The organism is Agromyces humatus (assembly GCF_021228295.1).
In the GTDB taxonomy this organism is placed as follows: Bacteria; Actinomycetota; Actinomycetes; order Actinomycetales; family Microbacteriaceae; genus Agromyces; species Agromyces humatus.
Map to the genome: position 1 here is coordinate 114,764 of NZ_JAJQPD010000008.1, position 57,671 is coordinate 172,434.

47 protein-coding genes and 2 tRNA genes (2 of these 49 running past the window's edge) are annotated in these 57,671 nt (G+C 68.9%); 30 read left to right on the forward strand and 19 right to left on the reverse strand.

Annotation, left to right across the window (positions count from 1 at the left end; translation table 11 throughout):
• On the reverse strand, positions 1-164 hold the 5' portion of the coding sequence (locus LSF15_RS14235) for a histidine phosphatase family protein (protein ID WP_232499214.1). It extends 478 nt beyond the left edge of the window; 164 of the gene's 642 nt are visible here — the first part of the coding sequence; it begins with the start codon at positions 162-164; the stop codon falls past the left edge of the window.
• Between the two features lie 299 nt (positions 165-463).
• Here LSF15_RS14235 and lplAB point away from each other — a divergent pair, with 299 nt between their 5' ends.
• Positions 464-1,513: a lipoate-protein ligase LplAB gene (gene lplAB, locus LSF15_RS14240; RefSeq protein WP_232499215.1), complete on the forward strand. Its 1,050-nt coding sequence runs from the start codon at positions 464-466 to the stop codon at positions 1,511-1,513.
• Positions 1,514-1,661: 148 nt separating this feature from the next.
• Positions 1,662-1,985 carry a hypothetical protein gene (locus LSF15_RS14245; RefSeq protein ID WP_232499216.1) on the forward strand — a complete coding sequence of 108 codons (324 nt, stop codon included), beginning with the start codon at positions 1,662-1,664 and terminating at the stop codon, positions 1,983-1,985.
• Positions 1,986-2,085: 100 nt separating this feature from the next.
• On the opposite strand, the gene LSF15_RS14250 is transcribed toward LSF15_RS14245, so the two are convergent.
• The gene (locus LSF15_RS14250) at positions 2,086-2,586 is read right to left on the reverse strand and encodes a flavodoxin family protein (protein ID WP_232499217.1); all 501 of its coding nucleotides are present in this window, start codon (positions 2,584-2,586) and stop codon (positions 2,086-2,088) included.
• A gap of 193 nt (positions 2,587-2,779) precedes the next feature.
• Between LSF15_RS14250 and LSF15_RS14255 the strand changes: the two genes are divergently transcribed.
• Positions 2,780-3,688: a DNA-methyltransferase gene (locus LSF15_RS14255; protein WP_232499218.1), complete on the forward strand. Its 909-nt coding sequence runs from the start codon at positions 2,780-2,782 to the stop codon at positions 3,686-3,688.
• On the opposite strand, the gene LSF15_RS14260 is transcribed toward LSF15_RS14255, so the two are convergent.
• Positions 3,675-4,682 carry an acyltransferase family protein gene (locus LSF15_RS14260; protein WP_232499219.1) on the reverse strand — a complete coding sequence of 336 codons (1,008 nt, stop codon included), beginning with the start codon at positions 4,680-4,682 and terminating at the stop codon, positions 3,675-3,677. The genes LSF15_RS14255 and LSF15_RS14260 overlap by 14 nt on opposite strands.
• Positions 4,683-4,931: 249 nt before the next feature.
• Between LSF15_RS14260 and LSF15_RS14265 the strand changes: the two genes are divergently transcribed.
• From LSF15_RS14265 to LSF15_RS14275, 3 genes are all read left to right on the forward strand, one after another.
• Entirely contained in the window at positions 4,932-5,129 is a 198-nt protein-coding gene (locus LSF15_RS14265; protein WP_232499220.1) for a CsbD family protein, read from the forward strand.
• Positions 5,130-5,328: 199 nt separating this feature from the next.
• On the forward strand, positions 5,329-6,258 hold the full coding sequence (locus LSF15_RS14270) for a TIGR03560 family F420-dependent LLM class oxidoreductase (RefSeq protein WP_232499221.1): 930 nt from the start codon (positions 5,329-5,331) through the stop codon (positions 6,256-6,258).
• Between the two features lie 216 nt (positions 6,259-6,474).
• On the forward strand, positions 6,475-8,430 hold the full coding sequence (locus tag LSF15_RS14275) for a discoidin domain-containing protein (protein ID WP_232499222.1): 1,956 nt from the start codon (positions 6,475-6,477) through the stop codon (positions 8,428-8,430).
• 65 nt (positions 8,431-8,495) lie between these two features.
• On the opposite strand, the gene LSF15_RS14280 is transcribed toward LSF15_RS14275, so the two are convergent.
• The 3 genes from LSF15_RS14280 to LSF15_RS14290 all read right to left on the reverse strand — a co-directional run bounded on the left by LSF15_RS14280 (position 8,496) and on the right by LSF15_RS14290 (position 10,288).
• Positions 8,496-9,410: a DUF4190 domain-containing protein gene (locus tag LSF15_RS14280; RefSeq protein WP_232499223.1), complete on the reverse strand. Its 915-nt coding sequence runs from the start codon at positions 9,408-9,410 to the stop codon at positions 8,496-8,498.
• A 64-nt stretch (positions 9,411-9,474) separates the two neighbouring features.
• Positions 9,475-9,996 carry a hypothetical protein gene (locus tag LSF15_RS14285; RefSeq protein ID WP_232499224.1) on the reverse strand — a complete coding sequence of 174 codons (522 nt, stop codon included), beginning with the start codon at positions 9,994-9,996 and terminating at the stop codon, positions 9,475-9,477.
• 10 nt (positions 9,997-10,006) lie between these two features.
• A complete protein-coding gene (locus LSF15_RS14290) occupies positions 10,007-10,288 on the reverse strand; it encodes a DUF3892 domain-containing protein (protein WP_232499225.1) in 282 nt (93 codons plus the stop codon).
• 183 nt (positions 10,289-10,471) lie between these two features.
• Between LSF15_RS14290 and LSF15_RS14295 the strand changes: the two genes are divergently transcribed.
• From LSF15_RS14295 to LSF15_RS14325, 7 genes are all read left to right on the forward strand, one after another.
• A complete protein-coding gene (locus LSF15_RS14295) occupies positions 10,472-12,517 on the forward strand; it encodes a hypothetical protein (protein WP_232499226.1) in 2,046 nt (681 codons plus the stop codon).
• Entirely contained in the window at positions 12,518-14,206 is a 1,689-nt protein-coding gene (locus LSF15_RS14300; RefSeq protein WP_232499227.1) for a class I SAM-dependent DNA methyltransferase, read from the forward strand. It begins immediately after the preceding gene.
• Positions 14,203-15,387, forward strand: a complete 1,185-nt coding sequence (locus LSF15_RS14305) for a restriction endonuclease subunit S (protein ID WP_269756475.1) — start codon at positions 14,203-14,205, stop codon at positions 15,385-15,387. The genes LSF15_RS14300 and LSF15_RS14305 overlap by 4 nt, the downstream gene beginning before the upstream one ends.
• 167 nt (positions 15,388-15,554) lie before the next feature.
• A complete protein-coding gene (locus LSF15_RS14310; protein ID WP_232499229.1) occupies positions 15,555-16,205 on the forward strand; it encodes a hypothetical protein in 651 nt (216 codons plus the stop codon).
• Positions 16,206-16,310: 105 nt separating this feature from the next.
• Complete coding sequence (locus tag LSF15_RS14315; RefSeq protein WP_232499230.1) at positions 16,311-17,462, forward strand: TRAFAC clade GTPase domain-containing protein; 1,152 nt, start codon at positions 16,311-16,313, stop codon at positions 17,460-17,462.
• Between the two features lie 510 nt (positions 17,463-17,972).
• Positions 17,973-18,200, forward strand: coding sequence for a helix-turn-helix domain-containing protein (locus LSF15_RS14320; RefSeq protein WP_232499231.1), 228 nt, complete (start codon positions 17,973-17,975; stop codon positions 18,198-18,200).
• 103 nt (positions 18,201-18,303) lie between these two features.
• Positions 18,304-21,489, forward strand: coding sequence for a type I restriction endonuclease subunit R (locus tag LSF15_RS14325; RefSeq protein ID WP_232499232.1), 3,186 nt, complete (start codon positions 18,304-18,306; stop codon positions 21,487-21,489).
• 15 nt (positions 21,490-21,504) lie between these two features.
• Here LSF15_RS14325 and LSF15_RS14330 read toward each other — a convergent pair whose 3' ends face one another.
• The 5 genes from LSF15_RS14330 to LSF15_RS14350 all read right to left on the reverse strand — a co-directional run bounded on the left by LSF15_RS14330 (position 21,505) and on the right by LSF15_RS14350 (position 27,464).
• Positions 21,505-22,527, reverse strand: a complete 1,023-nt coding sequence (locus LSF15_RS14330) for a LacI family DNA-binding transcriptional regulator (protein WP_232499233.1) — start codon at positions 22,525-22,527, stop codon at positions 21,505-21,507.
• A gap of 74 nt (positions 22,528-22,601) precedes the next feature.
• Positions 22,602-24,116 carry a GH1 family beta-glucosidase gene (locus LSF15_RS14335; protein WP_372460020.1) on the reverse strand — a complete coding sequence of 505 codons (1,515 nt, stop codon included), beginning with the start codon at positions 24,114-24,116 and terminating at the stop codon, positions 22,602-22,604.
• Positions 24,117-24,187: 71 nt separating this feature from the next.
• Positions 24,188-25,108: a carbohydrate ABC transporter permease gene (locus LSF15_RS14340; RefSeq protein WP_372460021.1), complete on the reverse strand. Its 921-nt coding sequence runs from the start codon at positions 25,106-25,108 to the stop codon at positions 24,188-24,190.
• Complete coding sequence (locus tag LSF15_RS14345) at positions 25,105-26,022, reverse strand: carbohydrate ABC transporter permease (RefSeq protein ID WP_232499334.1); 918 nt, start codon at positions 26,020-26,022, stop codon at positions 25,105-25,107. The genes LSF15_RS14340 and LSF15_RS14345 overlap by 4 nt, the downstream gene beginning before the upstream one ends.
• Positions 26,023-26,192: 170 nt before the next feature.
• Positions 26,193-27,464: an ABC transporter substrate-binding protein gene (locus tag LSF15_RS14350; RefSeq protein ID WP_232499234.1), complete on the reverse strand. Its 1,272-nt coding sequence runs from the start codon at positions 27,462-27,464 to the stop codon at positions 26,193-26,195.
• A 479-nt stretch (positions 27,465-27,943) separates the two neighbouring features.
• On the opposite strand from LSF15_RS14350, the gene LSF15_RS14355 reads away from it, so the two are divergent.
• Positions 27,944-29,839, forward strand: a complete 1,896-nt coding sequence (locus tag LSF15_RS14355; RefSeq protein ID WP_232499235.1) for a pectate lyase-like domain-containing protein — start codon at positions 27,944-27,946, stop codon at positions 29,837-29,839.
• Positions 29,840-29,875: 36 nt separating this feature from the next.
• Here the strand turns inward: LSF15_RS14355 and LSF15_RS14360 are convergent, their stop codons facing one another.
• Complete coding sequence (locus LSF15_RS14360) at positions 29,876-30,832, reverse strand: LacI family DNA-binding transcriptional regulator (RefSeq protein ID WP_232499236.1); 957 nt, start codon at positions 30,830-30,832, stop codon at positions 29,876-29,878.
• Between the two features lie 267 nt (positions 30,833-31,099).
• Here LSF15_RS14360 and LSF15_RS14365 point away from each other — a divergent pair, with 267 nt between their 5' ends.
• From LSF15_RS14365 to LSF15_RS14385, 5 genes are all read left to right on the forward strand, one after another.
• Positions 31,100-34,684, forward strand: coding sequence for a glycosyl hydrolase (locus tag LSF15_RS14365; RefSeq protein ID WP_232499237.1), 3,585 nt, complete (start codon positions 31,100-31,102; stop codon positions 34,682-34,684).
• Positions 34,685-35,157: 473 nt separating this feature from the next.
• Positions 35,158-35,886 (forward strand): amidase domain-containing protein, encoded by a 729-nt coding sequence (locus tag LSF15_RS14370; protein ID WP_232499238.1) that lies wholly within the window; start codon positions 35,158-35,160, stop codon positions 35,884-35,886.
• Positions 35,883-36,677, forward strand: coding sequence for a M15 family metallopeptidase (locus LSF15_RS14375; protein ID WP_232499239.1), 795 nt, complete (start codon positions 35,883-35,885; stop codon positions 36,675-36,677). The genes LSF15_RS14370 and LSF15_RS14375 overlap by 4 nt, the downstream gene beginning before the upstream one ends.
• A 4-nt stretch (positions 36,678-36,681) precedes the next feature.
• Positions 36,682-38,031, forward strand: a complete 1,350-nt coding sequence (locus tag LSF15_RS14380) for an MFS transporter (protein ID WP_232499240.1) — start codon at positions 36,682-36,684, stop codon at positions 38,029-38,031.
• Between the two features lie 99 nt (positions 38,032-38,130).
• On the forward strand, positions 38,131-38,631 hold the full coding sequence (locus tag LSF15_RS14385) for a hypothetical protein (RefSeq protein WP_232499241.1): 501 nt from the start codon (positions 38,131-38,133) through the stop codon (positions 38,629-38,631).
• A 29-nt stretch (positions 38,632-38,660) separates the two neighbouring features.
• Here LSF15_RS14385 and LSF15_RS14390 read toward each other — a convergent pair whose 3' ends face one another.
• From LSF15_RS14390 to LSF15_RS14405, 4 genes are all read right to left on the reverse strand, one after another.
• On the reverse strand, positions 38,661-39,680 hold the full coding sequence (locus tag LSF15_RS14390; RefSeq protein ID WP_232499242.1) for a DUF1648 domain-containing protein: 1,020 nt from the start codon (positions 39,678-39,680) through the stop codon (positions 38,661-38,663).
• Entirely contained in the window at positions 39,677-40,027 is a 351-nt protein-coding gene (locus LSF15_RS14395) for a GntR family transcriptional regulator (protein ID WP_232499243.1), read from the reverse strand. Before LSF15_RS14395 ends, LSF15_RS14390 begins: the two co-directional genes overlap by 4 nt.
• A gap of 176 nt (positions 40,028-40,203) precedes the next feature.
• Positions 40,204-41,835 carry a phosphoglucomutase (alpha-D-glucose-1,6-bisphosphate-dependent) gene (pgm, locus tag LSF15_RS14400; protein ID WP_232499244.1) on the reverse strand — a complete coding sequence of 544 codons (1,632 nt, stop codon included), beginning with the start codon at positions 41,833-41,835 and terminating at the stop codon, positions 40,204-40,206.
• A gap of 134 nt (positions 41,836-41,969) precedes the next feature.
• Positions 41,970-43,274 carry a DUF445 domain-containing protein gene (locus LSF15_RS14405; protein WP_232499245.1) on the reverse strand — a complete coding sequence of 435 codons (1,305 nt, stop codon included), beginning with the start codon at positions 43,272-43,274 and terminating at the stop codon, positions 41,970-41,972.
• 191 nt (positions 43,275-43,465) lie between these two features.
• On the opposite strand from LSF15_RS14405, the gene pheA reads away from it, so the two are divergent.
• Together pheA and LSF15_RS14415 are read left to right on the forward strand one after the other, a co-directional pair.
• The gene (pheA, locus tag LSF15_RS14410; protein WP_232499246.1) at positions 43,466-44,425 is read left to right on the forward strand and encodes a prephenate dehydratase; all 960 of its coding nucleotides are present in this window, start codon (positions 43,466-43,468) and stop codon (positions 44,423-44,425) included.
• A 38-nt stretch (positions 44,426-44,463) separates the two neighbouring features.
• Positions 44,464-45,396 carry a hypothetical protein gene (locus LSF15_RS14415; protein WP_232499247.1) on the forward strand — a complete coding sequence of 311 codons (933 nt, stop codon included), beginning with the start codon at positions 44,464-44,466 and terminating at the stop codon, positions 45,394-45,396.
• Between the two features lie 12 nt (positions 45,397-45,408).
• On the opposite strand, the gene LSF15_RS14420 is transcribed toward LSF15_RS14415, so the two are convergent.
• Entirely contained in the window at positions 45,409-46,416 is a 1,008-nt protein-coding gene (locus LSF15_RS14420; RefSeq protein ID WP_232499248.1) for a diacylglycerol/lipid kinase family protein, read from the reverse strand.
• Positions 46,417-46,486: 70 nt separating this feature from the next.
• Here LSF15_RS14420 and serS point away from each other — a divergent pair, with 70 nt between their 5' ends.
• From serS to LSF15_RS14455, 7 genes are all read left to right on the forward strand, one after another.
• A complete protein-coding gene (gene serS, locus LSF15_RS14425; RefSeq protein WP_232499249.1) occupies positions 46,487-47,755 on the forward strand; it encodes a serine--tRNA ligase in 1,269 nt (422 codons plus the stop codon).
• Positions 47,752-48,660, forward strand: a complete 909-nt coding sequence (locus tag LSF15_RS14430) for an HAD family hydrolase (protein ID WP_232499250.1) — start codon at positions 47,752-47,754, stop codon at positions 48,658-48,660. Before serS ends, LSF15_RS14430 begins: the two co-directional genes overlap by 4 nt.
• Before the next feature lie 128 nt (positions 48,661-48,788).
• Positions 48,789-50,015, forward strand: a complete 1,227-nt coding sequence (locus LSF15_RS14435; protein ID WP_232499251.1) for an LCP family protein — start codon at positions 48,789-48,791, stop codon at positions 50,013-50,015.
• Positions 50,016-50,129: 114 nt separating this feature from the next.
• Positions 50,130-50,214: transfer RNA gene (locus LSF15_RS14440), tRNA-Ser, on the forward strand.
• 64 nt (positions 50,215-50,278) lie between these two features.
• Positions 50,279-51,568, forward strand: a complete 1,290-nt coding sequence (locus LSF15_RS14445; RefSeq protein ID WP_232499252.1) for an LCP family protein — start codon at positions 50,279-50,281, stop codon at positions 51,566-51,568.
• A gap of 78 nt (positions 51,569-51,646) precedes the next feature.
• A tRNA-Ser gene (locus LSF15_RS14450) sits at positions 51,647-51,735 on the forward strand.
• A 303-nt stretch (positions 51,736-52,038) separates the two neighbouring features.
• Complete coding sequence (locus LSF15_RS14455) at positions 52,039-52,674, forward strand: polysaccharide deacetylase family protein (protein WP_232499253.1); 636 nt, start codon at positions 52,039-52,041, stop codon at positions 52,672-52,674.
• A gap of 51 nt (positions 52,675-52,725) precedes the next feature.
• On the opposite strand, the gene LSF15_RS14460 is transcribed toward LSF15_RS14455, so the two are convergent.
• Positions 52,726-53,067, reverse strand: a complete 342-nt coding sequence (locus LSF15_RS14460) for a sigma-70 family RNA polymerase sigma factor family protein (RefSeq protein ID WP_232499254.1) — start codon at positions 53,065-53,067, stop codon at positions 52,726-52,728.
• A gap of 305 nt (positions 53,068-53,372) precedes the next feature.
• Here LSF15_RS14460 and LSF15_RS14465 point away from each other — a divergent pair, with 305 nt between their 5' ends.
• Positions 53,373-55,754, forward strand: coding sequence for a cell wall-binding repeat-containing protein (locus tag LSF15_RS14465; RefSeq protein ID WP_232499255.1), 2,382 nt, complete (start codon positions 53,373-53,375; stop codon positions 55,752-55,754).
• 15 nt (positions 55,755-55,769) lie between these two features.
• Here LSF15_RS14465 and ku read toward each other — a convergent pair whose 3' ends face one another.
• Complete coding sequence (gene ku / locus LSF15_RS14470; RefSeq protein WP_232499256.1) at positions 55,770-56,684, reverse strand: non-homologous end joining protein Ku; 915 nt, start codon at positions 56,682-56,684, stop codon at positions 55,770-55,772.
• A 58-nt stretch (positions 56,685-56,742) separates the two neighbouring features.
• On the opposite strand from ku, the gene LSF15_RS14475 reads away from it, so the two are divergent.
• Positions 56,743-57,671, forward strand: partial view of an ATP-dependent DNA ligase gene (locus LSF15_RS14475; protein WP_232499257.1) — the beginning only. Its footprint extends 1,540 nt past the window's final position; 929 of the gene's 2,469 nt are visible here — the first part of the coding sequence; the start codon lies at positions 56,743-56,745; its stop codon lies beyond the right edge, outside the window.

The following is a 57,671-nucleotide window of genomic DNA, read 5'->3' on the forward strand; positions in this document are numbered from 1 at the left end:
GGGGACGCCACGATCGCGTCGAGGTGCGCATCGGCCGCCCAGGCGCCGAGCGCGGCGGCCTGCCCGAGGCCGTGGCGCGTGAGCGCGACGTCGGAGTTGCCCGCGTAGCGGTGCTCGGCGTGCCAGATCGTCTCGCCGTGGCGCGCAAGGAAGAACGTCGTCATGCCGCAAGCGTACGCAGGAAGCCGCAGGTTGAGGAGGGAGCGGAGCGACCGTCTCGAAACCGCGTGATGAACGGGCGCGAGTGCGTAGGTTTTAAGCGGCGGCCCTGCGGCTTGGCTCCTCGGCGTGGCGCTCCGGCGGGTGCGGTCGTTCCGGGTGCATCTGGTGGCGTTCGCGATGCGCGGACTCGTCATCGGGGCGGCGGTCGCTGGTCTCGAGACGGCGCCAGCGCGCCTCCTCGACCCACCGCCTTCGTCGCTCCTGAACCCACTCGAACGGCGCGATCCGTAGGCTGTACCCCATGCACGGTGAGTACAAGGTTCCCGGCGGCAAGCTCGTGGTGGTCGACTTCGACGTGGTCGACGGCGTCATCCGAGATCCGCGCGTCGCGGGCGACTTCTTCCTCGAGCCCGACGAGGCGCTGGGCGACCTCAACGCCGCGCTCGATGGCCTGGCTGCGGCATCCGATGCGAAGCAGATCGCCGCGGCGATAACAGCTGGGCTTCGCCCCGACGCCGTGATGCTCGGGTTCTCGGCTGAGGCGGTCGCGGTCGCGGTGCGACGTGCGATGACGGATGCCACGAGCTGGGCCGATTACGAATGGGAGATCGTGCACGACCCGGCCGTGCCGCCGCGCCTGCACCTCGCGCTCGACGAGGTGCTCGCCACCCGCGTGGGCGAGGGCCGGCGCAAGCCCACGCTGCGGTTCTGGGAGTGGGACGAGTCGGCCGTGGTCATCGGCAGCTTCCAGTCGGTGAAGAACGAGGTCGACCCCGAGGGGGCTGAGAAGTACGGCTTCGACGTCGTGCGGCGCATCTCGGGCGGCGGCGCGATGATGATGGAGCGCGGCAACGTCGTCACCTACTCGCTCTACGTGCCGGCCGAACTCGTGCAGGGCATGAGCTTCGCCGACTCCTACGCGTTCCTCGACGACTGGGTGCTGCAGGGCCTGCGCGCCATCGGCATCGCGGCGACCTACCAGCCCCTCAACGACATCGCGAGCCCGACCGGCAAGATCGGCGGTGCCGCGCAGAAGCGGCTCGGCTCGGGCGCCGTGCTGCACCACGTCACGATGGCGTACGACCTCGACAACGAGAAGATGCTCGAGGTGCTGCGCATCGGCCGCGAGAAGATCAGCGACAAGGGCATCGCCTCGGCGGCCAAGCGCGTCGACCCCCTGCGGTCGCAGACCGGGCTGAGCCGCGCGGCGATCATCGAGAGCCTGAAGCAGACGTTCACGTCGTTGTACGGCGCCACGCCCGGCACCGTCACCGTCGACGAGCTGGCAGAGGCCGAGTCCCTCGTCGAGTCGAAGTTCGCGACGAGCGAGTGGCTGCAGCGCGTGCCCTGAGCGCCGCGCCCTTTCCTGACCACCGCTCCCGCTGCGCCGTTTCGGCGCCCAGTGCGCCACTCTTGCTGGCGCGGTCTCAGCCGAAGTGGCGCAGCAGTCGATGAGGTCGGCGTCAGGAACACGCAGCGTCGCCCGCTACAATCGCCGGGTGGACTGGTGGATGTGGCTCCTGATCGCCGCCACCGTGCTCGCCTTCGGGTGGGTAGCGGTGCGGCGGCGCTGGATCGACCTCTCCGACAAGACCAAGCGCGGTGGCGGCGGTGGCGGAGTCATGATGATCGGCGACGAGGTCTTCGCGCCCCGCAAGCACGAGGCGCAGGTCGAGCTCGACCGGCAGAGCCGGCTTCCGACGCCGGCGCCCGTGGCGGGCGACGGCGACAAGGGCATCGCCTTCGCCGACGACGAGACGGCGGATGTCCCGGCGCGCGCCGACCGTTTCAAGGGCTCGATCCGACTCGACGTCGGGCGCTGACCCTCCGAGTCGAAGCGTCGCCCCGCGTCATCCGCTCGCGAAGCCCGCTATAGAACGTCGGTGCCTCGACGACGTGGAGCCGAACTGGCAGCCCCCTCCGCTACCGCCCCGAAACCGCCGCGGCGAGCGACGCGCCCCACTCCGTCGCCCGTGCCTCTTCGCCGTCGGCGAGCGGACCGCCATAGCCATGCACCCCGAACGTCTCGGGCTTGGCGGCGGGTTCGAGTCCGAGGGCCACGAGTCGCTTCATCGCCTTCTTCGCGGCCGAGCCGGGCAGGCGTGGCGAGACGGTGCGCGTGTCGAACGTCGCGACCCGCACCGCGCGCGACGGCGGAGCCAACTGCTCGATCCATTCCCGGATGCCCCGGGCGGGAATGGTCGAGGCGCCCTGCTGCCGCGCCGACTCCCGGGTCTTCTGGGTCGTCATCGAGAACGCGTGCGTCGGTCCGCCGACCAGCACGAGGTCGATGTCGTCGGGAAGCGCCGGAGGAGCATCGGTCGCCGACACGACTTCGACCTCACCGCCGACGCTGGCGGCAGCCGCCCTCGCGATCGCCTCGGTGTTGCCCCAGATCGATTCGTATACCACCAGTGCCCGCATGATCGCGTCTCCTTCCCACGCTCGACAGCGTCAGGCTAGGACCCGCCTGAGCGCACGACAAGGACTTTCGGCCCGGGTGGGTTGAGGAGGCGCGCCGGCGCCGTCTCGAAACCCCACGTTCTGGCAACACGATTTCGAGACGGTCGCTTCGCTCCCTCCTCAACCCACGAGTCGGTGCGGCAGACTGGAGCGCGTGCCCCACGACGAGCCGAACCGCATCATCCACGCGGACAACCTCGCGGTGCTGCCCACCCTGCCCGACGGGCGGTTCACGCTCGTCTACCTCGACCCGCCGTTCAACACGGGCAGGGCGCAGGCACGCCAGTCGACGAGGCACGTTCGGCTTTCCGATGCAGCGACCGGCGACCAGCCCGCTGCGGATGACTCGCGGCCCGGGTCATCCGCCATCACGGGGTTCGCCGGCAAACGGTACGAACGCATCCGCGGCGACCTGCTGCGCTACGACGACCGGTTCGACGACTACTGGGCGTTCCTCGAGCCGCGGCTCGCCGAGGCGTGGCGGCTGCTGGCTGACGACGGCACGCTCTACCTGCACCTCGACTATCGCGAGGCGCACTACGCCAAGGTGCTGCTCGACGCGCTGTTCGGCCGCGCGTGCTTCCTCAATGAGCTCATCTGGGCCTACGACTACGGCGCCAAGGCGAAGCGCAAGTGGCCGACGAAGCACGACACGATCCTCGTGTACGTGAAGAACCCGGCGACGTACTGGTTCGACTCGACCGCCGTCGACCGCGAGCCGTACATGGCGCCGGGGCTCGTGACGCCCGAGAAGGCCGAGCTCGGCAAGCTGCCCACCGACGTGTGGTGGCACACGATCGTGTCGCCGACCGGCCGTGAGAAGACGGGCTACCCGACGCAGAAGCCTGAGGGCATCCTGCGGCGTATCGTGCAGGCCTCGACGCGCGAGGGCGACTGGGTGCTCGACTTCTTCGCCGGCAGCGGCACGACCGGCGCGGTCGCCGCGACGCTCGGGCGGCGGTTCGTGCTCGTCGACGAGAATCCCGAGGCGATCGCGGTGATGCGGGGAAGATTCACGGATGTCGCGGGCGTCGTGTTCGACGACGGCGTCAGTCAGAGCTGAACGAGTGCCGAGGGGGGCCGATGCCGTGCGGCGCCGGCTTCTCGGCGGCACGCGGGGCGACCGCTCGGCGCGGCACCCCGCACAGTGCGAGCGAGAGCGGCGTGAACAACAGCAGCATGGCGAGCAGCCACGGGCCGACGAGCGCGACGCCGAACGACCCCCACTCGTGCACGCCCGCCTCGCGCATGACGAACAGCACCGCCGAGTGGGTGAGCACGACCATGAACCCGCAGAGCGAGAGCCGCGAGATGAACTCGCCCGCTCGACCGTCGATGCCCGCCAGCAGCTCCCCGACGACGAGGATGAGCCCGCCTGAGATGAGCATCGCGGTGACGACGCTCACGACGGGGGTGCCGAAGTCGCCGTGCTTCAGGTCGAGCGGGCCGGATGCCCCCGACACGATGAGCGCCGCCGAGACTGCCAGCATGGCCGCGCCCGTCGTCGCCGGATGACCGATGCGGGATTGCATGTCCCGCAGCGTGCGACCGGCGACGACGAACACGACGCACGCGAGTCCCACGCCGGCGTCGAGCGGCACGAGGGCGATGACCTCGCTGGTGAGGTATGCCGCGGTGAGCAACCCCGCGGCGATCAGCCACTGCCAGCCGAGCCGGAGCCGTTCGATCGCGGCCGCAGCGACGATCGCCACGAAGAACGCGGTCACGAACCAGAACGCGTTGAGCTCACGTGGCAGCTGCGCACCGCCGGCCAAGAGTCGCAGCGGATCGTCGAACCCGACGAGGATCGCGGCGATGATCACGAGCCACGCGAGATACGGCAGGAGCAGCGACTGCCCGCGGCGCCGCACGAGTTCGCCGAACCCGAGGCTCGACGCGAGATAGCCGCTCAGCACGAAGAAGATCGGCACATGCCAGGTATAGGTGGCGAGCCGCACCGGCGGTTCGAACCAGACGTGGCCGACGACGATCGCCACGATCGCGACGATCCGGAGCACGTCGATCGATGCGTCGCGGTGCAGAACGTGCTTGACCACGGGTCACAGGATAGGCGTCGTGCCCCGATGCCGCACCGGGGTACCGGGCGTGAGCATGCGGGGTTACAATCCGCTTCGCAACGGTGCAGGAGGCGCATTCACCCCACCGGCGGGCATGCTCTCCGGCGCGTGTCAATCCCTTGAGCGCACCGCCCGCCGATGCGAGCGTAGATGGACGGCGTCAGACCCGGCGCCGACTGATGGACGGCGTCAGACCGACGCCGCACGCGACCGCGGAGGATGAGCGCAATGGGCGCAGGAGACAAGATGAAGCACCAGGCCGAAGAGATGGTCGGCAAGGCCAAGCAGGGTGTGGGCAAGGCGACCGGCAACGAGCGGCTCGAAGCCGAGGGCCACGCCGAGGAGACGAAGGCCGACCTCAAGCAGGCCGGCGACGAGGCCAAGGACGCAGGCAAGAAGGTGAAGGACGCCTTCAGCGACAAGTGACCGGGCACTGGCCGAACGACCGAGGGGCGAGCGCGATGTGCCGCTCGCCCCTCGGTCGTCCGCGGATTGGGAGCGGTGATGGTGGAGAGGTACCCGTGACGATCTCAGTGATGCGGGGAAGGTTCACGGATGTCGCGGGCGTTGTCTCCGAGTGACGTCGCGCGCCGTTCGCAGCGGCGCGACGAAAGGACCCCGCCGAATGAAATTCCGCATCTTCACCGAACCGCAGCAGGGCGCGACCTTCGAGCAGCAACTCGCCATGGCGCAGACCGCCGAGCGGCTCGGATTCGACGGCTGGTTCCGCAGTGACCACTTCCTCGCGATGGGCGGGATGGGCGGGAACGGAATGCCCGGCCCGACCGACGCATGGGTCACGCTCGGTGCGATCGCGCGTGAGACGTCGACGATCCGGCTCGGCACGCTCGTGACGAGCGTCACCTTCCGGCACCCGGGGCTGCTCGCGATCCAGGTCGCGCAGGTCGACGCGATGAGCGGCGGCCGCATCGAGTTCGGGCTCGGCACCGGATGGTTCGCCGCCGAGCATGCGGCATACGGCATCCCGTTCCCCGACAAGCGGTTCGGCATACTCGAGGAGCAGTTCGAGATCGTCACCGGGCTGTGGGCGGCACCCGTCGACGAGCGGTACTCGTTCGCGGGATCGCACTACACGCTCCACGACGCCCCGGCATTGCCCAAGCCCGTGCAGCAGCCGATTCCGGTGATCGTCGGCGGCGCGGGGCCGGCGCGTACACCGTCGTTGGCCGCCCGCTTCGCGCACGAGTACAACGTGCCGTTCCGCTCGAACGACGTGATCGAGGCCGGCTTCGGACGGGTGCGAATTGCAGCCGAGTCGATCGGGCGCGACCCGGGGTCGCTCGTCTACTCGGCGGCGCTCACGACAACGGCGGGCGCGACCGAGGCCGACTACCGCCGCCGAGCCGAGCGCATCGACCGGGAACCCGATGAACTGCGCCGCACCGGCATCGGCGGAACCACGCAGGAGGTCATCGACCGCATCGGCGGGCTCGCTGCGATCGGCGTCGAGGCGGTCTACCTGCAGGTGCTCGACTTCGACGACCTCGACCTGCTCGAGTTCCTCGCGAGCGAGGTCGTGCCGCACGTCGGGTAGAGGCGCATGACGGATGCCGCGACACGAGGTCGCGGCATCCGTCGGCGCTGCATCGTCACGAGGCTGTGAAGAAGGACTCCTGCGATCGACGACGGCCGAGAGCATGAGGGCGATCCACTTGATGTAACGAATCATTGCCAGGGTTTACATCAGACATCTGACGTCATACTCTCGAGGGAGGGCGGCAAGGTTGCCGCCATGAGCGAAAGGACATGCATGTCTTTCATCCGTTCCCCGCAGCGCCGCGTCGGCGCTGCCTCCCTGGTCGTGGCCGTGGGCCTGGTCGGAGCCGTGCCGATGGCCGCGCACGCCGACACCGCGCCGGCGCCCGACTTCGACGCCAAGCCCCCGCAGGCGGGCGAGCCCTTCTACGCCGAGCAGCAGCTCGCGACCAATGGCGTGGGCTTCCCGAACTACCGCATCCCCGCGCTGGCGGTGACGAACGACGGCGACATCCTCGCCTCCTACGACGGCCGGCCCACGGCGGCGGACTCGCCCGGGCCGAATTCCATCCTCCAGCGGCGCTCGACCGACAACGGCGCTACCTGGGAGGAGCAGACGTTCATCCACGAGGGCAAGGTCGCGGCGCCCATCGAGGGCTACTCCGACCCGAGCTACATCGTCGACCGGCACACCGGCGACATCTTCAACTTCCACGTGAAGTCCTTCGACCGGGGCTTCGGCAACTCGCAGCCCGGCGTGGATCCCGAGGCCCGCAACGTCATCCACGCCGAGGTCAGCGTCTCCGAGGACGACGGCCACACCTGGGAACACGAGGTCGTCACCGCCGACGTCACCGCCGACCTCGACTGGCGCTCTCGCTTCGCCGCATCCGGACAGGGGATCCAGCTCAAGTACGGCGAGCACGCCGGCCGGCTCATCCAGCAGTTCACCATCATCAACAACGACCTCGGCGGTGCCTTCCAGGCCGTCTCGGTCTACTCCGACGACCACGGTGAGACCTGGCAGGTCGGCGAACCCGTCGGCGTCGGCATGGACGAGAACAAGACCGTCGAGCTCTCCGACGGCCGCGTCATGCTCAATTCACGCGACTCCCAGCGCTCGGGCTTCCGTAAGGTCGCCATCTCCGACGACGGCGGCGTGACCTACGGCGAGGTGGTCGTCGACCAGGAGTTGCCCGACCCGACGAACAACGCGGCGATCCTGCGCGCCTTCCCGAACGCGGAGGAGGGCTCGGACAGGGCCAAGGTGCTGTTGTTCTCGAACGCCGGCTCCTCGACGCAGCGTGCCAACGGCGTGGTGCGGATGAGCTTCGACGACGGCGAGACCTGGCCCGTGGCCAAGGTGTTCCAACCGGGTGGCATGGCCTATTCGACGCTCGCGACGCTGCCGAACGGCAACATCGGGCTGCTGTACGAGCCCGAGAGCGGTAACGGCGGCATCCGGTTCGCCGAGTTCAACCTCGCATGGCTCGAGGGCCTCGCGGCGCCGATGGAGATCGCGGACGTCGCCGCCGGCAGCGGCACCACTGTCGAGGTGCCGGTCACGATCACGAACCAGTCGGGCCGCGCGCACCCGAAGGCCGAGCTCACGCTCGACCTCCCCGAGGGCTGGGTGCTCGAGGGCGTCACGCTCCCCGAGCTCCGCCCCGGCGTGATGGTTGCCGCCCTCGCGCGGATCACGGTGCCCGCCGGCACGACCGCCGGAACCTACGACGTGACCGCGCGCCTCACCTCGCTCGGCAACGTGACCGAGGAGTCGTTCACGGTGACGGTCGACTTGTTGGACAAGTCCGCGATGACGGCGACCGCCTCGAGCGAGAACCCGTCCTCAGGCGAGGGCGCAGCACAGGCGATCGACGGCAACCTCCGAACGCACTGGCACTCGGCCTGGTCGACCCAGCCGCAGCCGACGCATCCGCACGACCTCACGGTCGACCTCGGCGGCGTGCACGAGGTGCGTGCGCTGCACTATACGCCGCGGCAGAACGGCACGAACGGCCGGATCGGCTCGTATGAGGTGTACGGCAGCACCGACGGAGAGACCTGGGGCGAGCCGCTCGCGTCGGGTCGGTTCGCCGCCGGCACGGTCCCGCAGCGCGTCGCGTTCGACGCCACCGAGATCCGCTACGTCCGGCTGGTGGCGTTCGACGCGCTCGACGGCTCGCGATTCGCCTCGGTCGCCGAGCTCGACGTCGAGGGTGTCCGCTGACGTCGGGTAGCTGAGCATGACGGATGCCGCGACGCGAGGTCGCGGCATCCGTCAGCGTCGTATCGTCACGAGGCTTTGAAGAAGTAGTCCTCGCCGAGGAGCGATGCCGAAACCACCCAGGCACCGTTCGCGATGTCGGCCGACGGCACGGCGATCGCGACATTGCCGGTGGCCGACGCGTCGGGGTACAGCTCGTTGATCTCGGACCAGTCGTTCGGGATCACGGCCGAGTGATCGTACTCCTCGTGGGTCGTGCCGTCCGCTGACACGAACTTGACCGACAGATCGATCCACGGCGTTCCGGTCGTCGTGCCGACGTACGTGACGGTGACGGGCACCATCGCCCACTGCATGCCCTCAGGGGCAGGCTCGTTGAACTGGTTCTCGGCCGCGACGATGGCGTTGGCGTCGAGTGTCGGAGCGCCGACGGTGAGCTGCCAGTCGGGTGCCGAAGCCGGGCCGATCACCACGGTCGTGCCGATCGCAGCGGGGTTTTCACGGGTGCCGGGTTCGGGTGCCGGCGCCGGTTCGTCGCTCGGCTCCTCGACATCGACATCGGCGGGGGCATCGTTCGCTGCATCCACCGCAGTGGTGTCGCCCCCGATCGCCTCATCGACGCTCGTGACGAACGCCGCGGTGTAGGCGATCGACATCACGATCGACAGCACGAGCGCGGCCGCCGAAACGATCGCGCCGGCGGCAGCGACACCCTTTGCCTTCCCCTTCAGGAAGAGGGCGATCACGCCGAGGACGACGCCGACGAATGCCACGAATCCGGCGAGGACGCCGACGAACGGGATGAACGCGAACACGAGTGCGACGATGCCGACGATGAGCGCGGCGAGGCCGAGGCCGTTGCCGGGCTTCAGAGGCGAGTTGGGGGCTTCGCTCGCAGGGGAGACGTTCGGAGTTGCGGAGCCGGAAGCCGCTGCGGGCGGTGCGGGCGGGAATTCGGTGTCGCCGGGGTACTGGTCGGACACGTTGGTGATCCTCATTTCTGTGCTGTGTCTGTACGACGTTCGAGTTTTCGGATGTGGCTGTGCGTCAGTCCTCCACGACCTCGATGACGAGATCGAGCCCGTTGTCGGGGTGGTAACCCCACGAAGCCGCGAGTTGATCCCAGTCGGCGGTCTGGCGGCCATCGAGTGCGCGAGTGCTGTCCATGCGGGTAACGACGCTGTCAGGAACGTCGAGCTCCGTGAGCACGCAGACGACATCGGTGAGATCGGCGCCGCTGCTTTCCGCGCCTTCGGTCTGCATTGCGACGCTGTCGCCGTCGTCGCCCACGACGATCCAGGCGTTGTCTTCGACGTCGCACGTCTGCACGGCACCGTTGATCGGGCTCGGGGTGAGCGCCGCTGTGGCCGTTGCGATCACCGGGCCGGCGACAGCGCCGATCAAGGTGTCGACGATGAGGCCGATCCCGATACCGGCTGCGCCGTATGCAAGGTGGCGAGTGCTTCCGATGGGAGGGGGTGCCGCACCGTCATTCAGCGGGTCCGGCGCATGGACCTCCATGGTCGGTTCTGCGGGGTCCGCCGTGAGGTCGATCTGCTGCTCAGTCACGATCGTCCCTTCAGAAGCGGGGGAGGTGCAGCAGGTTGTCGCTCTCGCGGCCGTTGGCGACGGTCGTGAGGTAGCGGCGGCCGAGGTTTCCGGTCTTGGGGACGACGAGCGCACGAGCTCCAGTGACGTCGTGCGACGTGTACATCGACGTGCCGGCGTCGATGGCGCGTGCGATGGCCTCGGGAGTCGCATTCGTGAGCGGGCTCGAGGTCGTCTGGGAGTACTGCACTGCGGTGATGTGCGAGCTGTGTGTGCCGGGGTTCTGAACCCGGACGCGTCGGATGTACGGCATGGCGAGTCGCCCTTTCGGTCGTGATGCCGCGAGAAGTGCGGCATGTCGACAAGCTAGGGCGACTGACCCTTCCGATGGGAACGAACGCTGATAAGGGGGGTTCTCAGCGAGTCGACAGGCGCGCGGGCTAATTGGGGCTACGGTGAGACTCGCCGACCCGCAAGCCGCTCGAAGGAGGTCTGAATGCCTGCTCCAACTCTCGCACCGACCACCGACTTGCGCATCTCGCTGGCCGGCATCGCTCGTCTCGCGGCGGTGAAGCGCCCAGTTGTGACGACATGGCGAAGTCGGTTCGCCACGGGTGACACCGCATTCCCGGCCCCGGTCGGCACTGAGGCAGGCATCGTGCTCTTCGACGCCGTCGAAGTCGCCCACTGGCTCGTCGACACCGGCCACGGCAAGAACCCGCATGCTGTCGAAGATGCCGCGCTGCACGCGACATCCGCCGTCATCGACCTCGACTTCGACGCGCTCACCGCGATGCTCGCGCTGCGGGCTGCACACGGCGGGCCGTTCGCCGACCTCGATGCCGACGACCTGGTCGACTTCGCCGATGAAGTCGACCCCGATGACGACTGCCTGTTGCGCGAGGTCGATCGACTCGGTGACGGGCTCGCCGCTGCTGCCCGCCGGGTCGATGCACTCGTCGATGCTGCCTACACCCCGACGGCCGCGTTCGAGCAGGTCATCGCCGATCACATCCGCGGCTCGCGAGAGTTCTCACGGGTCGTGCTCGCACCCGAGGCATCCGCGCTGGTGAGCGAAATCGCGATCGAACTGGCCCTGACGAACGAACTCGCCGACGCCGGCGCGCCCTGCTTCGTCGACCCGACCGGGGTCGGCGGTGATCGCCTCGTCGACCTGGCCGGGCGGCTCGACGAGCTGGCCGACGTCGCGATCGTATCGGCCGACTCCGACGCGGGCGCGGCGCGACTGTTGCGCCGCCGCCTGCTGGCCCTCGGTGTCGCGCGCACTGGCGTCAAGGTCGGCACGGCAGGCGACTTCGAGGTGATGGGACCGGTGGTGCATGTCGCCCAGTACCCGACCGCCGAAGCGCCTGAGGCGACGCCGCTCGAGATCCTGACCGCGATCGATCAGATCGTGCTGCAGATGTCCGATGCGCAGCGCGGCGTCGTGCTCGCGCCCGCGAGTGTGCTCGTCGACGGCGGCCTCGACCGCGCGACTGCGCAGGTGCGCTCTGGGCTGTTGCGCGCCGGGCGAGTGCGCGCCATCGTCGCACTGCCGGCGGGGCTCGTCGTGGCACAGCCACGGCAACGACTGGCGCTGTGGGTGCTCGGTCCGGCGCACGCGGCCGTGTCGATCGCCGATCGGTGGACGTTGGTCGGCGACATCGGCGACCGCGACCTCTCACCTGCCACGCGAGCCGACCTCGTCGGCGATCTCGCGGCGTCGATGGGCGAAGTTGCAACGGTTCGAGCGCATGCGTTCGGGTCGTCTCGTCTGGTGCCCACGAGCAAGCTGCTCGCGCGCACCGAATCGCTGACAGATGAGCGCACTCCGGTTGCGCACGCTCCGCGTGAGCAGGTTCCCGCGGGCGCTCGCGATGTGCCTGCGCTGCTCGACGAGCTGCTGCTCGCTCTTGGTGAATCGGCTCCCGCCTCGGCGCGGCGCCTCAGTGCGGCCGAATCGCCGGCGTACCTGCAACCCGCGGCGCTCGGCCGTCTCGTCGACGAGCGGCACCTGCGCTGCCTTTCGGGGGCGCGCATGGGCGCGGCTGATCTCACTACCGACAGCGGGTTCACTGTGATCGGCGCCGCCGAGCTCGAAGGCGCGTCAATGCCCGGTGACCGCCGCATCGATCGCATGCTGCTCGCCGCCCGCTACCCCAAGGCCCGTCTGACCGAACCCGGCGACGTCGTCTTCACCACGAGCCCGCACCCACGCGCCTGGGTTGATTCGGCCGGTGCGTCGGTCGTGGTCGCCCCGGCCCGCGTGCTGCGCATCGACGCGCGCGACCCCGCTGGACTCGTGCCTGAGGTGCTCGCGGCCGATATCAACGGGCAGCCCGAGCGCGCCAGCGATTGGCAAAGCTGGCGCGCTCGCCGCGTGGTGAACGGCCGGGGCGATGACCTCGTGAGCGTGCTGCGCGACATCCGCTCGGTTCGTGAAGAAACGCAACGACGCCTCGACGACCTCGCCCGACTCGAATCCCTCGTGACCGCCGGCTTCACCGCCGGCACTCTGACCGCCCCCGAAAGGAACGACTGAATGGCAACCAGAACCAAGGCCGCGCCCACCGCGCCGTCGACGATGAAGGAGCTGAAAGACACGCTCTGGAAGGCCGCCGACAAGCTGCGCGGGTCGATGGATGCATCGCAGTACAAAGACGTGATCCTCGGGCTGGTGTTTCTGAAGTATGTGAGCGACGCGTTCGAGGAGCGGCGCGAGCAGATCGCCGCCGAGCTCGCCGCCGCGGGCATGAGCGAGGAGCAGGTGGCGCAGCTCATCGACGATGTCGACGAGTACGCGGGTCGCGGGGTCTTCTGGGTTCCGGATGTCGCACGCTGGCGGTACCTCGCCGAGAATGCGAAGGGCGGGGCCGCGGCATCCGATGGGCATGCGCGGTCGATCGGCCAGCTCATCGATGAGGCGATGGATGCACTCATGACGGCTAACCCTGCGCTCGCGGGTGTGCTGCCGCGCATCTACAACCGCGACAACGTCGACCAGCGCCGGCTCGGCGAGCTCATCGACCTGTTCAACTCGGCGCGGTTCACCGGGCAGGGCGCGAAGCGAGCGCGAGACCTGCTGGGGGAGGTGTACGAGTACTTCCTCGAGAAGTTCGCACGCGCCGAGGGCAAGCGCGGCGGTGAGTTCTTCACGCCCGCGGGGGTAGTACGGGTGCTCGTCGAGATGCTCGAACCCACGAAGGGGCGCGTGTACGACCCGGCGTGCGGCTCGGGAGGCATGTTCGTGCAGGCCGAGAAGTTCCTCGAGGCCCACGACCGCGAGGGCAGCGACATCTCGGTCTACGGGCAGGAGCTCAACGAGCGCACCTGGCGGCTCGCGAAGATGAACCTCGCGATCCACGGACTGAACGGCAACCTCGGCCCGCGATGGGGCGACACCTTCGCGCGCGATCTGCACTCCGACGTGCAGGCGGACTATGTCATGTCGAATCCGCCGTTCAACATCAAGGACTGGGCACGCAACGAGCAGGACCCGCGGTGGCGGTTCGGCGTGCCGCCCGCGGGCAACGCGAACTACGCGTGGATCCAGCACATCCTCTCGAAGCTCGCCCCCGGCGGGCAGGGCGCCGTGGTCATGGCCAACGGTTCGATGTCGTCGAACTCGGGGGGTGAGGGGCGCATTCGCGCCGAGATCGTTGAAGCCGACCTCGTGTCGTGCATGGTCGCGCTGCCGACGCAGTTGTTCCGCTCAACTGGGATTCCCGTGTGCGTGTGGTTCTTCGCGCGCGACAAGTCGGCCGGGGCGGGCGGCTCGGTCGACCGCCGCGGGCAGGTGCTCTTCATCGACGCGCGAAACCTCGGGCACATGGTCGACCGCGCTGAGCGCGCTCTGAGTGACGACGACATCGCCCGAATCGCCGACACATTCCACGCGTGGCGCGGCACTCCCTCTGTGGGTCGAGGAGCGACGAAGGAGCGTCTCGAGACCCCCATCGCTGGTCGAGTAGCGACGGAGGAGAGTATCGAGACCACTCCCGAATACACGGATGTCCTGGGCTTCTGCTACTCCGCATCCCTGGACGAGATCAAAGCCGCCGACTACGCATTGACTCCTGGACGGTACGTCGGTGCTGCAGACGTAGAGGACGACGGCGAGCACGTTCAACTGAAGATCGAACGGCTCACGAAGGAGCTGTTCCAGCAGTTCGACGAATCGGAGCGGCTAGCGGCCGCCGTGCGCGAGCAGCTGGGTCGGGTTGAGCGATGACCTCCACGAGGCTAGGTGACTTGCTCGAGGTCAAGCATGGCTATGCGTTCCCCGGGGATGGATTCGGACAGCGCACAGATGCCCCCCAAGTACTCACCCCGGGCAACTTCGCATTGGGTGGGGGGTTCCAGGCTGCGAAACCTAAGTCGTTTGATGGTGAGTACCCCGGTGAGTTCCTTCTGCAAGGGGGAGAGGTCGTTGTGACGATGACCGATCTGAGCAAAGCAGGGGACACTCTTGGATTCGCGGCGGTTCTGCCCGACGGCGAGTTCTTGCACAACCAACGAATCGGCCTGGTTCGATTGAGTCGACCTGAGCTCCTCGACGAGCGGTACTTCGCCTACCTCACCCGCACGGATGGCTACCGCGCTCACATCATTGGCACGGCGAGCGGAAGTACTGTCAGACACACAAGCCCATCTCGGATCGGCGACTATTGGGTCGAGCTCCCGTCACTAGCGGTGCAGCGCGCCACCGCAGAAGTGCTCGGCGCACTCGACGACAAGATCGCAGCGAACACCAATCTCGCTTTCAAGGCGATGGGGCTGGCCAGCCTGCTGTTCGATCGTGCCACGATCGACGCTCGGGTCGTCGCGATGAGCGAAGTTCTGACGCCCGTACTGGGAGGCACACCCTCGCGGGCCCGCGACGACTACTGGGGCGGTTCGAACCTCTGGATCTCCGCGAAAGACGCAACTAATGCTTCAAACTCGGTCGTTCTCGGGACGGAGGAGCACATCAGTGATCTGGCAATACGCGAAACCAAGGCGAAGCCACTCCCGGCGGGGTCTGTGATCCTGACAGCTCGCGGTACTGTCGGCGCGGTCGCGCGGCTTGCGGTCCCAGCATCCTTCAATCAGTCGTGCTACGGATTCGCGCCCGATGGCATTCCGTCGTCGATTCTCTACTTTGGGATTCGTCGAGCGGCCGATCGGGCGAAGGCAATCGCCCATGGCTCGGTGTTCGATACCATCACCATGAAGACGTTCCAGCACTTGGAGTTCCCAAGCTTCTCGCCCGCAGATGCAGCGCAGCTTGATGCCCGTTTGGCGCCACTCCTTGCAGCCGTCGATGAGGCGATGCGTTCGAACCGCACCCTCGCCGCCACCCGCGACACGCTCCTCCCGCAGCTCATGTCCGGCAACCTCCGCGTTCGTGACCTTGAACGGTCAATGGGTTGAGCGCGCAGGCAGCTCTGATCATGTGCCCTGTTCTGGGGCGGCCTTCGCGAATCTCGCGCCGCCCACCCGGCCAGTAGTCTCGACGAGGCATCCCCTCAGATCGGCTTTCACAGGAGAGAGAACAGCATGAGCAACCCCGTGCTGCGTGCGCAGACCAGGAGTTCCAGATGAAGGTCTTCGGCAGGGCCGTGAAGGCGTTCTTCACGAAGCGGGTGCTGTTGTGGCCCATCCTGCTCCTCGTCGGCTGTGTCGTCGCGTTTGGCGTGTTCATGACCACCGCGGGGGCGAGTTTCGCCTTGGCGGGCCTGTCGGCCTTTGGCACCGAGTCCGAGAGTCGCGACACGCAGGTCATCGAATCCGTCAGCCGTCAGGAAGAAGTCGTGCTCTTGGGTCTGGGTATCCAGGGGATTTCGAGGAAGGGCGAGAAGAGCACGCTGTTCGGCGCCGACGTGCCCGGCAGCGAGCGGGCATCGTTCATCCAGTACACCTTCGATGCCAAGCTGGGTATCGACGGCAGCGACGTGCGGATCGAACCGATTGGGGAAGGCTCGTACCTGATCACCATCCCGGAGTTCATCTTCATCGGACATGACAGCGAGGGCTTCGAGCTCATTGCCGAGCAAAACGGCGTGCTGAGCTGGATCACCCCCGAGATCGACGCCGTCGAAATGATCAACGACATCCTCGACGACGAACTCCAAGACGAGTACGTCGAGTCCAACCAGGAGGTCCTCCGAGATCAGGCAGAGGCGTTCTACAAGGGCATCATCTTGGGTGTCGACCCCAATCTGACGGTGAAATTCAAGTTCGAAGGCTGATCGCCGGGCAGACCCCGATGCTGCGAGTGTCTGGAGGGCATTTCCGTACCCCGCCTTCGGGGGTGACCGTCGGGTCGCTCGCAAACGTTGCCCTACGCTCCTCATATGGAACTGAACCGATCGCTGGAGCAACACATCGCGGTATTCGGCGAAAGCGGCAGTGGCAAGACCGTCCTGGTCTCGTCGTTCTACGGGGCGGCGCAGGAGCCGCAGTTCCTGAAGAAGAGCCTGTTCCGCGTCGTGGCGGATGATCCCGGCCAGGGGACTCGGCTGTCGCGCAAGTATCTCGGAATGAAGAACTCCGGAAAGCTGCCCGAGAGCACTCGATTCGCTTCAGAGTCATTCGCGTTCTCGGTCAAGCTGAAGGACCGACCCGATGCCAAGGTTTCGAAGTCTGGTTCATTCGACGACTTGCGACTCGTCTGGCACGACTACCCCGGGGAGTGGTTCGAAGAGGACGTGAGCACTCAGGAGGAGTCCCAGCGCAAAATCGATACATTTAGGTCGCTACTGGGCTCCGATGTCGCGCTCCTGTTGGTGGATGGTCAGCGACTGCTCGACAACACCGGCGAGGAGGAGCGGTACTTGAAGTCGCTGTTCACCAACTTCCGCAACGGTCTACTGTCGCTGAAGGACGAGCTGCTGGATGGCGGCAGGCGTCTCGTCCAGTTCCCGCGCATCTGGATACTGGGAATGTCGAAGTCTGATTTGTTGCCGGACTGGGACGTGTTCAGGTTCAGGGACCTCATCCTCGAAAAGGCAGGTGAAGATGTCAACGAACTGCGGAACGTCCTCGCCGAACTCGTGGAGGACGGCGGTGCCCTTTCCGTGGGTGAGGACTTCGTACTGCTTTCGTCGGCGAAGTTCCAGGCCAACCGGATCGAGGTATCTGAACGGGTCGGGCTCGACCTGATCATGCCGCTATCCATCACGCTCCCTCTCGAGCGGCACGTTCGATGGGTGGAGAAAATGCGCTCTCGTGGAAAGGTGGCGGAGAGCCTGCTCGGCAGTGCCGAGAAGGCGTTGGCGTTTGCATTGGTCGGTAGGCGCATGGTGCCTGGCAAGGTTGGCATCGTGTTGAATCTGATCCCCGACAGTGCGCTGAACGACGCGGCGAAGCTCGCGGGCGACAAACTCAAGGGAGCGAACGCGGCCGCTCTGGCGAAACACGAATACCTGACCGCAACGCTGACTGGATTCCGGATGGATCTCGACAAGAGTGAGGAGGAACAGATCCTTCTCAGGAGCAGCAGATGAATTTCATCTGGGCAACGCGAGGGCGGACGTGGGGTACCCGGTTCGTCCGTGACGGTGGCTATCGAGATCCGCTCCCGGTCTATGACGAGGCGTTCTCCGGTGCGCAGGATGGACCGGAAGTCTGGCGCCGTGTCGGTGAGATTGTGGCCCTGCGTTTTTCCGATCCTGACGGTCGGCGAGACAGAGCCGGGAGGGTGATCTCGCACGAGTTCGTCCTTTTCCCGCCCGAGGCCAATCGGATCGACTCAATTGAGAAGGGACGCCAGATCCTCTGGCCCGAAGTGCAGGGAGAGTACGCACGGGTCTGGGAGTCGACCGTACCTCCGACTGCAAGCGCCTAGTGGCACTTGGTTAGGACCTACTTGCTCGTTCGATTGCTTCAGTCTGCCGTGGGTCGAAGGAACGCGTGCAACGAACGCTGACTTCTTCTTCACGATTGTGGCCGATTGCGCACTTCCGCTCATGTGCGCAATCGATCACAATGGGGTGATCAGTTCGAAGGAGTACTGCATGACTGAACCGATGCGAGTTCGGACGGTTCTCGAGCTTGGCGGCGCGGTCCATGATCGACGAGTCGAACTCGGTCTCACACAGGCTCAGTTGGCCGAACGAGCCAACGTCACTCGCGAATGGGTGGTTCGTCTCGAAGGCGGGAAGCCGCGTGTTCAGATGGATCGCGTCTTCGATCTACTGCGAGCCCTCGATGTCGAGGTCGTCCTGCACGCGAAGGGCCACTGATTACTGGGGTTATCAGTGGCCTCAACGAACAACGGGCGGGTTCCTCATACGCTGGCCACGAGGCATCCGTCACCGTGATGGCGGGTCGAAGGAGGAACCTAGCGTGAGCGGGTACAGCGAGGCGCAGTGGGAGCAGGACACGCTCGACTGGCTGGCCGAACCGCTGCTGTGGCAGACCGCCCGCGGTGATGAGATCGCGCCGGGCTCGGGTGAGCGCGACAGCTGGGAAGACCTCGTCATCCGCCCGCGTCTGCTCGCCGCGATGCAACAGCTGAACCCTTCCGTGCCGATGCAGTACCTCGAGCAGGCGCTCGCCGAGATCGTCGCCCCCACCTCGCAAGACGCGATCACCGAGAATCACCGCATCCACGGCATTCTCGTCGGCGGATACCGCCTGAGCTACCTCGACGCCGACGGGGCCGAACAGCACCCCACGATCCGCGTCGTGAGCCCCGACCCCGACCGCAACGACTGGCTCGCGGTCAACCAGGTCACGATCCGGCAGGGCGAGCGCACCCGACGGCTCGATCTCGTGCTCTACCTCAACGGCATGCCCGTGAGCATCATCGAGCTCAAACGGGCCGGCACCGAACAAGCCGATGCCTCGTCGGCGCACGCCCAGCTCGCAACCTACCTGCGCGAGTTTCCGATGGCGTTCCGATTCTGCGTATTCGTGCTCGCCAGTGACGGGCTCGAGGCGATCTATGGCACGCCATTCACCCCGCTGAACCACTTCGCCCCGTGGAACGTCGACGACGACGGCAAGCCGGTCGAGCCCAACCGCCTCGTCGACGGTGAGGCCGTGCCGTCGCTCGAAGACGCGGTCAACGGACTCTACAACCAAGAGCGTTTTCTACAGCTCATGCGCGACTACACCGCCTTCGACGAGGGCGACGACGGGCTGCTGAAGCGCATCGCGAAGCCGCACCAGTACTTCGCCGTCGCGAAGGCCGTCGGCACCACCGTCGAGGCGGTGCGCACGAACGGCAAGGCCGGCGTTGTCTGGCACACGCAGGGTTCGGGCAAGTCCATGGAGATGGAGCTCTATGCGGCGCTCGTCATGCGCGAACCGGCGCTCAAGAACCCCACGGTCGTCGTCATCACCGACCGAAAGGAGCTCGACGGCCAGCTCTTCGAGGGCTTCGACCGCAGCCTGCTGCTGCCCGAGAAGCCGAAGAAGATCCGGCTGCGCCGCGAGCTGCGCGACGAACTCGCGAACCGGGTCACCGGCGGCATCGTGTTCACCACCCTGCAGAAGTTCGGACTCAGCCAGGCCGAGAAACAGGCCGGCCTCGACCACCCGCTGCTCAGCGACCGGCGCAACATCATCGTGATCGTCGATGAGGCGCACCGCAGCCACTACGACGACCTCGACGGCTACGCCAGGCACCTGCGCGACGCGCTGCCGAACGCGACGCTTATCGCTTTCACGGGCACGCCGATCTCGTTCGACGAGCGCGACACCCGCGAAGTGTTCGGCGACTACATCGACATCTACGATCTCACCCGCTCGGTCGCGGACGGCGCCACCGTGCCGGTGTACTTCGAGCCGCGACTCATCAAGGTCACCCGGGCGGCTGAACTCAGCGAAGACGACATCGACGTCGCTGCCGATGAGGCCACGATCGGACTCTCCGACGACGAACGGGCGCGCATCGAGGCATCCGTGGCCGTCGTCAATGCCGTCTATGGGGCACCCGAGCGCCTCGAAGCGCTCGCCGCCGACCTCGTCGCGCACTGGGAGGAGCGGCGGGCGCGCATGCAGCCCTTCATCGAGAGCCACGGCAAGGCGCTCATCGTCGGCGGCACGCGCGAGATCTGCGCGCTGCTCTACGCCGAGATCGTGAAGCTGCGCCCCGAATGGCACTCCGATGACCTCGCCGGCGGGGTCATCAAGGTCGTCTACTCGGGCGTGCCCGCCGACACCTCGCCGATCGTCGAACACGTGCGACGTGACAGCGCGAACGCCGCGATCAAAGAGCGTCTGAAAGATGCGGATGACCCGCTCGAGCTCGTGATCGTGAAAGACATGATGCTCACGGGCTTCGATGCACCGCCGCTGCACACCCTCTACCTCGACCGGCCGCTCAAGGGCGCGCTGCTCATGCAGACGCTCGCGCGGGTGAACCGCACGTTCCTGGGCAAGGAGGACGGCCTGCTGGTGGGGTATGCGCCGGTCGCCGAGAACCTCGCCGCAGCGCTCGCTGAGTACACGGTCACCGACCGCGAGGAGCGGCCTGTCGGGCGCGACGTCGACGAAGCGGCGGCACTCGCCCTGCAGATCGTCGGCGACGTGCGCGGGCTGCTCGCCGGGTTCGACTGGCGCGCGGAGCTCGCGGTGGGAGGCAGCAAGGCCTACCTGAACGCGGTGGCGAAGGCGGTCGCGTACCTGCGCGATGCCCAGAACCCGCTCAACGACCCGACGCTCGGGCCAGAGACGCTCGCCGCGCGGTACCGTCGCCTGTCGGGGCAGCTCGCGCGGGCGTGGGCGCTCGCCTCGGGGCGCAAGACCCTTGCCGATGTACACGACGAGATCGCGTTCTACCAAGAGGTTCGAGTTTGGATGGCGAAGTTCGACGCCGCCGACCGCAAGGCCTCTGGGCAGCCGATCCCCGAAGACATCCAGCGGCTGCTCGGCGGGCTCATCGCCGAGGCCACCGACGCCGGCGGCGTCGTCGATATCTACGAGGCCGCCGGGATGCCCCGGCCCTCTCTCTCGGAGCTCACTCCCGACGTCGTGCGCAACGCCCAGCAGGCGCGCAATCCGCAACTCGCGATCGAGGCGCTTCGAGCGCAGCTGCTCGAGGAATCGGCCGCGGTCACTCGCGGCAACGTCATTCGGCAGCACGCGTTCTCGGCGCGCATCGCCGAGCTCATGAACAAGTACACGAACCAGCAGCTCACCTCGGCCGAGGTCATCGCAGAGCTCGTCGAGCTGGCTCGCGAGGTGGCGGCGGAGAGCTCCCGCGGAGCGTCCTTCTCGCCCCCGCTCAACGACGACGAACTCGCGTTCTACGACGCGGTCTCGCAGAACGAGTCGGCGGTGCGCGAACAGGGGAGCGGCATCCTCGCCGAGATCGCGCGCGAACTCGTGGCGATCATGCGGCGCGACGTGCGCACCGACTGGACGGTGCGCGCCGACGTGAAGGCGAAGCTGCGTTCGTCGATCAAGCGGCTGCTCGTGCTCAAGGGCTACCCGCCCGACAAGCAGCCCGAGGCGATCAAGCTCGTCATGGACCAGATGGAGGCCATGGCGCCGCGGTACTCCGAGGAGCGTCGCGCCGGCTGACAGCGGGCCCGGCCCCTACGCCGACTCGCGCTCTACGAGCGCGGTGGGCAGGATCGTCGCGTGCGGCACGTCCTGCTCGCCCTCGACGAGGCGAATGAGCAGGTCGGCCATGCGGCTCCCGGCCTCGATCGACGGCTGGCCGACGGTGGTCAGCGGCACCAGCCCCGAGAGCGCCGCGGGGCTGTCGTCGAAGCCGACCACTGCGACATCATCGGGGATACGCAGGCCGCGATCGCGCAGCACGGTGAGCACGCCCACGGCCATCAGGTCGCTCGCGACGAACAGCCCGTCGATGCCGGGGTCACGGTCGAGCAGCCGCACGGCCGCCTCGACGGCGCTCGCCGCGGTGAAGTCGGCGGTCTCGAACAGGTCGTCGGGCAGTCCCGCCGCGCGCACCGCGTCGAGGAACCCGTCGAGCCGGTCGATGCCCGCAGGCATGTTGATCGGCCCGGTGATCGACCCGATGCGCCGTCGCCCACGCTCGATGAGATATCGGGTGCCGGATGTCGCGCCGGCACGGTTGTCGACGTCGACGAAGTAGTCGTCGTGGCCGGTGCCGAGCGCGGGGCGGCCACCGAACACGAGCGGAACGTTCGGCCGCGCATCGGCGAGGATCGAGTCGCCCACGTGGTGCGAGATGACGATCGCCCCGTCGACGATGCCCGAGTTGAGGTACCGCAGCGTCTTCTGATGCGGGTCGTTCGACGCGACGAGCAGGTTCAGCACGTACTCGCTGTCGTCGATGCGATCGGTGATGCCCTTGACGATCGCGGCGAAGTACGGGTCGCCGAAGAACCTGGTGACGTCCTCGGGCACCACCAGCGCGATCGCGTTCGACGAGCGCCGGGCGAGCGAGCGCGCCGCGCGGTTGGGCACGTAGTGCAACTGCTCGACGGCGTCGTTCACCGCCGCGACGATCTCGGGGCTCACCTTCGGCGACCCGTTGACGACGCGGCTCACGGTCGCCCGTGACACACCCGCGGCCCGTGCCACCATCTCGAGTGTCGCCTGGCCCGGCGCGGCTTCTCTCGCCCCCATGTGCTCAGTCTAGGTCTGGCCGCGAGGCGGGTCTCGATACGCGCTGCGCGCTACTCGACCGACGCATGCGCGCGCTACTCGACCGACGGCAGCGCGCGCGCCGCGATCACCCGGGCGTACGTATGGCCGCTCTGTTTCACCGTGCGCTCCTGCGTGTCGTAGTCGACGCGCACGAGCCCGAACCGCTTGTCGTAGCCCCACGCCCACTCGAAGTTGTCCATGAGCGACCAGTAGAAGTAGCCGTGCACGGGCACGCCGCCATCGATCGCGTCGAGGATCGCGCCGAGGTGGTCGACGAGGAACTCGGCGCGCGCGACATCCGCCACCGAACCGTCGGCTTCGACGACATCGTCGTACGCGGCGCCGTTCTCGGTGACGTAGAGCTTCACGCCCGGGGCATCCGTGTACTCGTCGTGCACGCGGCGCAGCAGCTCGGTGAGTCCTACGGGCTGCACCTCCCAGTCCATCGCGGTCAGCGGCAGGCCCTGCGGGTGGTTGAAGACGTCGTCGGCGGCAGGGAACGGCGACGAGGTCGGCCGTGACGTGGGCGCCTGGGCGGGCAGCGGGTCGGCCGCCGGGCGGTCGCTCACGAGCTCGCCGTGGTAGTAGTTCACGCCGAGCGTGTCGATCGGCGTTGAGATGACCGCGAGGTCGCCGTCGTGCACGACCGATTCGAGCGTGGAGCCCAGCCCGGCTGCGTCGAGATCGGCCACAAGGTCGGCCGGGTACGCACCGCGGAAGATCGGGTCGAGGAACACGCGGTTGAACTGCGCGTCGATGCGGCGGGCGGCGTCGACATCGCCCGGGCGAGCAGGGTCGACGGGCTTCGCGACGGTGAGGTTCAGGGTGATGCCGAGTTCGAGCGCAGGCCGCGAGCCCGAACGCATGCCCGAGCCCGAGCCCGATCCCGCCCGCGACCGCAACGCCTCGACCGCGAGGCCGTGGCCGAGCATCAGGTGGTGCGCCGCCGCGAGGCCGTCGGCCTTCGACTGCCGGCCGGGCGCGTGCGCGCCCGCCGTGTAGCTGAGGAACGACGAGCACCACGGCTCGTTGAGTGTCGTCCACACGTCGACGCGGTCGCCGAGCGCGTCGTGCATCGTGAGGGCGTAGTCGCGGAATAGGAACGCGGTGTCGCGGTTCGCCCAGCCGCCGCGTTCCTCGAGCGCCTGCGGCAGGTCCCAGTGGTAGAGCGTGAGCCACGGCTTGATGCCGGCGCCGAGCAACTCGTCGACCAGGCGCGAGTAGAAGTCGACGCCCGCAGGGTTCACGGGCCCGCCGTCGGGCCGCACGCGCGACCATGACGTCGAGAACCGGTAGGTCTGCAGGCCGAGGCCCTTCATGAGGGCGACATCGGCCGGCATGCGGTGATAGTGGTCGCACGCGACATCCCCGTTGTCGGCGTTCACGACGGCGCCCGGAACGCGGCAGAACGCGTCCCAGATCGACGCGGTGCGCCCGCCGTCGAAGGCGGCGCCCTCGATCTGGAACGCGGCGGTCGCGGCGCCGAACAGGAAGTCCTGCGGGAACGGCCGCCCGTGGCGTGCAGCGTCGGCGCGGGCGGCGGGGGAGGCGATGGTGGTGTCAGTCACGGTGGCAGGGTCCTCTTGTGATACGAGACGAGATGTGGCGGATGTCGCGGCGCGCGGGCCGACGTCGAGGCTCATCCCTTCACGGCTCCCGCCATGATGCCGCTCACGAGCTGCTTGCCCGCGAAGGCGAACAGGATGAGCAGGGGGATGGTCGACAGCAGCACGCCGGCGAGCACGATCGAGTAGTCGACGAAGTGGTTCGACTGCAGCAGCGAGAGCGCCACGGGCAGTGTCGGGTCGATGCGGTCGAGCACGATGAACGGCCAGAAGAAGTTGTTCCAGGCCGAGACGAACGTGAACAGACCGAGCATGGCCGCGGCCGGGCGGGCGGCGGGCAGGCCGACGGTCAGGAACGTGCGGAACGACGATGCCCCATCGACCCGTGCGGCCTCGATGAGCTCGTCGGGCACCGACTGCTGCAGGTACTGCGTCATCCAGAACACCCCGAACGCGCTCGTGAGGGCGGGAATGATGATGGCGCCGATGTTGCCGGTCCAGCCGAGGTCGGCGAAAAGGATGTACAGCGGCACGACACCGAGCTGCGTCGGCACCGCCATCGTCGCGACGACGAACACGAGCAGCCAGCGCCCGCCGCGGAACCGCAGCTTCGCGAACGCCCAGCCGGCAAGGGTCGAGAAGAACACGACCGACAGGGCGATGAGCGCCGAGCTGTAGATCGAGTTCCACAGCGCCCGCCAGAAGTTCACGGCTGGGTCGTTGATGACCGTCGCCGCGTTCTCGAGGAAGTTGCCGCCCGGGAGCCACGACATGTTCGGGTCGCGAATCGTCGAGGCGTCGCCCGAGCCGATCAGCAGCGACCAGTAGAACGGGAACACGGCCGAGGCGAGCACGATCGCGAGCGCCGAGTAGACGAACCAGCCGGGGCGCGAGCCGCGCACCACGCGCGGGCGCCGGCGGGTGCCTCGATCCGCGGGCCCGCGCCCGGCGGGTTCGGCGGTCTCGGCGAGAACCATGGACCGGGTCGCGGTCATCGCCCCACACTCCCTTCGTTGCGCACCAGTCTTCGGGTGACGAGCAGGTTGATGACACCGATCGCGAGGATGATGAGGAACAGGATCCAGGCGAGCGCGGCCGCGCGGCCGAAGTTCCACTGGCCCCAGCCGATGTCGTAGAGGTACAGGGTGATGGTGAGCCACTGCGAGTCGGCGCCACCGGTGCCGAACTGGTCGTACATGCGCGGCTCGTCGAAGATCTGCAGCCCGCCGATGGTCGAGGTGATGATCACGAAGATGAGGGTGGGTCGCAGGCTCGGCACGGTGATGGCGAAGAACTGGCGCAGCTTGCTTGCGCCGTCGATCGAGGCGGCCTCGTAGTAGTCGCGCGGGATCGCCTGCATCGCGGCGAGCAGGATGAGCGTGTTGTAGCCCGTCCAGCGGAAGTTCACCATGGTCGCGATGGCGATGTGGCTCGCGAACGCGTCGCTGTGCCATTTCACCGGCGGAATGCCGAGGTCGGCGAGGAACGTGTTCACGAGGCCGTACTGGTCGCCGAACATGTTGCTGAAGATGAGGGCGACGGCGACGGGCGCCATCACGTAGGGCACGAGCACGCCCATGCGCCAGAAGGTCTTGGCGCGAATGTTCTGGTCGAGCATCGCCGCGATGAAGATCGCGAGGATCAGCTGGGGGATGCTCGAGAGCAGGAAGATGCTGAAGGTGTTGCGCAGGGCGATCCAGAACTTCGGCTGCGTGAGCACGTAGACGTACTGGTCGAAGCCGATGAAGGTGCCCGTGTTGCGCACCATATCCCAGTCCATGAACGAGATCACCGCGGTGTACGCGATCGGGAACAGCCCGGTGACGATGAACAGGATGAAGAACGGCGAGATGTAGAGGTAGGGCGACAGCTTCAGGTCCCACCGGCTGAGCCGGTGCGAGAATGCGATCCGCTTCGGGGCACGCTGCGGCGGCGGGCCGGATGTCGCATCCGGCCGTTCGGCGGATGACGGGGGCGCGGTGGCGGTCGATGTCACGGTCGTTCCTCTTGCTTCCGGGTCGGGTGGTGGCGTGATCCCGCGGTGGCCGTGAGGCCGGCCACCGCGGGGGAGTCACGTGACTAGCCGATGGCGTCGACCTCAGAGACCCACTGGTCCCACGAGGCCTGCTTGTCCTGCGTGCCGTCTTCGACACGGGTCAGGGCCTTCTGCATGGCGTCGTTGATCTGGAAGTAGAACTCGCCCTTGAACGGTGCGACGGTCACGGCGTTGGCGCGATCGATGAAGATCTGGCCGACCGGGGCGTTGCTGAAGTACTCGTTCGTGAAGTCGGTCAGCGCCGCGTCCTCGTAGGCGGCGGTCTGGCTCGGGAAGGTGCCGGCGTTGACGAACGCCTTGATCTGCTGCTCGGGAGCGGTCAGCCAGTCTGCGAGTTCCTGCGCCGCCTCGACGTGCTCGCCGTTGGCCGGCACGGTCAGGTACGAGCCGCCCCAGTTGCCGCCGCCGTTCGGGAAGACGTTCGCGACATCCCAGCCGGTGACGCCCTCGGCGTTGCCCGAGATGACGCCGAGCATCCAGCCCGGGCAGAGCATCGTCGCGTAGGCGCCGTTCGAGAGACCGGCGAACCAGTCGTCGCTCCACTGGCCGAGGTGTGCCGACTGGGTGGCACTTGCGTCGAGCACCTGGTTGTAGAGGTCTTCGACCTCACCGTTCTCGGTCGCGATGATGTCGCCCGAGTCGGGGTCCTCGTAGGCGGCCTCGAGCTGGTTGACCATGCCCTGGTAGGTGCCGCCGGCCGAGTCGAACCACGCTGTGCCGGTCGCCGCGGTGTACTGCGCGCCGACCTCGAAGTACGTGTCCCAGTCGCCCTCGAGCAGTGCGGCGACCTCGTCGCGGTCGGTCGGCAGACCGGCGGCGGCGAACAGGTCGGAGCGGTAGCAGACGCCCATGGGGCCGACGTCGGTGCCGTAGCCGATGAGGCGGCCGTCGGCGTCGGTGGCGGCGTCGACCTTCCAGTCGAGCCAGCGGTCGGTGACGTCGACCTCGGCGAGCAGGTCGGAGTACTGCATGACCTCGGGCAGCCAGTCGACCTCGATGGCCTCGACGTCGGCGAGGCCCTTCTTGCCGAGCTTCTGGAAGTAGTTCGCGCGTGCGTCGTTCGACGTCGCCGCCTTGTTCTGCACGACGGTGACGTTCGGGTTGGCGTCCATGTACTCCTGCAGGAGTTCGTCGGTGTAGCCGAAGTCGTTGAACGTGGCGACGGTCAGTTCGATGGGCTCGTCGCTCGAACCCGAGGTTGCGTCGGACGATGCCGCACAACCGGCGGCGAGCAGTGCGATGGATGCGGCGCCGGCGACGGCTCCGGCGATCCGTGTGTGGCGTGAGAGCTTCACGGTCACTCCTTTGTGTGCGTGGACGGAATGTGTCACAGCGTGAGAGCGCTCTCGGCCAAGATCGTGAGAGCGCTCTCACGGCTTCGAGAGGAGACCCTATGCACTGCAAGCGCCTCCTGTCAAGAGAGCGCTCTCACGGAATCGCCGAACGACGTTCGCGACACCGCGCCGAACGACATTCGCGACACTCATCCGAGCGGCGTTCGCGACACCGTTCGGATGTCCCTCCCAGCCCGCGTCGAGGCGGGCACCAGGCCCGAATCCACCGATGTGAGTCGGGGCTGGGTGCTGAGTTGATCTCGCGCGGGCTGGCGCACTTGGGCAGGGGTGGCCGCCGGGCGTCGCATCCCCCTTGTGGGATCACCGTGCGTTCCCTAGCCTGAGCGATGTCGCTGGTGACACGAGTCACTTCACCGAGGCGCCGACCAGGCGTCAACCGCACGGGGCGAGCGAGCCCTCGACGAGGAGAACACGACCGAATGAGCACTCACCCTCGGCCCACGCGCATTCCGCGCGGCCTGGCCACCGCATTGACCGTCGCGGCGGCGGTGATCACCGTCTCAGGCACCGCCGGGGCGGCGCACGCCGCACCGGGTCCGCAGATCGACCCGTTCGCACCCGACTTCGGACCCAACGTGGCCGTCGTGTCGCCCGATACGCCGCTCGACGAGGTGCAGGCGATGCTCGACGAGCTCGCTGCCGCGCAGGTCGACGCCGAGATGTCGACCGCGCGCCACAGCGTGCTGTTCCTGCCGGGCGCCTACGGCACCGCCGAGGACCCGCTGCAGGCGCGCGTCGGCTACTACACCGAGATCGCCGGCCTCGGCGCGTCGCCCGGCGACGTCGATATTACGGGGAAGCTCGAGGTCTACAACCGGTGCCTCGCCGACGGCGGCACCTCGAACTGCCTGGCCCTCGTGAACTTCTGGCGCACCATCTCGAACCTTTCGCTTCAGGTGCACGGCCCAGGACAGGACGGATGCCGCGCCTCCGCGAACTTCTGGGCGGTCTCGCAGGCCGTGTCGATGCGCCGGCTCGACGTCTCGGGCGGCAACCTCTCGCTCATGGACTACTGCACCGCCGGCCCGCAGTTCGCGAGCGGCGGGTTCATCGCCGACTCGCGACTGCCGTTCGTGATCAATGGGTCGCAGCAGCAGTGGCTGACGCGCAACAGCGTCGTGGGCGGCTGGTCGAACGCCGTCTGGAACCAGGTGTTCTCGGGCGTCGAAGGAGCGCCGGATGACGCGGCCTTCCCGAACCCGCCCTACACGACGCTCGACGAGACGCCGGTGAGCCGCGAGAAGCCATACCTGTTCGTCGACGACGAAGGACGCTACGCGGTGCGAGTGCCCGAGGCACAGACCGGCACCCGCGGCATCACCTGGGCCGACGGCGAGACGCCGGGTCGCACGATCCCGATCACGGACTTCTACATCGCCAAGCCCGGCGACTCGGTCGGCGCGATCAACTCCCAGCTCGCCAAGGGCAAGCACCTGCTGCTCACGCCCGGTGTCTACGACGTGGCGAGCCCGATCAACGTCAAGCGAACCGACACCGTCGTGCTCGGCATGGGGCACGCGACGCTCACCGCCGTCGACGGCGCCGTTCCCCTCAAGGTCGCGGACGCACCCGGCATCATCGTTGCCGGGGTGACGATCGATGCGGGCACTGTTGAGTCGCCCGTGCTGCTGGAGGTCGGCCAGCCCGGCGCCGGCCAGGCGAAGAAGGTCGACCCGGCCAACCCGATCACGCTCTCTGACGTGTACTTCCGCGTCGGCGGGCCGCACATCGGCAAGACCGACACCGCGCTCGTCGTGAACAGCGACCACGTGCTCATCGACCACGCCTGGGTGTGGCGCGGCGACCACGGCATCGAGGACTTCACCGACGGTGTGAACGGCGACACCGACCGCTGGAACACGAACACCGGACGCACCGGCGTGGTCGTGAACGGCGACGACGTGACCGCGACGGGCCTCTTCGTCGAGCACTTCCAGCAGTACAACACCGTCTGGAACGGCGAGCGCGGCACGACCGTGCTCTACCAGAACGAGCTGCCCTACGACCCGCCGACTCAGGCGGACTGGACCCGGCCCGACGGCACCCTCGGCTACCCCGGCTACAAGGTGGCCGACGACGTGACCGAGCACACGCTCCACGGCGGCGGCGTCTACGTGTTCAACCAGAACAACCCGTCGATCGTCACCGAGAACGGGTTCGAGGCGCCGGACGGCGAGGGCATCTCCTTGCACCACATCATGACGGTGAACCTCAGCGCCGGCACGATCCTGCACGTCGTGAATGGCATCGGGGGGACGGCCGACACCAGCGTGATCGGCGTGCCGCAGTTCATCACGCACTACCCGCTGCACTGACGGGTGGCTGCCTCGAGCGCGGCTCGGCCTCGGTGATCAGGCCGAGTCGCGCTCGACGAGCACCGGCCCGCCGTGCGGAGGCGCCGGCGCGTCCTCGCCGTCGAGTGCGGCCAGGACGCACGCCGCGAGGTACGACGCTTCGCGCTCGATCGCCTGCGTCACGGTCGTGAGCGGCGGGGACGCGAGCGCGGCCAAGGGCACGTCGTCCACGCCGATCACCGCGAGGTCGCGGGGTACCGCGAGCCCGGCGATGCGCGCCCCGGCGAGCACCGCGAACGCAACCTCGTCGTTGTACGCGGCGACGCCGTCGACGCCGGCCGCACGCCAGGCGGCAACGGCCGTCGCGCCGGCGCCGGCGTCGACCGGGACGGGGATGACGAGCGGCGCCGCGAGTCCGTACTCGGCGCACGCCGCGCGCACCCCCGCCAGGCGCCGGTCGGCGAAGTCGGCGACGCGTCGGTCGTCGGTCGTGGCATACCCGATGCGGCGGGGACCTCCTGCCACGAGGCGGTCCACCTGGATCCTGCCGATGCGGGGTTGCGGATCCTGGGCGGCGGGGTCGTCGACGCCCGTGCTGACGACCTGGATGCCGGCCTGCCGCATCCCGCGCGCCTCATCGGGATCGAACGGCGTAAGGCCCACGACGGTCCGGGGCGTGACGGCGCGCCACAGGTGCGACAGCGGGCGCTCGCCGCGCACGTGGTGCACGAGCACCGAGAGGTTGCGCTCCCCGAGCGCGTCGGCAAGGTGGTCGAGTATCGTCTCGACGACGGGGCCCACGGGCCAATCGGGCAGCACGCACAGCACGAGGTCGCTGCGCCCGCTGCGCAGCGCGCGGGCTGCGGCCGACGGCGCATAGCCGAGTCGCGCGGCCGTCTCCAGCACTCGTCGCCGGGTGGCCTCCGAGATCGAAGTGCCCTCAGTGTCGTTCAGCACGTAGCTCACGGTCGTGCGGGACACTCCGCTCTCGCGCGCGACATCAGCGCTGGTCACCCCGGCCACGCATCCTCCAGAAAACTGCCCTCGATTGCACCCTAGTGGGGTCGGGGCATGGCGCGTCGGTGACTCGATTTGGTGACTCGTGTCACTAAGTGCTTGACGGCACTTGACGCGTATGCAATGGTTCCGTGAGAGCGCTCTCACGATCGTCGGCCAACGGAGGTCGGACGGGGGAGCGCGCAAGTCCGTCGACGCCCGCGTAGCGGCGAGGCGGGCGCGACACGAGCCACTCGCGACTGGGCGGGCGCCTCGGAAAGGACCATGATGATCCGTCCGATCCCCGATGCCGAGAGGGCATCGCATCCGCCGCACGGGAAGCCCGCCGACCGCGGCGCACCGCGGCGCGGCTGGCGCTGGAGCGTCGCCGCGCTGACCGCCGCCGGGCTCACGTTCTCGGGCCTCGGCGCCGTCGGCGCGCAGGCCGACCCGGTCCCCGTGGGAACCGGCAGCTTCACGACCGACCAGGTCGGACCCGCGCCCGAGGGCTGCGCCCCGCTCGCGACCGACGCACGCGCCTTCATCACCGACTCGGCACCCGCGGGTGCGGTGCCCACCAACGACTGGTGGTCCTCGCTCGCATTCAAGAAGTTCAACTGCACGATGAGCGAGCCGCTGCACGCGCATCCCGCGTCCTACAAACCGGCCCCGGGCGGCCTCGGCCTCTCGCACACGCAGCAGCCCACGCTCTCGGGCACCCCCGGCGGCATCGGCGAGTTCCACTACCCCTACAACGAAGACCTCCTCGTCGGCGTCGCCGGCCTGAACGCCCCCGTCGTCGAGGTCGCGGACTGGAGCGACTGGACCGTCACGCCCTCCTGGAGCGACGGCACCCGCTCGATGACCGCGACGATCGGCCACGGCCTGCCGTTCACCTGGTTCGAGCTGACCGGCGGCGACGCCGTGCTCACCGGTGCGGCCGACCTGCGCGTCTGGCTCGACGACGGCGAGCGCATCGGCTTCAGCTCGGGCGGCGCCGACTACGTCGCGTTCGCCCCCACCGGATCCACCTGGACGACCTCGGGACGCACGCTGACGAGCAGCCTCGCCGGAGCCGGCTACCTCTCGCTCGCCGTGCTGCCCACGACCCCCGGCGACGACGATGCCGCACGCACCGCCGTGGCCGATTCGTACACGCCGTACGCGTATGCCGAGGTGACCGGCACCCGCGCCGACTACGTCTACGACGAGGCGACGAGCATCGTGCGCACGACCTACTCCGTCGAAACCGAGGTGCACGAGGGTGCGAACGAGGGCACCGTGCTCTCGCTCTACCCGCACCAGAGCGCCCACCTCGAGGATGCGACCGGTGACGGACCCGGTGCGGGCGCGGCATCCGATCGCACCTACGTCTCGGCCCGAGGGCCGATGACGACCCTCGTCGGAGCGACGTCGTTCACGACCGGCACGCCCTTCACCGGCGTGCTGCCCGAGCTCCCCTCCGTCGCGACCGCCGACGGCGAGGCCAACGCCCGCCTGGACGCGCTCATCGACGCGGATGCCGCAGACCCCATGAGCATCGACGCCGACGACACCTACTGGACCGGCAAGGCCCTCGGCCGCGCGGTGCGCATCGCCGAGATCGCCGACCAGCTCGACCGCACCGCCGTGCGCGACACGGCGCTGGCGCAGATCGAGGCCACCCTCACCGACTGGTTCACCGCCGACGCCGGCGAGACCGAGCAGGTCTTCGCCTACAACGAGAACTGGGGCACCCTCGTGGGCTTCCCCGCCTCGTACGGCTCCGACAAGGAGTTGAACGACCACCACTTCCACTACGGCTACTTCGTCGTCGCGGCGGCCACGCTCGCCCGCTTCGATCCGGAATGGGCGGCCGATGCGGCCTACGGCGGCATGGTCGACGAGCTCATCGCCGACGCCAACAACTTCGACCGCGACGACACCCGCTACCCCTACCTCCGCGACTTCGACATCTACGCGGGTCACGACTGGGCGTCGGGTCACGGCGCGTTCTGGAGCGGCAACAACCAGGAGTCGAGCTCGGAGGGCCAGAACTTCGCGAACGGCCTGATCCAGTGGGGCACGGCCACCGGCGACCTCGCAACCCGCGACGCCGGCATCTACCTCTACGCCACGCAGACCGCCGCGATCCAGCAGTACTGGTTCGACGAATCGGGCGCGATGCCCGACCAGTTCGGCCACTCCACGGTCGGCATGATCTGGGGCAGCGGCGGCGCCTACGCCACGTGGTTCAGTGCAGAGGCCGAGATGATCCAGGGCATCAACACCCTGCCGATCACCGGCGGGCACCTCTACCTCGGCCTGCGACCCGACGACGTCGAGCAGAACTACGACGAGATGGTCGCGGTCAACAGGGGCACGCCCACGGTGTGGCAGGACATCTCGTGGTCGTACCTCGCCCTCGGCGACGGCGACCGCGCGCTGGCGGAGCTCGACACCGACCGGGAGTACCCGGTCGAGGAGGGCGAGAGCCGTGCGCACACCTACCACTGGATCGCCAACCTCGCCGAGCTCGGCACGGTCGACGACACGGTGACGGCCGACCACCCGGTCGCCGCGGTGTTCGACGACGGCGGGGCGCGCACCTACGTCGCCTCGAACCTCACGCAGGAGCCCCTCACGGTGACCTTCTCCGACGGGACCGTCCTCGACGTCGCCGTCGGCGAGACGGCCACGTCGGGAGCGCACACCTGGAGCGGCGGCGGAGCACCCAGCGGCACCGAGGATCCGACGGATCCGACCGATCCGCCGCCCGCCCCGGCAGCCACTGAGCTCTTCCTCACCGCATCCGGCGGGTTCGCGACGACGGCCGGCACGACTGCCACCGCGACCCTCGGGGCCCGCACCGGACCCGACGCCGTCGGCGATCCCAGCACGGGCTTCGTCGCGACGGCCGAGAACGTCACCGGCGAGTTCGGCGGGCTCCGCACTGCCTTCGACCTCGGCATCGACGCCGGCGGAGCGGTCGGCAACGGAACCCGATTCCGGGTCTCGTACGACCTCGACGGCGACGACACGTGGGACCGGGTGGAGTCGTATCAGTACTTCGCCACCGATCCGGCGCCCGGATTCGAGCGCTACACGTCGGCGAACCGGGCGATCGAGACCGCAGAGGGCACCCTCGGCGACCTCGTCGACGGCGCCATCAAGGTCGAGGTGTGGAACGTGCTCGGCACCGGCGCATCGACCGTGGACCTCGCGACCTCGATCGTGCGCGTGCCCTTCGGTCCGCTCACCTTCGACGCCGGCGACCCCGACCCGGACCCCGATCCCGACCCGGATCCCGACCCCGTCGTGACGCCCGGCGCGCCGCGCGAGGTCTTCGCGACCGCGGCCGGCGGCTCCGAGATCGGCGTCGCATGGGAGGCTCCGACCGAGTCGGGCACCTCCGAGGTGACCGACTACCGGGTCGAGTTCCGGCCCACGGGCACGACCGACTGGATCCGCACGCTCGACCCGGTGACCACCACCACGGGCGCCCGTATCACGGGCCTCGTCGCGGGCACGGAGTACCAGGTGCGGGTGGCGGCGATCTCCGACGCCGGACTCGGCACGTTCTCCGAGGCCGTCGCGGCGAGCACATGGGCGGCCCCGTCCGAGCCCCGCGGCATCACGGCCAAGGTGCAGGGACGCAACGTGCAGCTCAACTGGACCGCACCCCGCGATCCCGGCGGCGCACCGGTCACCGACTACGTCGTCGAGTGGCTGAACGGCAGCACGTGGACCGTCGTCGGCGACGGCGTGAACGCCGTTCCCGGCGCACGCATCACGGGCCTTGTCGGCAAGACGACCTACCTCGTGAGGGTCGCTGCGGTCAGCGACGTCGGCGTGGGAGCGTGGGCGAGCGTGAGCGTCAGCACCAAGTGAGCTGACGGCGGCGAGCGATACGGCGGTGGCCCCGGTTCTGAGGATCGGGGCCACCGTGCGGCCCGGCCACGTCGGCGACGCCCCGATGTTCCCGGGTGGCGTCCCGCTCTGTGGGGTTTCTCGACACCGTGCGGGTCAAGTGCTCTGATCATGCTGCGGCGAGTCGGGGATGGTCACCTCCTCGGGCTGAGCGTCGAAGAGCTTTGAACCGCCACGCGTGTCCGGAGCGTGGGCTCGTTTCAGCTGGCCAGTTCGAGGGCCGGTTGTCGAGCGTAGCTGATCTGCTCGAGCTCGATCGGGGTGAGGTCGTCGATGGACTCGTGGGTGCGTTCGGTGTTGAAAGTTCGTTCGCGCGTTGCGTAGACACAGGCTGACTTTTGAGAGCGCTCTCACGATTCGTCGACGGATGTCCGCGACACCGTTCGGATGTCCCTCCCAGCCCGCGCCGAGGCATCCGCTCTACACTGCCGTGCGTGTCAGATGCTCCACCGCCCCAGCCGCCCGAAGGGGCGCGCCGACGCCGCATGACCATCGCCCTCGCGATCAGTGCGGCCCTGGTGGCGATCGCGGTCGTCGTGATCGGCGCGGTCACCGCCGCCGGCACCGGCGGAGCAGGCGCTGACCGCGCCGATCCTGCCGCGGCGACCGAGACCGCCGATGCGATCGAGCGGCCGACGCCCACCGCGACGCCCGAGCCGACGCCCGTCGCCGTCCAACCGGCGCTCACCCCGCAGGTGCAGGCCCAGATCGACTACGCCCTGACGTACTGGAAGGACTACAACCCCGAGTACGGCGTGCTCGGCATCACCGATTGCGTCAACTTCGCGAGCCAGACCCTCCTCGCCCGCGGCTGGCAGGAGAACGACGAGTGGTACAACGCCGACGACGTCTACCAGGCGAGCGACACCTGGCGAAGCTCGACCTCGATGCGCGACTGGCTCGCGACACGGCCCGACCTCGCCACCCCGCTCGACGACACGCAGCGCGATGAGGTCGAGGTCGGCGACATCGCCCAGTTCGACTGGGACAACTCGGGCGACCGCGACCACACCGGCATCGTGACCAAGGTCGAGCGGACCGCCGACGGCACTAAGATCTATTTCGCCGGCCACACGCTCGACTCCGACTACCGCGACGTCGACACGGCGATCACGGTCGATCACCCGGGTGGCACCGCCTACTACTGGAGTCTCGAGCAGTGACGCACCCAAGCCCCGCCGTGCAGAAGCGACGAATGACGGTGGCGCTCGTGCTCATCGCCGTGCTCCTCGCGGTCGCCGTCGTCGTGGTCGGCGCCGTCTCGGCCGGGGCGAACGGGGGTGCGGGCGCCGCGGCATCCGCTCCACCGACGCCCACCGAGACGCCGCGCCCCGCACCCGCCGAGGCCGCCCCGCCCGCGACGGTCGACACCTTCGATCGCACCGCGCACTCGCTCGACGACCCGATGAGCATCTGGGTCGTCGTCAACAAGCTCCGGCCGATGAATCCGCAGGATTTCGAACCCGCCGACCTCGTCTTCGTGCCAGTCGAGTACACCTTCGAGCCGTATATGCGTCAAGAGGCATCCGACGCGGCCGTCACGATGTTCGAGGCCGCTGCGAACGAGGCCGACCTGTTCCTCGCGTCGAACAGCGCCTTCCGGTCGTACGGCGCGCAAGAGAACATCTACGACGGCGACGACACGCTGACCGCACGCCCGGGGTACAGCGAGCACCAGACCGGGCTCACGATCGACATCGGCCCGTCGACGGGGGAGTGTTCGATCGAGGCGTGCTTCGGTGAACTCCCCGAGGGCATCTGGCTGCGCGACAACGCCTACCGGTTCGGGTTCATCCTGCGCTACCCGGCCGACAAGATGGCGGTCACGGGCTACGAGTACGAGCCGTGGCACTTCCGCTACGTCGGCGTGCCGCTCGCGACCGAGATGCGCGAGAAGGGCATCTCGACCATGGAGGAGTTCTTCGGTCTGCCGGCAGCGCCGTCGTATGAATGAGCGGATGCCCCGCCGTGGGCTTTCGCTGACGGTTCTCATCGTCAATCAACTCCTGGCCGGCGTCGGCGTGGCGTCGGGCATCGCGGTCGCCGCGTTGCTCGTCGACGAACTCACGGGGGTCGTCGCCCTCGCCGGGCTGGCGCAGTCGGCGAGCGTGCTCGGCGCGGCCCTCGCCGCGATTCCGCTCGCTCGACTCGCGGTGCGCGCCGGGCGCCATGTGTCGCTCGCGACGGGTTACGCCTGCGCGAGCGCGGGTGCCGTGCTGATCATCGCGGCGGCGGCGAGCGGATGGATCGTCCTGGTGTTCCTCGGCCTCGCCGCCTTCGGGGCGGGCGCAGCGGCCGGACTGCAGGCGCGGTTCGCGGCGACCGAGGTCGCGGCGCCCGGATTCGAGGCGCGGTACATGTCGCTCGTGCTCTGGGCGACGACCCTCGGGTCGGTCGCCGGCCCGTTGCTCTCGGAGACCGGTGCCGAGGTCGGCGCGGCTCTCGGGTTGCCGCCGCTCGTCGGTCCGTTCCTGCTCTCGGGCACGGTGTTCGCCCTCTCATCTGTGCTCGTCGCCGCGCTGCTGCGGTTGCCGAAGGCGGGCGTGCTCGAGTCCGACACCGAGCCCGACGAGCCCCAACCCGCGGGTCGAGGAGCGCCCGACGAGCCCGAACCCGCGGGTCGAGGAGCGCCCGACGAAGGAGGACGCGTCTCGAGACCCACCACCCCGCCCGCATCACCTCGCGGCGTCGGCTCCTGGGCGGCTCTCCGCATCGCCGTGCGCGAACCCCGCGCGCTGTTCGCGGTGCTCGCCATCGTCTGCTCGCACACCGTCATGGTCGGCGTCATGGTCATGACCCCGGTGCACATGACTGCGCACGGACTGTCACTGACGCTCGTCGGCGTGGTCATCAGCATCCACATTCTCGGCATGTACGGAGCGAGCCCGATCGTCGGCTGGCTCGCCGACCGAATCGGCTCGGCTCGCGTGATCGCACTCGGCATCGGCTTCCTGCTCACCGCAGCCCTGATCGGAATCCTCATGCCCGCCGACGACGTGCTGCTGATCCCGCTCGCACTCGGCCTGCTCGGGCTCGGCTGGTCGTGCGGCCTCATCGGCGGCTCGACGATGCTCAACCACTCGGTCGATGCGAGCCTCCGGGTGCCATTGCAGGGCGCGACCGACGCTGCGATGAATCTCGCGGCTGCGGCATCCGCCGCCCTGTCGGGCATCGTGCTCGGCATCGGCGGATTCGCGGGCGTCAACGTCGTTGCGCTGCTCGTGCTCGTGCCGCTCGTGATCTCGGGCCTGCGGGCGCGGCGCGCCGATCGCTCGGCCGATGCGACCGCGTCGGCCTCCGAAGCGTGAGAGCGTTCTCAACGCCTTCCCAGCGGGTGAAAGGCTTCCTCACAAACTGGCATGATGAAGTCGGCGTGTCCCCCAAAATGCCGACACCGGAATCCGCACGTGCCCAAGATCAAGACCCCCAAGACGAAGTCCCAGCCGAACCCCGACCTCGCGCCCCTTCCCGAACGCCGTCGATCGACGTTCCGTGAACCCGCTGCCGACGTCGATCTCGGGCTCTTCGGGCTCGCCAAGGGCGACCCCGAGACCGCTGTGACGACGGATCTCGCTGACGCGACGGACGTCGTCGACGTGTCCGCGATCGCAGTGGCGTCGAATGTCGTCGACGTATCCGCGATCGCAGGGGCGTCGGATGTCGCTGCAGCACCCCTGGCGGCTGAGCGGCCCGACACGGCAGAACTGTCGGCGGCCTCCGACGAGCCCGAGCCGGCCGACGAAGCTGGGCCGGCTGACGGTCCCGGGCCGACCGAGGTCCCCGAAGCCGCGCCCGTCGAGGCCGCTGCCGGGCCGTCGCAGCAGCGTGCGCGTCACCGCGCCGACCGCGCCGGCAACCGACGACCCTCGGGCAGCAGCTCCTTCCGCATCGCGCTGCCCGCGCCCTGAGGCTAGTCCGGGCCTCACCCCCGGGGGTATCACGCCCGCAGGCGGACCTCGCGCTCGGTCAGCGCCTCGAGCAGTGCTGCGGCGGTCGCGGCGTCGTCGACCGTCACGACGAAGACTCGCCCATCGCGCCGCGCCACCTGCAGCGCCTCGCCCGAGTGCAGCACGACGCCGAATCGGCCGTCGAGCCCGATGCGAAGGCCCCACCCGCCGAACTCGGCCGACGGTTGCACAGTCGTCACACCCGCCTCGGCGATGTCGCCGAGCGGGATGCGGAACCGGGGCACGCCGATCGAGGACCGCACCGTGAGGCCGGCGCGGTCGACGCGCACGCGGAACACGAACGTGGCGCACGCGAGCACGAGCAGCACGAGTGTGGTGGCGAGCATGGTCCACCACGCAGGCGAACCTGTCACGCCCAGGGCGATCGTGCCGACCGCGAGCGCGATGATGCCGGCCGTGATGCCGAGCATCGCCGGCCCCGACATCGTCGTGGTGCGCACCCAGACCGCACGTTCACCAGGGGCGAGCGCGAGGGCGTCGACCGCCTGCACGGTCGCGCCTGACCCGCCGCTCGTCACGACGTTCGGCTGGGCGAACCACCCTGCGATGCCGGTGAGAAGCGCGGCGCCGACCCCGACGGCGAGCGGCAGGAGGACGCCCGGTGCGTCGTGCGCGTCTTCGAGCCCGCGCTGCATGCCGAACGACCAGGTGAGGGTGACCGCGACCAGCGTCGTGGCACCGAGCGCCACCGCCCCGAGCAGTCGCTGGGTGGGCCCCCACTCGCCCTCGCGCGATGGCACGAGCACGATCGCCGCGAAGAGCGCAGCGAGTCCGCCGCCGAGGACGGCGGTGAACAGCGGAACCGTCCACGCGGGCGCGAATCCGTCGGGTCCGCCGTCGCCCGACCAGTGCGTCGCGACGGTCGCCGGGACCTCGGGCAGCCAGACGAGCATGAGGACGACGGCGATCGCCGTGATCACGACCGGGGCGACGACACCGACCACGAGGTATCGGCGTCGGGCGGCGTGTACGTCGGGTGTGGCGGTCATCGGAACGTCTCCTTCACGAGTGAGGCGAGTGTGTCGGGCGAGAGGCCGAGCGCGCGAGCGCGCTCGGTGAGGGCGACGACATCGTCATGCAGTTGCGCGAGCGGTGCCACCGCGTCGGTGACGACGGCTCCGCGGCCTCGACGCATGTCGACGAGTCCCTCGTCGCGCAGCTCCTGGTACGCGCGCAGCACGGTGTGCAGGTTGACCTCCAGCGAACCCGCGACCTCACGGGCCGAGGGGAGCCGGTCGCCCGGCCGGAGCCGCCCGGCTGCCGCGTCGGCACGCACCGATGCCGCCACCTGCGCGAAGATCGGCACGTCACTCGCGGGATCGACACGGATCAGCATCGCTCTCCTTCACAACTGTTATAGAAATACTAGAACAGTTCGGGTTCACGTGCAATCCCGCCTCGCTGAGGTAGCCGGCTCAGCGGATTGAGCGACGAAGGAGCGTCTCGAACCCCGGCAGAGGGGGGTTTCGAGTCGGTCGCTGCGCTCCCTCCTCAACCCGCTCGAGCGTCGGCCTACGCCCCGGCGAGCGCCGCGTCGACGATCTGCTTCGCCGCCGCCTGCACGGACTTCAGGTGCTCGGGCCCCTCGAACGACTCCGCGTAGATCTTGTAGACATCTTCGGTGCCGCTCGGCCGCGCGGCGAACCAGGCGTTCCCGGTCGTCACCTTGACGCCGCCGATCGCCGCGTCGTTGCCGGGAGCGTGCGAGAGCTTCGCTGTGATCGGCTCGCCTGCGAGCTCGGTCGCCGAGATCGCGTCGCCGTCGAGCTTGCCGAGGGCCGCCTTCTGAGCAGCGGATGCCGCGGCATCCGTTCGCTCGTAGGCGGGATCTCCGAACCGCTCGACCAGCGAGCCGTAGAGCTCCGACGGCGACTTGCCCGTGACCGCACGGATCTCGGACGCCAGCAGGCAGAGCAGGATTCCGTCTTTGTCGGTCGTCCACACCGAGCCGTCGAACCGCAGGAACGACGCGCCCGCGCTCTCTTCGCCGCCGAACCCGACCGATCCGTCGATGAGTCCGGGCACGAACCACTTGAACCCGACGGGCACCTCCCAGAGTCGCCGGCCGAGCGACGCGGCGACCCGGTCGATCATCGACGACGACACCAGGGTCTTGCCGATCGCGGCGTCGGCGCGCCACTCGGGCCGATGCGCGAACAGGTACTCGATCGCCACGGCCAGGTAGTGGTTCGGGTTCATGAGCCCGCCGTCGGGTGTGACGATGCCGTGCCGGTCGGCGTCGGCGTCGTTGCCCGTGACGATGTCGAAGTCGCCCTGATGCGCGAGCACCGAGGCCATCGCACTCGGCGAGGACGGGTCCATGCGGATCTTGCCGTCCCAATCGAGGGTCATGAACGACCACGTCGGATCGACGCGCGCGTTCACGACGGTGAGGTTGAGGTCGTAGTGGTCGCGGATGGCCGCCCAATAGTGCACGGATGCCCCGCCGAGGGGGTCGGCGCCGATGCGGATGCCGCTGCGCCGGATGGCCTCGAAGTCGATGATGTTCGCGAGGTCTGCGACGTAGTTGCCGCGGAAATCGTAGGTTTCGACCCCGCTCGGCTCGGCCTGGTTCGCCGCGCCGCCGCCGCCGGCGATGAGCTCGTTGGCGCGGTTCGCGATCCACGTCGTCGCCTCGGAGTCGGCAGGGCCGCCGTGCGGGGGGTTGTACTTGAAGCCGCCGTCTTGGGGCGGGTTGTGCGACGGCGTGATGACGATGCCGTCGGCCTCGCCCTCGCCGCGGGTCTCGGGGTCGTTGTTCCACTTCAGGATCGCGTGGCTCAGGGCCGGCGTCGGCACGTAGTCGTCGAACTCGTCGACGAGCACGCGCACCTTGTTGCCGACGAGCACGTCGAGGGCCGTCGTCTGGGCGGGGGCGCTCAGGGCGTGGGTGTCGGCGCCGATGAAGAGCGGCCCCGTGATGCCCCGCGACGTGCGGTAGTCGACGATCGCCTGCGTCGTCGCGAGAATGTGGTGCTCGTTGAAGCTCGTGGTGAGCGATGAGCCGCGGTGGCCCGAGGTGCCGAAGACGACGCGTTGCTCGGGTATCGAGGCGTCGGGTTGCTTCTCGTAGTAGGCCCTCACGAGGGCCTCGACGTCGATGAGATCGGATCCGGTCGCCTTGGTTCCCGCGCGCTCGTGCATGATCCCAGTCTTGCGTGGGTTGAGGAGGCGCGCCAGCGCCGTCTGGAATCGTGGGTTGAGGAGGCGCGCCAGCGCCGTCTCGAAACCGCGCCGTGCGTCATCCCGGGTTTCGAGATGCTCGCTGCGCTCGCTCGTCAACCCGCGAGGGCGTGCACCCCCGTCGCGACCGTGTAGATCGCGAGGCCCGCGAGGGCGCCGACGACCGTGCCGTTGATGCGGATGAACTGCAGGTCGCGCCCCACCTGCAGCTCGAGCTTCTCGGTCGTCTCGCGTGGGTCCCACCGCTCGACGGTCTCGGTGATGACGCCCGCGATCTCGTGTCGGTAGTTGCGGACGATGTACGCGGCGGCGTCGATGACCCAGGCGTCGACCTTCGCGGCGAGCTCCTCGTCGGCGGCAAGCCGGGCGCCGACCTCGATCACGGCCGAGCGCAGCCCGGCGCGCAGCTCGCTGGCGGGGTCGGCGAGCGCCGCGTCGAGGCTCTGCTTGACGCTCGCCCACGCCTCCGCGGCGAACTCGCGAACGCGCGGGCTGTCGAGCAGGTCGGCCTTCAGCCGTTCGACGCGGGCGATCACCGCCGGATCGTGCTGCAGGTCGTCGGCGAGTTCGGCGAGGTAGCGATCGATGGCGAGGCGAAGCGGATGTCCCGGCTCCGCCCGTACCGCCCGCACGAACGCGAGCACCTCGCGGTGCGCCCGGTCGTCGACGAGCCGGTCGACGAACCCGGGCACCCACTTCGGCAGCCGGCCCGAGACCATGCTGCCGAACGCCTCGGGATGCCCGGCGAGCCACTCCTCGGCCTTGTCGAGCACGACGTCGATGGCCGCGCGCTGCTGGTCGGCGGCCACGAGGCGGCCGCCGATGCGGCCGATCGCGGGCGCCCACTCGGGTTCGAAGAGGTGCTTGCGGGCGAGCCGCTCGATGACGTCCTCGACATCGTCGTCGCCCAGGAGCGTCAGCACGCCCCGTGCCGCGACGGCGCCCTCGGCGGTCAGACGCTCGGCGTTGTCGGGCTCCGCGAGCCACCCGCCGAGGCGCCGCGCGATGCCGACCGACGACAGCTTGCCGACCACGACCTCCTCGCTCAGGAACTCGTCCTCGACGAACGCGCCGAGCGTGGCGCCGATCTCGTCCTTGCGGTTCGGGATGATCGCGGTGTGCGGGATCGGGATGCCGAGCGGATGCCGGAACAGGGCCGTCACCGCGAACCAGTCCGCGATCGCCCCGACCATCGCCCCTTCGGCCGCGGCCCGCACGTACCCGAGCCACGCGATGTCGTCCTGCAGCGCGAACGACACCGCGAACACCGCCGCCGCGACCACGAGCAGGCTCGTCGCCGCCCGCTTCATGCGCCGCAGCGCCGCCCGTCGCTCCTCGTCGGTCGGCACCGCGGGCCGCTCGACGCGAGCCACGGCCCGACCTTCCTCGGTCGTCGTCATCAGCCGCCCTCCTCGCTTCGTCGGGACTGCGGTCGGTCTCGACGCTAGGCCATCTCCATGTTGCCCGTTCAGGGGATTCGACCGACACGCCGAGACGTGAGCCGCGTGCGGCGGCGTGTTGCCCAAATCCCCTGAACGAGCAGACTGGATCGGCCAGAAGCACCGCGCGAGGGGCAACTAGGCTGGCGTGCATGACCGAAGCCGTGCCCGCGACGCCCGAGGAGACGTACTCATACCTCGGACCGGCCGGCACGTTCACCGAGGCGGCGCTGAAGCAGGTCCCCGAGGCGGCCGGCAGCCACTGGCGGTCGGTGAACAACGTGGGCGAGGCGCTGTCGGATGTCTCGACCGGGCGCTCGACCGCCGCGATGATCGCCATCGAGAACTCGATCGAGGGCGGGGTGAGCGCCACGCAGGACGCGCTCGCGACCGTGCCGGGGCTGCGCATCATCGGCGAGTACGTCGTGCCGGTGAACTTCGTGCTCGTCGCACGCCCGGGCACCACGCTCGGCGAGGTGAGGCTCATCAATGCGCATCCCGTCGCCTATGCGCAGTCGCGTGGCTGGCTCGAGCAGCACCTGCCCGACCATGGGCACATTCCGGCCGCGAGCAACGTGCAGGCCGCGGCATCCCTCTTCGACGGCAGCCAGGCCGACGCGGCGGTCGCGCCGCCCGGCATCACCGACCACCTCGACGTCGACGTGCTCGCGCACGACATCGGCGACAATCCGAACGCGGTCACGCGATTCGTGCTCGTGAGTCGTTCGCGAGCGCTGCCCGAGCCGACCGGTGCCGACAAGACGAGCCTCATCGTCGAGCTGCCGAACGACGAGCCCGGCGCCCTCCTCGCCATGCTCGAGCAGTTCTCGACCCGTGGGGTGAACCTGTCGCTGCTCGAGTCCCGCCCGATCGGCGACGCACTCGGCCGCTACCGGTTCGTCGTCGACCTCGATGGGCACGTTTCCGACGAGCGGGTGGCCGATGCGCTGCTCGGACTGCGACGCACGAGCCCCAAGGTGATCTTCCTCGGTTCGTACCCCCGGGCCGACCAGCGGGCGATCGAGTACCACTCGAAGTTCGACGACGAGATCTTCATCGAGGCGCGCGACTGGCTGCGCGGACTCGTGAGCGGTGAACCCGACACCGACTGAGGCTGGCCATTCTCGGCGCACGAGTCGAGAATGGGGGAATGACCGACAGCACGGCGCGCATCGATCCGCGCTACGACCCGCGGTTCCAGCGCGGCTACGTCGGCAGCGAGACGGATGCCCCGCCCCACGCCGCTTCGCCGCAGCCCGAGTCACCCGTGGTCGCGCCCGTGCCGGTCACGCGTGAGCCGCGCGAGCAGGTCGAGGCTCGCCCCGCTCGCTTCGAGCCCGAGCGGTCGCAGGCTCCGCGCGATGACGTCCATCGGGGCGTGCCGAGTCCGTTCGTGCCGCCCGCAGACCGGGTACCCGGGGCGCAGGAGCCCGGCGGTGGCGCCGAGTCGGCCGCTGCGGAGCAGGCGGCCGTCTTCGCCGAGGTCGAGCCCGATGACCCTGAATCGGCCCGCTACGCCCGGGCCTGGCTCATCGCCGGCTGGCTGTTCTCGGTGGCGATCCTCTTCGGGGGCCTCTGGTGGGCGTGGAACGCGGCCATCGACCCGCGGTACTACACCGGCTTCGGCGGCTCCGACTCCGACATGTTCCTGTACCTGCAGTGGAGCGTGCCGCCGGCCATGGTGATGATCGGCGGCCTCGGCGCGGTCGTGGTGACGACGTTCGCGGGGATGCACCAGCTCGCGGCATCCCGTCGACAGGCTCAGGACGGCGCCGTCGATCGCGACGCCGATCGGGCTCCGTCGGCGTTCCCGCGCGTGCCGACCGCCTACGTGCTCATCGCGATCGCCGTCATCGGGTTCATCGCGACGTACTGGCTGGCCGGGCTCATCGGGGCTGGTCAGTCGGTGATGTGGACGGAGTCCGGACCGCCCGCCGGTCAGCTGACGACAGTCGCGCTCTCGCGAGTCGGCGACGTGGGGCTCGCGCCGATCTCTGCGACGGCGTTCGCGGCGGTCATCGGCCTCGTGCTGCTCGGCGTGCAATCGGCACGCCCGCAGCGAGCGGCACGGCGCGCCACCTGAACGAGCGCGTCCTCAGCGCGGAACGCGCACGACGAGCGACGCAGGAGCGACGGTGAACGTCGCGCCGACCACCTGGCCGAACTCGTCGCCGTCGATCTCGAACTCCTCGGGGCCCCCATCGATGCCGATCTCGACCGAGCGGCCGCGCAGGTAGACGATGTGCTGGCGCCTGTTGCCGCCGGTGAGGTCGATGAGCTGGCGGCCGAGCGTCGACTTGCGCAGCACCTGGTTCTCCCAGGTGACCGTGCGCCAGATCATCAGCCAGCCGAAGATGTTGCTCGGCTGGAGCACGACCACGTCGAGCTTGCCGTCGTCGAGTTCGGCGTCGGGGATGAGCTCGATGTTCCCGGGCAGATAGCCGAGGTTGGCCACGAGGATGCTCGCGACCTTCGAGCGGTGATGCCGCCCGCCATCGAGCCGGTGGGTGGCGCGGTAGGGCTTCGAGGACGGGATCGCGCGCAGGCCTGCGTCGACGTACGCGAGCCAACCGACTCGTTTCTTCAGTTCGGGGTTGGTGTTCGAGATCATCGTCGCGTCGATGCCGATGCCGGCCATCACGAGCGACACGTGCGACTCGTCGGAGCCGTCGGGCCGGGTGATGTCGGCGACGATGACGTCGACCGCGTGGTCGCCGCCCGAGAACGCGAGCACGACCGCGTCGTCGAGGTCGTTCACCGGGATGCCGAGGTTGCGGGCGAACAGGTTGCCGGTGCCGAGCGGCACGATGCCCATGGGCAGGCCGGTGCCGCGCAGCCCTGCAGCCACCGCCCGCACCGTGCCGTCGCCGCCCGCGGCGATCACGAGGTCGACGCCGGCTTCGACCGCCTCGTGCGCCATGCTCTTGCCCGGGTCGTCTTCGGTCGTCTCGATCCACATCGCCGCAGCGAACTCCTGCCGCTGCTCGGCTCGGGCGACGGCCTCGCGCAGTGTGCGCACACCCTGCTTCGAGGGGTTGAAGATCACCGCTGCGCGCGGGCGCGACGCCGCGACATCCGCCGCTTTCCCTTGATCGCTCGCCACGAAGCCAACGGTATTCCATCGGGGCCTCCAGAGCCGAGAGCGCGCGGATGCCCCGGCTAGACTTGCTCGGGTGATCGACCCCGTGCTGCTCCGCGAGAACCCCGACCTCATCAAGCGTTCGCAAGAGCTCCGCGGCGAGTCCGTGGCGTTCGTCGACGAGGCCGTCGCGGCCGACGCCGCGCGCCGCACGGCCATCACGGTGTTCGAGGCGCTGCGCGCCGAGCAGAACGCCTTCGGCAAGCAGGTCGCGCAGGCGCCCAAAGAGGCCAAGGCCGCACTCGTCTCCGAGGCGCAAGAGCTCGCCGGCCGGGTGAAGGCGGCCAACCAGGTGGTGAGCGACGCCGAGGCCGAGTTCACGCTCGCGGTGCAGAAGCTCGGCAACATCGTCCTCGACGGAGTGCCCGCCGGCGGCGAAGACGACTACATCGTGCTGCGCGAGGTCGGCGAGCTGCCCGCGTTCGAGTTCGAGCCCCGTGACCACCTCGAGATCGGCGAGCTGCTCGACGCCATCGACATGCAGCGAGGGGCCAAGGTCTCGGGCGCCCGCTTCTCGTACCTCAAGGGCGTCGGCGCCCGGCTCGAGCTCGCCATCATGAACATGGGCCTCGACCGGGCGATCGCCGCCGGCTTCACGCCGCTCATCACGCCCACGCTCGTGCGCCCCGAGATCATGCAGGGCACCGGCTTTCTCGGCGCCCACTCGGAAGACATCTACTACCTGCCCGACGACGAGCTCTACCTCACGGGCACGAGCGAGGTCGCGCTCGCCGGCTACCACGCCGACGAGATCCTCGACGTGTCGGGCGGGCCCCTGCGCTACGCCGGCTGGTCGACCTGTTACCGCCGCGAGGCGGGTAGCCACGGAAAAGACACGCGCGGCATCATCCGCGTGCACCAGTTCAACAAGCTCGAGATGTTCAGCTACATCGACCCGGCCGACGCCGAGGCCGAGCACGAGCGCCTGCTCGCCTGGCAGGAGGGAATGCTGCAAGACCTCGGCCTCGCCTACCGCGTCATCGACACCGCGGCCGGCGACCTCGGATCGAGCGCCGCTCGCAAGTACGACGTCGAGGCGTGGGTGCCCACGCAGGGCGCCTACCGCGAGCTCACCTCGACCTCGAACTGCACGACGTTCCAGGCCCGCCGCCTCGACATCCGCCACCGCACCGAGAGCGGCAGGACGGCACCGGTGGCGACCCTCAACGGCACGCTCGCGACGACGCGGTGGATCGTCGCGATCCTCGAGACCCACCAGCAGGCAGACGGGTCGGTCGTCGTGCCCGAGGCGCTGCGCGGGTACCTCGGCGGGCTCGAGCGCCTCGAGCCGGTGGCGCGATGAGCACCGATCCACTCGCGCGTCGGTCGAGGAGCGACGAAGGAGCGTATCGGGACCACGCCGACGCATCTCGATACGGCGCCGGCGCGCCTACGCGATCAGCAGAGTCGGATGGCACGTGGTTCGTCGCCCTCGATGTCGACGGCACGATCATGCACCAGGACGAGACCATCGACGGCTCGGTCGCCGACGCCGTCGCCGCGGCCGTCGAGCGCGGGCACCTCGTGACCCTCGCGACCGGTCGGTCGTGGGCGACGACGGCACCGGTGCTCGAGCACCTCGGCCTCGAGCCCGAGTACGTCGTCTGCGCGAACGGCGCCATCACGATGCGCCGCGACACCGCAGCATCCGGGGGGTACGTGCGCGAGCACGTCGAGACCTTCGACCCGACCGCGGTGCTCGAGCGCATCCGCGCGTTCCTGCCCGCGGGCAAGTTCATGGTCGAACTTCCCGACGGCTTCCGGCTGTACACCACCGGAATGGTCGAGTGGAACCTCGACAACGCCCGCGAGGTCGAGTTCGGTGAACTGCTCGACCAGCGCGCGACCCGCGTGGTCGTGACGAGCCTCGAGCACGGGCTCGACGAGTTCTTCGAGATCGTCGACCAGATGGGCCTGCATCACGTGAGCTACGCGATCGGGTGGACGGCGTGGCTCGACATCGCCCCCGACGGCGTCAACAAGGCCACCGCGCTCGAACGCGTGCGCGGCTGGCTCGACCTGCCCGCCGACCGGGTGATCGCCGTCGGCGACGGTCGCAACGATCTCGAGATGTTCTCGTGGGCGGGTGCGGCAGGTCGCTCGGTCGCCATGGGCCAGGCCCCCGACGAGGTGCGTGCGGCCGCCGACGAGGTCGCGGGGTCGATCGACGACGCCGGTCTCGCCGCCGTGCTCGACTCGCTGCCCTGAATCCCGCGTCCGAATCCCTGTCTTCGGCCGCGACACGCCGGTAGAATCGGGGCGTCGGAGGGGACGGCGTGAAGGGTGAGGCGCGCGCTGCCGGGGGTGAGGCCGTTGGTCCGCCGCGCCATGGACGCGTGCGCCGACGCTCGGGCGTTGCGACATTCTTCAAGCTCGCGGCATCCGTCATCGCCGTGATCGCCGTGAGCGCTGCCGCGGTCGTCGCCTACGCCACCATCGATCTCGTGCGCACCGTGCAGCAGAAACCGACCGTGACGCTCGCGAACGAGGAGATCCTCGAGGGTGTGCCCGACATCGGCGCGCTCGAGGGGGGCCTCAGCTTTCTGCTGGTCGGCAGTGACAAGCGGCCCGCCGACGGCTCGTTCGGCGACCCCGAGATCGACTCGGCGGTGCTCAACGACGTCACGATGCTCGTGCACCTCGCGCAGGACCACTCGCATGCCGAGGTCGTCAGCTTTCCCCGCGACATGCTCGTGTCGGTGCCCGAGTGCCCAGACCCGGCCGACTCCACGAACACCCTGTCGGCGCTGTTCGAGACGCCCCTGAACGGCGTGCTGCACCACGGCGGACTCGCGTGCGTCGCGCTCACGATCGAGCAGCTCACGGGCGTCAAGATCCCGGTCGGCGGGGTCGTCGAGTTCCAGGGCGTCGCCGCGCTCGCCGAGGCTGTCGGTGGCGTCGAGGTGTGCCTGGCCGATCCGGTCGACGACGACCTGTCGGGTCTGCACCTCGGCGCGGGCAAGCATGTCATCACGGGATACACGGCCCTCTCGTTCCTGCGTACTCGCCATGGCGTGGGCGACGGCAGCGACCTCGGCCGCATCGCGAGTCAGCAGACGTTCCTCGCCTCGCTCTCGCGCACCATGCAGTCGAGCGGCACGCTCGGGAACCCGGTGAAGCTGTACTCGATCGCGAAGGTCATCCTCTCGAACATGCAGCTCTCGAATGCGCTGCAGAACCCGGTGACGCTCGTGTCGATCGCGCGCGCCCTGCAGGCGGTCGACCTCAGCCGCATCGCGTTCGTGCAGTACCCGACCGTGTACACGTCCGATCTCAGGTACGTCTACCCCTCGCCGTCCGCCGAGGCGGTGGACCTCGCGTTGCAGCAGGATCTGCCGATGGCCGTCAACCCCGATGCGACGACGGATGCCTCGTTCGGGACGATTCCCGATCCCACGCCGCCCGCTACCCAACCGGCGACGCCGCCCGCCACCGAACCCGGGGCGTCTGCCATGCCCACGCCCACCCCGACGCCTACGCTCCCGCCCGCCACCCTGCTGCCCGATGACGTCACGGGGCTCACCGCCGACCAGGTGCGCTGCGCGACCGCGAACCCGGGCTGAGCGGGCGCTTCAGGGCTCTCTCAGGCGCGGCTGGAAGGCTGTTCGAGATGCGCGTCGGCTAGAATCGGGGCCTGTCCGCACGATTCCGCCCTCGGGTGGGTGACCCGCGGGCTTGGAGGGCTGTCCGAGCGGCCGATGGAGCTGGTCTTGAAAACCAGTGGGCAGCAATGCCTCGTGGGTTCGAATCCCACGCCCTCCGCGCGAACAGACCACGACCGGCGACACGAGACCAGGCGACACGAGAGGAACACGTGAGAGAAGCGGTGCGACCCACCACGCGTCGCGCGGCGAAGTCACCTTCGGTCGCGCGCCACGGACGCCTCGGCAGGCACTCCGCATGGAAGACCGCGGCGAAGGCCGTGGCATCCGTCGTCGCCGTTGCACTCGTCTCGGGCTCGGCGGTCGCCGCATACGCCGCGTTCGACCTGGCGAGCTCGCTGAAGCCCACGATCACGCTCGACAACGAGGCGGTGCTCGACGGCGTGCCCGATGTCGGCGCCATCGAGGGCGGTGTCAACCTGCTCGTCATCGGCAGCGACAGCCGCGAGGGCCAGGGCGACGCGTTCGGCGACCCCGACGAAGAGACCGCCGTGCTCAACGACGTGACGATGCTCATGCACATCGCCGAAGACCACTCGCACGCCTCGGTCATCAGCTTCCCTCGCGACATGCTCGTGGACGTGCCCGCGTGCACCGACCCTGAAGATCCCGCCGGCGACCCGCTCTACGAGCAGTACGGCGTGAAGATGAACTCGGTGCTCGACTACGGCGGCATGCCGTGCGTCGTCAAGACCGTCGAGCAAATCACCGGCCTGACGATCCCGTTCGCCGGCACCGTGCAGTTCCTGGGCGTGGCGGGCCTCTCCGAGGCTGTCGGCGGTGTCGAGGTGTGCGTCGCCGAACCGATCGTCGACGAGCACACCGACCTCAACCTCTCGGCCGGCACCCACTCGCTCAGGGGCATGGACGCGCTGCAGTTCCTGCGCACTCGGCACGGCGTCGGCGACGGCAGCGACCTCGGGCGCATCTCGAACCAGCAGGTGTTCCTCTCATCGCTCACGCGCAAGCTGCAGAACGGCGGCACGCTCGGCGACCCGGTTGCGCTCTACTCGATCGCGAAGGCCGCGCTCAGCAACATGCAGCTCTCGTCTTCGCTCGTCGATGCCACCCGCATGGTCTCGATCGCGAAGGCCCTGAAAGACACCGACCTCTCGAAGATCGCGTTCATCCAGTACCCGACGGGGTACACCGATGACGGCGGTGCCGTGGTGCCGAGCGAATCGGCGTTGCTCATCAACACCGCGCTGCAGGAAGACCTGCCCGTGATCTTCGACCCCGCGGCCGGCGAGGCGTCGTTCGCCTCGGCGGCCGACCCGAACGCGCCGGTCGAAGAGGCGCCGGTCGAAGAGGCGCCGGTCGAAGAGGCACCGGTCGAAGAGGCACCGGCGACCGATAGCCCAGCTGCGCCCGCGCCGACCGCCGAGGCACTGCCGAGCGATGTCACGGGCCAGACTGCGGCCGAGACCCGCTGCTCGGTGGCGAACGACGGCTGAGCGCCCGAATCGGCACGAATCGTCAGTTCGGGCACCCTCGGGTTATGATTGCTCGCGTGTGCGCGCAAGCGTTCACGAGGAGACGTCGCATAGTCCGGCCGAGTGCACCACCCTGCTAAGGTGGAGTCCCCGTAAGGGGACCAGGGGTTCAAATCCCCTCGTCTCCGCTCTCTGATACCTCAGGCAAGAAGCAGTGGCCCTCGCATTCCGCGGGGGCCATTCTCGTCGTTCGGCGTGCGACCCCTCGTGGGATTTCGGCGCGCCATCGGGACTTCCCGAGTATTCATCAGAACACGGTGCATGCTTGCGTCAACCTCTTCGGCTCGCAGAGTGGGACCCCGATGGCGGACATCACCCGACGCACGGTACTCCTTGCTGTGGCAGCGGCTTCAGCGGCTTCGTTGACGGGCTGCGAGCAACCGGACGTCGTGCAGGCGGCCCCCGCGACGTCGCCGCCGATGCCTGCGCGCGTGCCGGTTCCTCCGGGCACGCTGACGGAACTCCCGCCGGCGTCGGGCAGCGTGATGGCGTGGACCGTCGACGACGGAACCAGCTCAGAGGTCGTCGGCGCGTACTCCACGTTCGCGGCCGCGACCGGGACGCGGCTGACGATGTTCGTCAACGGGATCTACTCGAGCTGGGATGAGAACGCCGAAGCGCTGCGACCGCTCGTGGCATCGGGCCAGGTCCAACTCGCGAACCACACCTGGTCGCATCCGGATCTCACGACCCTTGACGACGCGTCGATCCAGGCCGAGCTGCAGCGCAATCACGACTACCTCGCCGAGAGGTACGGCGTGGATGCGCGACCGTACTTCCGTCCGCCGTACGGAGCGCACGACGACCGCGTCGATGCCGCGGCTGCGGCGATCGGATACACGACGCCGACGCTCTGGTACGGGTCGCTGGCAGACTCCGGGGAGCTGCCCGATCAGCAGATCGTCGACCTGGCGAACGAGTGGTTCGCCTCGGGACGGATCATCATCGGGCATCTGAATCACCTTCCGGTCACACGGGTCTTCGATCAGCTCATCGACATCCTCGAGACGAGGGCATTGACGACGGTCACCCTGAACGATGTCTTCATCAGCGCCGCCCACCCATGATCGATCGGCACGTCACCCGCACCGCGTGCCGCGAGGATGCGGCGGCGTGAGTCAGACCTCGTTTCCGTGCCGCAGCTTCACCGGCCGCAGCCGGATCCACACCAGGCTGATGAGGCCGTGCGTGAAGTCGATGGTCATGGCCGCGATCGTCTCGTCGCCACGGTTGAGCATGAGCCCGGCCTGGGCGTTGACCGGGCGCTCGTCGATGACGAGGCCCGGTTTCTCCGCCATGCCATGCAGGAGCAGCGTGATCGCGTCGCGCACACCGCGCACCACCCTGATCGTCGGATGATCCTGATCGCCGTCGTCGACGACCACGGCGACACCCGGGTCCAACAGCGACCCGAGCCGCGTGGCGTCGCCGCTCTCCGCGGCCGTGCGAAACTCGTGCACCCGCTTGTGGTGCGGCGGGCGCACGAGCCGTCCCCAGCGTGATGAGGCGGCCGGCTTCCCCGGCCCGGTTCTCTGTTTCCGTCTCCCTGACATCGTTCACCCCAGTCCGCTTCCGGTGATCTTCCGACCACGGGTTCTCACAATGAAGACCCCGTTGCGGGCGATTCTGTGACATCGAGCGTGCGGGATGCACCGCGTGCGGGCGGCTGTGGGACGGCGCGCCGAGAGTGGCGACGGGTGATGTCGATGTCGCCGGGTGTTGGTAGTTTGGTGCGCATTCTCCACCACCACTGAAGGCGGCCCTGATGCGTCGATCGTTCCCCGGTTCCGTGCTCGCAACGGTCGCCACCGCAACACTGTTGGCGACCGCTGCCGCACCGCCGGTCGCCTTCGCGGCGCCGAATCACGTCGTGAACGGGGCGCCGCATGCGGCGGCGATCTCGACGCCTCCCGGCGCAGGCGATGCGCCCGTCATGGGCGAGTACCCCGCCTCCGAGTACCGTGCCGAGGCGGTCTCGCTCGAGGTCGGGCTCGTCGATGCGATCGAGACCGATCTCGGGCTGTCGGCCGCCGAATACCTGGCCGCCGCCGACGCCGCGGTCGACGCGGCCGACGTGCTTGAGCACCTCGAGCAGCAGCACGTCGACACGACCGATGCGGTGCTCGACGGCACGACGCTCACGGTGCTCGTCGACTCGACCGAGAGCGCCGAGGCCGTCGCTGCGGTCGGTGCGACGCCGGTGTTCGAGCCGACTGCCGAGATGCTCGCCGACTACTCCGGCGTGGCCTTCGAGGCGGCTGCCGACCTGCTCGGCGGTACCGGGTGGGCGATCGACGCCGCCGACCTCAACGGGAACGGAACGCCCGACGACGGCTACGTGGTCTGTTCCGTCGCATTCAACGGCAGGCTGAAGGCGGGCGGCGCGCATCAGGTCAGCACCGCAGGTCACTGCCTCGATGGCACGGCCTTCCCCGGCGCATCCGCGAGTGCGCTCGACCAATCGAGGCCCAACCAGTTCCAGGGCCCGGGAGCCACCCTCGGCACCCCGATCGCCTCGTCGGTGCGATTCGGCGCCGCGGTCGATTCCGCCCGCATCGCCGTCGACCCGGCCTGGACACCCAGGCCATCCGTCTCCATCTGGGGCGGTGGCTCAGGCTCTCCCTCTGCGGGCACGCCGGTCGCGGTCCGCGGCGCGACGGCAGTGGTCGTCGGCGCCAGGCTCTGCAAGTCCGGGCGCACGACCGGCTGGACCTGCGGCACCGTGCGTGCCGTTGACGAGGCGGCCTTCGTCAGCGAGCGCCTCGTCAACGCGATCATCGCCGACACGTGCGTGCTCGGCGGCGACAGCGGCGGGGCCGCGCTCATCGGCGACTACGCGGCCGGCATCACTTCTGGTTCGACCGCGGGCGATGTCTGCATCCGCGGCGACCTCAGTGCCTTCTTCTCGGTGCTCTCGCCCGCAGGGCCCGACCTGCTCGACTTCAACAGCGACTGGGAGCTCTCGGTAGCGGTGTCGAAGCCGCAGATCACCTCGATCCTCGGCGGACGTTCCTACCCTGATGTGCCCGTGCGAGGCACTGTGCCCAACGCGCCCGCGGGCACCCGCGTGTCGCTGTACCTCGACGGCGCGACCGCCCCCACGTCGACGTTCACGCTCACGAGCCGCGGCGGAACGTTCAGCCTCCCGTTCGGCGGGGCCTCGCTCGGGTCGCACGCATGGCGTGTCGTCGCCTCGCAGGGGCTGCACTCGTCCGCGACGGCGAGCGGAACGGTCGCGCTGGTCGCACGGCCCGCGACCGACCGCCTGTTCGGGCCGACCCGGTACGAGACCGCGATCGCGACCTCGGTGAAGGCATTCCCCTCTCCCGCCGCCGTGCCCGTCGTCTACCTCGCCTCGGGCGAGGGCTTCGCCGACGCTCTCAGTGCGGCCCCCGCGGCGGCGAAGGGCGGTGGCCCGCTGCTGCTGACGCCCCGCTCCGGGCCGACGGCCGCGATCCTCGCCGAGATGCGTCGTCTGAACCCCGCGAAGATCGTGATCGTGGGAGGCACAGGTGCCGTCGCGTCATCCGCCGACGCAACGCTGCGCGCCATCGCGCCGGTGCAGCGCATCGGCGGAACCGACCGCTACGACACGAGCCGCAAGCTGGTCAACGCGGCGTTCCCCGCGCCGACCCAGGCGGTCTACGTCGCCTCGGGTGCCAACTATCCCGACGCCCTCGCGGCGGGCGCCGCTGCCGGGTCGATCGACTCGCCGGTCGTGCTCACTCGTGGAGCCGCGCTCGATGAGGTGACGCGGCAGCTGGTGCAGCGCCTCGCCCCGCAGCGCATCCGCGTCGCCGGCGGGGCGGCCATCGTGTCGAACACCGTGCTCGCGCAGCTCACGCCCATCGCCGCGGACACGAAGCGCGTCTCCGGTGCCGACCGCTACACGACGGCCGCTGCGATCAACACCGACGCATTCGGCAGCGCGACGCGCGCATTCGTGGCGAGCGGGCTCAACTTCCCCGACGCGCTCGCCGGCGCGGCCTACGCCGGCAGCTTGGCGGCGCCGCTCTACCTGAGCGCGCCGAAGTGCCTCCCCGCTGCCGCTGCGACCGACCTGCTGCGCCTCGGCGTCGGGCAGGTCACGTTCTTCGGCTCGGCGGCGGTGCTGTCGAGCAACGTCTCGGCACTGCGTCCCTGCTGACCCGGCCGTCGTGCGTTACGACGCCGCCTTCTTCTTCGCAGCTGCCTTCTTCGCGGCCGGCTTCTTCTCGCCCGCAGCGCCCTTCTTCGCTGTGTCGGTCGCCTTCGACGAGCCCGAACCCGAACCCGAGCCCTTGCCACCGCTCTCGCGCTTCGACGCGATCGATTGGCGCAGCGCCTCCATGAGGTCGATGACCTCGCCGCCCTTCTCCTGCTCGGGCTGCTCGCCGAACGTCGCAGCGGTGTCGATGGCGTCGCCCTGCTCGAGCTTCGCCGCGATGAGGGTGCGCAGCTCCTGCTGGTACTCGTCGACGTACTGCTCGGGTTCGAAGTCGTTGACGAGGCTGTCGACGAGCTGCTTCGAGAGGTCGAGCTCCTTCGGCGAGATCTTCACCGCCTCGTCGAGCGAGGCGAAGTCGGCGGCGCGCACCTCGTCGCTCCACAGCAGGGTCTGCACGACGAGCACGTCGCCGCGCACGCGCAGCGCCGCGAGGCGGCTCTTCTGGCGCAGCGACATGCGCACGATCGCGGTGCGATCGGTCGACTCGAGGGTCTCGCGCAGCAGCACGTACGCCTTCGACGACGCCGAATCGGGTTCGAGGAAGTAGCTGCGGTCGAGCATGATCGGGTCGATCTGCGCGCTCGGCACGAACTCGACGACATCGATCTCACGGCTGCGCTCGGCCGGGAGCGCCTTGAGGTCGGCATCGGTGATGACGACGGTGCGCTCGCCGTCGTCGTAGGCCTTGTCGATGTCTTGGTACGGCACGACTTCGCCGTCGATCTCGCAGACGCGTTGGTACCTGATGCGCCCGCCGTCGGCGGCGTGCACCTGGTGCAGTGACACGTCGTGGTCTTCGGTGGCGCTGTAGAGCTTGACGGGCACATTGACCAGGCCGAATGTGACCGCCCCTTTCCAGACGGCTCGCATGCCTACCAGTACACACCCCAGACACCCGCGAGGCATAGCCCGATGCCAAGATGGGGGCATGGCCGAGGGCTCGCGTCAGCTCGTCGAGGTCGACGGTCGCAGGCTGCGGCTGACGAACCTCGAGAAGGTCATGTATCCCGAGACGGGCACGACCAAGGGCGAGGTGATCTCGTACTACGCCGAGATCGCGTCGGTCATGGTGCCGTTGGTGGCCGGCCGGCCGGTGACGCGCAAGCGTTGGGTGCACGGCGTCGGCACGGCCGATGACCCGGCACAGCCGTTCTTCGAGAAGAACCTCGCCGAGCACGCGCCCGAGTGGGTGCGGCGAGGCGTCATCCAGCACTCCGACGGGCCGAAGACCTATCCCATCGCGGGCGACCGCGCGACGCTCGTGTGGCTCGCCCAGCAGGCGGCGCTCGAGCTGCACGTGCCGCAGTGGCGGTTCGACGCGCAGGGCGGTGCCACAAATCCCGACCGCATGGTCTTCGACCTCGACCCGGGCGAGGGCATGGGCCTCGCCGAGTGCGCCGAGGTGGCGCGCCTCGTACGCGACCTCATCGCGGGCATGGGACTCGAGGCGATGCCGGTGACGAGCGGCAGCAAGGGGATCCACCTCTATGCGGCGCTCGACGGGTCGCAGACGTCGCAGCAGGTATCGGATGTCGCACACGAGCTCGCCCGCGCGCTCGAGGCCGACCATCCCGATCTCATCGTGTCGAGCATGCGCAAGACGCTGCGCACGAGTCGCGTGCTCATCGACTGGAGCCAGAACAACGGCAAGAAGACCACGATCGCGCCGTACTCGCTGCGCGGCAGGTCGCGCCCGACGGTCGCGGCACCCCGCACGTGGGAGGAGCTCGACGATCCGGGGCTTCGCCACCTCGAGGCATCCGAGGTGCTCGCCCGGGCCGCCGACGGGGTCGACCCGATGCGGGCGATCACCGAGCGGTCGCATGGCGGGCCGCTGTCGGAGTACCTCTCCATGCG

Excerpts from the sequence above, each read along its gene's own strand:
- LSF15_RS14415 (WP_232499247.1), top strand. The coding sequence starts at position 44,464 with ATGACCGACAGCACGGCGCGCATCGATCCGCGCTACGACCCGCGGTTC.
- LSF15_RS14320 (WP_232499231.1), top strand. The coding sequence starts at position 17,973 with ATGACTGAACCGATGCGAGTTCGGACGGTTCTCGAGCTTGGCGGCGCG.
- LSF15_RS14275 (WP_232499222.1), top strand. The coding sequence starts at position 6,475 with ATGTCTTTCATCCGTTCCCCGCAGCGCCGCGTCGGCGCTGCCTCCCTG.
- ku (WP_232499256.1), bottom strand. The coding sequence starts at position 56,684 with ATGCGAGCCGTCTGGAAAGGGGCGGTCACATTCGGCCTGGTCAATGTG.
- LSF15_RS14270 (WP_232499221.1), top strand. The coding sequence starts at position 5,329 with ATGAAATTCCGCATCTTCACCGAACCGCAGCAGGGCGCGACCTTCGAG.
- pheA (WP_232499246.1), top strand. The coding sequence starts at position 43,466 with ATGACCGAAGCCGTGCCCGCGACGCCCGAGGAGACGTACTCATACCTC.
- lplAB (WP_232499215.1), top strand. The coding sequence starts at position 464 with ATGCACGGTGAGTACAAGGTTCCCGGCGGCAAGCTCGTGGTGGTCGAC.
- LSF15_RS14305 (WP_269756475.1), top strand. The coding sequence starts at position 14,203 with ATGACCTCCACGAGGCTAGGTGACTTGCTCGAGGTCAAGCATGGCTAT.
- LSF15_RS14340 (WP_372460021.1), bottom strand. The coding sequence starts at position 25,108 with ATGACCGCGACCCGGTCCATGGTTCTCGCCGAGACCGCCGAACCCGCC.
- LSF15_RS14390 (WP_232499242.1), bottom strand. The coding sequence starts at position 39,680 with ATGACCGCCACACCCGACGTACACGCCGCCCGACGCCGATACCTCGTG.
- LSF15_RS14250 (WP_232499217.1), bottom strand. The coding sequence starts at position 2,586 with ATGCGGGCACTGGTGGTATACGAATCGATCTGGGGCAACACCGAGGCG.
- LSF15_RS14365 (WP_232499237.1), top strand. The coding sequence starts at position 31,100 with ATGATGATCCGTCCGATCCCCGATGCCGAGAGGGCATCGCATCCGCCG.
- LSF15_RS14290 (WP_232499225.1), bottom strand. The coding sequence starts at position 10,288 with ATGCCGTACATCCGACGCGTCCGGGTTCAGAACCCCGGCACACACAGC.
- LSF15_RS14265 (WP_232499220.1), top strand. The coding sequence starts at position 4,932 with ATGGGCGCAGGAGACAAGATGAAGCACCAGGCCGAAGAGATGGTCGGC.
- LSF15_RS14380 (WP_232499240.1), top strand. The coding sequence starts at position 36,682 with ATGCCCCGCCGTGGGCTTTCGCTGACGGTTCTCATCGTCAATCAACTC.
- pgm (WP_232499244.1), bottom strand. The coding sequence starts at position 41,835 with ATGCACGAGCGCGCGGGAACCAAGGCGACCGGATCCGATCTCATCGAC.
- LSF15_RS14395 (WP_232499243.1), bottom strand. The coding sequence starts at position 40,027 with ATGCTGATCCGTGTCGATCCCGCGAGTGACGTGCCGATCTTCGCGCAG.
- LSF15_RS14310 (WP_232499229.1), top strand. The coding sequence starts at position 15,555 with ATGAAGGTCTTCGGCAGGGCCGTGAAGGCGTTCTTCACGAAGCGGGTG.
- LSF15_RS14465 (WP_232499255.1), top strand. The coding sequence starts at position 53,373 with ATGCGTCGATCGTTCCCCGGTTCCGTGCTCGCAACGGTCGCCACCGCA.
- LSF15_RS14330 (WP_232499233.1), bottom strand. The coding sequence starts at position 22,527 with ATGGGGGCGAGAGAAGCCGCGCCGGGCCAGGCGACACTCGAGATGGTG.
- LSF15_RS14295 (WP_232499226.1), top strand. The coding sequence starts at position 10,472 with ATGCCTGCTCCAACTCTCGCACCGACCACCGACTTGCGCATCTCGCTG.
- LSF15_RS14315 (WP_232499230.1), top strand. The coding sequence starts at position 16,311 with ATGGAACTGAACCGATCGCTGGAGCAACACATCGCGGTATTCGGCGAA.
- LSF15_RS14430 (WP_232499250.1), top strand. The coding sequence starts at position 47,752 with ATGAGCACCGATCCACTCGCGCGTCGGTCGAGGAGCGACGAAGGAGCG.
- LSF15_RS14355 (WP_232499235.1), top strand. The coding sequence starts at position 27,944 with ATGAGCACTCACCCTCGGCCCACGCGCATTCCGCGCGGCCTGGCCACC.
- LSF15_RS14405 (WP_232499245.1), bottom strand. The coding sequence starts at position 43,274 with ATGACGACGACCGAGGAAGGTCGGGCCGTGGCTCGCGTCGAGCGGCCC.
- LSF15_RS14300 (WP_232499227.1), top strand. The coding sequence starts at position 12,518 with ATGGCAACCAGAACCAAGGCCGCGCCCACCGCGCCGTCGACGATGAAG.